The sequence below is a fragment of the Pseudomonas hormoni genome, from assembly GCF_018502625.1.
GTDB lineage: Bacteria > Pseudomonadota > Gammaproteobacteria > Pseudomonadales > Pseudomonadaceae > Aquipseudomonas > Aquipseudomonas hormoni.
In genome coordinates this window covers 3,069,227-3,125,263 of record NZ_CP075566.1, presented here as the reverse complement: position 1 = coordinate 3,125,263, position 56,037 = coordinate 3,069,227, and the positions used below count along the sequence as shown (strand labels likewise).

Genomic DNA, 56,037 nt, shown 5'->3' with positions numbered 1-56,037 from the left:
GAGCACCAGGCGGAACTGGTACGGGCTGACTTTTTCGAAGGCCGCGATGTCCTGGAATGCGGTGCGATTGACCGACTTGGAGTCGGCGGCGATCCAGCGATTGATGTTGTGCTCGACATCGTCGCTGGTGAACTCGTCGCCGTTGCTCCACTTGACGCCCTGGCGCAGGTTGAAGGTCCAGACCTTGAGGTCTTCGGACGGGCTCCAGCTCTCGGCCAGGTAGGGGTGGGTGATGTTGTCGGCGTCCACCCAGGTCAAAAATTCCAAGGAGTTGCGCAGCAGGTTCGAGGCTTCGATCCAGGTAATCAGCATCGGGTCCTGGATTTCCTGGATGGCGCAGGCAAAGCGCAGGCTGCCTCCTTGGCGCGGCGGTTGTTCTTCGGCGGCGAACGCCGAATCGCTCAGCAGCGCCGAGCCCATGAAGGTGCTGGCGCTGGCCACGGTGACGCCCAGCAGGGCGGCGGTGCGCAGAAATTGTCGACGGTTGATCTGGCCATTCTTGACCTGTGAGCACAGGTCATCGACGGCAGGGTGCGGCGCGGTGCCGTCCAGTGTCATCAGCTCGTTCATATAGCCTCTCCGATACGTAGCAAAGTGCGTTTTTCGACTGGCCGCAGGCGTGGCAGGCGGCCTGGAATTCGGCGGATCAAGTCAGCGAAATGCTCAGCGGCAAGCACCATGCAGGCGCAGGCGAGGCGGGCGGGAAGCCGGCGGCAGAGGTGTTTGGGAGGTGTTCGGGAGGGCGCAGGTAGGGATGGGCATGGGGCAGCTCTCATGTTGTTTTTATTTGAGATGGCTGCAGTTTTGTCATCCGGGCACAGATCGACAAACGATAAAATCAGTGGCGAAACGTTCGATAAATGCATGTTACTGACGGACGTCGCGGCGGGCCGTTGAGATAGACCGCTCGGCCTGCGTGGTGCGGGTGACAATCGAGTGACAAAATTCCGGAATGGAGGCCTTGTTTTTTCAGCGCAAGGTGAAGCTCGCGGCATCGGCGGCGATGCCAGGATTGTCCGACACAACACAAAAATGCATGTTACTCAGGAAAATTCCTACAAAGCGTGGGATGCTTAATACCTCGTCAGACTTCCACGAGTGCCTTTCATGAAACGCAAAATGCCCGGTCTGAATGCCCTTAAAGCCTTCGAAGTGGCCGGCAGCACCGGCAGCTTCACTCGGGCCGCCGAGTTGCTCAATGTCACCCAGAGCGCGGTCAGCCGGCAGGTGCGTCAGCTCGAAGAGCAATTGGGCGAAAACCTGCTGGAGCGGCGCCATCATCACCTCGACCTGACCAACGCCGGGCGGGTGCTGTTGCGGGCGCTGCATCAGTCCTTCGACAAGATCGAGCTGACGGTGCGCAGCATCCAGCAGAAAACCCATTCCAATCGCTTGCACATCAACGCGCCGCCAACCTTCACCAACCGCTGGCTGATGCCGCGTCTGGGCCGGCTGCGTGAGAAGCATCCGGAGCTGGAACTGAGCATCACCACGCGCTTGCAGGACAGCCTCGCGGAAACCAGCACGCTGGATTGCGCAATCCGTTTCGGCGACGGTGAATGGGACGGGCTGGACAGCTCGCTGTTGATCCAGGAACGGCACATCGCGGTGTGTGCGCCGACCTTGTATGCGCGGGAGTGGAGCGAGCAGGGCATCGACCTCAACCGCCTGACGTTGCTGCATGTGCTGGCACGGGAAGACCAGCGCTACCTGACCTGGAAACACTGGCTGGACGCGGCGCGCATTACCGGTGTCGATACTCAGGGCGGGTACGAGTTCGACCTGCTGGACCTGGCGATCCGCGCGGCCATTGATGGGTTGGGCATCACCATTGCCGACTGGCACATGGTCGCCCCGGAACTGGCCAGCGGGCAGTTGACCCAAGTGCTCAACGTGCATGTCGAAGGCCACCAGTCCTACTGGCTGGTAACCCGGCCGGAACAGACGCAGATGCCGCAATTGCAGGTGTTCAGTCAGTGGTTGCAGGAGGAGATCTGGTTGGCGCAACGGCAACTTGAGCCCTCTACCGCCGCCCTCTGAACACCCACATCCCCTGTAGGAGCAGAGCTTGCTCGCGATGGCGTCTGAACATTCAACATGGATATCGGCTGACCCGACGCCATCGCGAGCAAGCTCTGCTCCTGCAGGGGAATGACTCGCCCAAGGAGTAACCTGCATTTTTTGAATGTTACATCGCTCAATAAATCGTTTGTTCAACTCGCTTCGGATGCCAAGACTGCAAGCACTGGATAAAAACAACGATGGGCGATTCACATGCGACTCGAGCGAAATTTTGTTAACGGCCACTTCATCGAACCTGCCAGCGCAGCGCTGATTGCGGTGTACAACCCCGCGACTGAAGCGCTGGTGGGCCATGTTTCTGCGGCCACTGCCGATGAAGCCACCGCCGCAGTCGAAGCGGCCGCGGCCGCCCAGAAAGTATGGGGCACACTCACCAGCATCGAGCGCGCCGAACACTTGCGCTCTTTCGCTGACGCCCTGGAAGCCCGTGCCGAAAACATCGGTGCCGCCCTGGCCGCCGAATCCGGCAAGAGCGTCGCCGACGCCAGCAACGAAGCCCGTTACGCCGCGCAGATCACCCGCTACCACGCCGAATGGGCGCGCCGCATCGAAGGCGAGATCATTCCCAGCGATACGCCGAACGAAAGCCTGTTCCTGCACCGCGAGCCGATCGGCGTGGTCGCGTGCCTGATTCCGTTCAATTACCCGGTCTATACGTTGCTGCGCAAAATCGCCCCGGCGCTGATTGCCGGCAACACCGTGGTGGTGCGTCCGAGCAACAACACCCCGACGTCCGCGTTCGAAATCGCCAAGGCTGTGCAGCAATCCGGAATGCCTGCGGGCGTGATCAACATTCTGACCATGGACCACGCCACCGCCGCCGCCGTTTGTACCCACAAGGCCGTCGGTTTGATCACCCTGACCGGCAGCGTCAACGCCGGGCGCATCGTGCTCGATTACTGCAAGGCCAACATCGCCAAGCCGTCGCTGGAACTGGGCGGCAAAACCCCGGCGATTATCGAGGCCGATGCTGATCTTGAAGCCGCCGCCACGGCGATTGTTGGCTCCAAGACCACCCACTGCGGCCAGTTATGCACGGCGGTGGAGCGGGTCTACGTGCAGGAAAGCGTCTACGAGCAATTCCTCGCACTGCTCAAAAGCAAAATCAGCGCCGTGAAATTCGGCGACCGCGCCACCGACGCGAGCCTGATGGGCCCGTTGGTCAATGCCAGTTCGCAGCAGAACATCCACGCCATGGTCGAGCGCGCCGTCGCGGCCGGTGCTGTACTGGAAACAGGCGGTTTTATCCCGCAAGGCAATGGCCACTTCTACCCGCCGACCTTGCTCAGCGGTTGCCGTCAGGACATGGAAATCATCCAGGAAGAAATCTTCGGCCCGGTGCTGCCGGTGCTCAAGTACCGCGACATCGACGAAGCGCTGGCCATGGCCAACGACCATCAGTTCGGTCTGTCGTCGGTGCTGTACACCGAGAACTACCGCACCACGATGAAAGTCGCCAACGCCATTGAAGCCGGCGAGTTGTATGTCAATCGCACCCCGGCGGACCCGTACCAGGGTTTCCACGCCGGCTGGAAGCGCTCGGGCCTGGGCGGCGATGACGGCAAGCACGGCATGCTCGAATTCACCCAGACCCGTCTCGTGGTCATGAAGTATTGATCCACCCGCAACACGCCTCATGCTGCACCCATAAAAACAATTATCAGGGGAGCCCGGACCACCGGGCTGCCCGAGGTCTCCTAGATGTCCAAGCATGCATCCACTGCTGCCGCTGTTCAGGGTTCGAACGCGGGTTCAAAAAGCCACAGTGACAAGGGAAGTCGCTATGTCCAACTGATGCTCCTGGTGCTGGCCGCCGGTGCGATCTACCCGATCCTGTACCTGCGTCAGGTCTACCAGACCACCATGCTCGAAGTGTTCCAGATCAACCACAGCGAGCTGGGTTATCTGTACTCGATGCTTGGTACGATTTTCCTCCTCAGCTACTTGCCGAGCGGTTGGCTGGCCGACCGCATCGCTCCGCGTTTTCTGATTTTCTTCTCGCTGGTCGCCACCGGTGCGTTGGGCCTCTGGTATTCCACCGCGCCGTCGCTGACCGGGCTGATGATCATCTTCGGTTGCTGGGGCCTGACCACCGGCCTGACGTTCTGGGCCTCGGTGCTCAAGCGCGTGAAGATGATCGCCCATCATACTGAACAGGGCCGGTTCTTCGGCATCCTCGATGGCGGTCGCGGGCTGGTCGAAGCCTTGCTGGCGACGGTCGCGCTGGGGTTGTTTGCCTTCGCTACCGAAACCCGTGGCGAGTCCGCCGCTGAAGGCTTCAAGCATGTGGTTTACCTCTACGCCTTCACCTGTATTGCCATCGGCTGTGTGCTGGTGCTGATCAAGGACCCGAAGTCGATGGAAGACACTGTGGCGGTGGAGAAGGGCAAATACAACCTGCTCAGCGACCTGGCCACGCTGGTGAAAATCCCCGAGCTGTGGCTGGTGACGGCCATCGTGTTCTGCGGTTATCACATCTTCTGGGCCACCTACAGTTTCTCCGATTACCTGCAGGGCGGCGGTATGACCGCGGTCATGGCCGGCACCATCACCACCATCAAACTGTGGATGCGTCCGATTGGCGGGATTGGCGGTGGCTGGCTGGGTGACAAGTTCTCAAATATTTCGGTGCTGATCGTGGCGCTGTTCCTCGCGACGTTGGCGATGGTCGGCCTGATCGTGTTCCCGGCGCTCAACAGCATGGGCTTGCTGATCGGCACGGTGATTTTCATCGGCCTGATGACCTACGCCATTCGCGGTTTGTACTGGGCGATCCTCGACACCTGCGACATTCCGCTGCGCATCACCGGCCTGGCGATTGGCATTGTCTCAGTGGTCGGTTACTTGCCCGACGCATTCATTCCCTTGATCAACGGCTACCTCACCGAGCATTTCCCTGGCGCCTTTGGTTACAAGCTGTATTTCGGCTACATCGCCTTCGTCGGCCTGCTCGGAACCCTGGCGGCCCTGACTTTGCGCGCTCGAATCAACCGTAAATCTTTGATCAAGACTTCTTTGAATTAAATAGGTGCCTGAGATGAAAATCGTCGCCCTTGAAACCCATATCGTTGCTGTACCGCCACCGCACATCGGCGGCATGTACTGGCTGTTCGTCAAGCTCAAGACCGATTGCGGCATCGAAGGCGTGGGAGAGATCTACGCCGCGACCTTCGGCCCGAAAGCCATGCTGCCGATCATCGAAGACGTGTTCGAACGCTACCTGCTCAATCACGATCCGCACCACATCGAACGCTTCTTCCGTCAGGCCTATTCGAGCGGTTTCACCCAGCGTCCGGACCTGACCATGATGGGCGTGGTCAGCGGCCTGGAAATGGCGTGCTGGGACATCATTGGCAAAGCGGCGAACAAGCCGGTGTATGAACTGCTGGGCGGCAAGGTCAACGAACGCTTGCGTTCTTACACCTATTTGTATCCGGTCAACAGCAAGGGCGAGTACGACTACGACGACCCGGACCTGGCCGCCGAATGCGCCATCGAGAACATGAACAAAGGGTTCACCGCCGTGAAGTTCGACCCGGCCGGACCGTACACCGCGTACTCCGGGCACCAGATCTCGCTGGAAGTGCTGGAACGCTGCGAAACCTTCTGCCGCAAGATCCGCGAGGCGGTGGGCGACAAGTGCGATTTGCTGTTTGGGACTCACGGACAAATGGTGCCGTCCTCGGCGATTCGCCTGGCCAAGCGCCTGGAGAAATACGATCCGTTGTGGTTCGAAGAACCGGTGCCACCGGGTCAGGAAGAGGCCATGGCGCAAGTCGCGGCCAAGACCAGCATCCCGATTGCCACCGGCGAGCGGCTGACCACCAAGTACGAATTCTTCAAGCTGTTGCAGGCGGGCGGTGCGTCGATCCTGCAGATGAACGTCGCCCGGTGCGGCGGTCTGCTGGAAGCGAAAAAGATCGCCAGCATGGCCGAGGCCTATTACGCGCAGATCGCGCCGCACCTCTACAACGGGCCGATTGGCGCGGCGGCGAGTTTCCAGCTGGCCACCTGTACGCCGAACTTCCTGATTCAGGAAAGCATCATGACCTGGGGCGGTTTCCATGCCGAAGTCCTGACCAAACCGCTGCAATGGGAGGACGGCTACATCATTCCGTCCACCGAACCGGGTTTGGGGGTGGAGCTGAACATGGACGTGGTGCGCCAGCATTCGCCGTACACCGGTGAGCGTTTGCACCTGCAAATGGCGCCGACCCCGGCGGACGTCAAAGACACATCGCCAGCCCGAGGCTGACGGGAGAGGGCGCAATCCCTCTGTAGGAGCGAAGCTTGCTCGCGAAAGCGGTGGGTCAGCCAACATCAATGCTGACTGGTACGACGCCTTCGCGAGCAAGCTTCGCTCCTACAGGAGGGCGCTCGGTTTTTTTTGTACAACGACTTACGCGGTAACCGTGCATGACTTACGACTACATCATCGCTGGCGCTGGCGCCGCAGGTTGCATCCTTGCCAATCGGCTCTCGGCTTCGGGCAAACATTCGGTGCTGCTGCTGGAAGCGGGCGGCAAGGACAGTTCCCTGTGGTTCAAGGTCCCGGTCGGCTTCGCCAAAATGTATTACAACCCGACCTTCAACTGGATGTACTACAGCCAGCCGCAAAAGCAGCTGAACAACCGCGAGATCTATGCCCCGCGCGGCAAGGTTCAGGGCGGTTCGGGGTCGATCAACGCGATGATCTACGTCCGCGGCCAGGCCCATGACTTCGACGACTGGGCAGCCAACGGCAACGAGGGCTGGGGCTTCAAAGACGTGTTGCCGTACTTCCGCAAGCTGGAAAACCATCCGCTGGGCGACAGCGAATACCACGGCGGCAGCGGCCCGATCAGCATCACACCGATGAAGGGCCAGACCCATCCGATCTGCGACGTGTTCCTCAAGGGCTGCGACGAACTCGGCTACCCGCACAGCGACGACTTCAACGGGCCGAAATTCGAAGGCTCGGGCATTTACGACGTCAACACCAAAAATGGCCAGCGCTGCTCCAGCAGCTTTGCGCATTTGCACCCGGCATTGAGCCGGCCGAACCTGACCGTCGAGCATTTCGCCCTGGTGGATCGTGTGCTGTTCGAGAACGGCCGGGCGACCGGCATTTCCGTGACCCAGCACGGCGTAGTGCGCACTTTCACCGCCAACAAGGAAGTGATTCTGTGTGCCGGTGCCGTGGACACGCCAAAGATCCTGCAGCTGTCCGGTGTCGCCGATCAGGCGCTGCTGGCCAGACTCAATATTCCGTTGGTCAAACACCTGCCGGCGGTGGGGCAGAACCTGCAAGATCACCTGTGCGCCAGTTACTACTACAAGGCCAACATCCCGACGCTCAACGATCAGCTGAGCTCGCTGTTCGGTCAATTCAAGCTCGGCCTCAAATACCTGTTCACCCGCAAGGGCGCACTGGCGATGAGCGTCAACCAGGCCGGCGGCTTCTTCCGGGGTAACGAGCAGCAGAACCATCCAAACCTGCAGCTGTACTTCAACCCACTGTCGTACCAGATCCCGAAAAACAACAAGGCCAGCCTCAAGCCCGAGCCGTATTCAGGCTTCTTGCTGTGCTTCAACCCGTGCCGGCCGACCAGTCGCGGATACATCGAGATCGCTTCGAAAAATCCGCGTGACGCGGCATTGATCGACCCGAATTACCTGAGTACGCAAAAGGACATCGACGAGGTGATCCAGGGCAGCCGCCTGATGCGCAAGATCATGCAGGCGCCGGCGCTCAAAGGCGTCACTGTCGAAGAAGTGCTGCCGGGCCCGGTCGTCGAAACCGACGAACAGATGCTGCAGTATTTCCGTGAAAACAGCGGTTCGATCTATCACCTGTGCGGTTCCTGCGCGATGGGTGCAGACGAACAGCAGTCGGTGGTGGACAAGCGTTTGAAAGTCCACGGAATCGATAGTTTGCGCATTGTCGATGCGTCGATTTTCCCTAACGTGACGTCCGGCAATACACATGCGGCGGTGCTGATGGTGGCCGAGAAAGGCGCCGATCTGATTTTGCAGGACGCCTGATTTTTGCACTTGCCTGTATCAAAAATGAATTTCCGCCGAGCCCGCTGCTCATACCTGTAAGCAGCGGAGTTGAGCCCGCGAAAATCATTAGGCAATCAGGGAGTGGCAAAGTCATGTGTCCAGTATCGATGGCGGGCGAGCACCTTCCCGGCGGGTTGATTCTTGTGGTGGAGGATGACCCGCTGATCCTGGAGTTTCTCTGCGAAATTCTTCAGGAGGAGGGTTTTGTGGTTGAACCGCAGACCAGCGCGGATGCTGCGGCAGGTTACCTGGAGCAGCACGCCGACAACGTGATACTGCTGCTGACGGACATCACCATGCCCGGCCAACTCAATGGTGCGGACCTGGCCAATCTGTTCGGCGACCGCTGGCCGGGCAAGCCGATCATGATCATGTCCGGCTTCGAAACGCCGGAAACCTCCGGGGTGAGGCATGAGGTGTCTTTCATCAAGAAGCCCTGGGCACTGGGGCAATTGCTCGATTGCGTGGAAGGTGCATTGAAGTCGAAGACGGCGGGCTGAACATCAGCGGGCGGTTGAGCTCAGCCAACTCGCAAATGCTACATTGCTCGGCAAAACCCGCCCGGCTCTTGTAAAAGGACGCTCATCCTTGTCAGCTCAACATTCGGTTTTCAACAAACCTTATCGCGCCTTTCTGTTTGATATGGACGGCACCGTCCTCAATTCCATCGCCGCCGCCGAGCGCATCTGGACCACCTGGGCCTTGCGCCACGGGGTGGATGTCGAGTCCTTCCTGCCGACCATTCATGGCGTCCGGGCCATCGACACGGTTAACCGCCAGGCCTTGCCGGGTGTCGATGCCGAGGCTGAAGCGGCATGGATTACCCAGGCGGAAATCGATGACGTCGAGGGGATTGTCGAGGTGGCCAGTGCGGCGGATTTCCTGGCGACGCTGCCGACCAGTCAGTGGGCCATCGTGACCTCTGCGCCCAGAGCGTTGGCACTGCGACGGATGGCGGCGGCGGGGATTCCGGAACCTGCGGTGATGGTGACGGCGGAAGATGTCAGCGCTGGAAAACCCGATCCTGCGGGTTATCGACTGGCAGCCAGACGGTTGGGCGTCGAAGTGGCCGATTGCCTGATCTTCGAGGATGCCGCGGTGGGTATTCTCGCGGCGGAGGCGGCGGGGGCAGACCTTGTGATCATTACTTCGACCCACGAGCATCCGCTCGAAACGCCGCATGCGACGATGGTCAGTTATGACTTTGTTGCCGTCCAGGTGGACCCCGATGGTCAAATCCGCCTGCTTGCCTCCTAACCGACACCGGCCCCCGTAGGAGCGAGGCTTGCCCGCGAATGGCTCGCCTCGGTGGATCATGGGATTGTTGTTGCTTGTGCAGACGCCTTCGCGGGCAAGTCGGATCGCCGCACCGCTCGCTCCTACAGGTCGTTTTTCTTCAGTACAAACCGGGAATCAACCGCCAGCTACGGCTGCAATACGCCTCATATTCACCGCCAAACTGCGCCCGCAGCAGCGCTTCTTCGGCGTGAATGCGGGCAATCAGCGGAATCACCGTCAACGCCGCCAGCAACAGGCCAACACCAGAACGAAACGCCAGCGCCCAACCCAGGGCAATGACCAACATCCCCAGATAACTGGGGTTGCGCAACGTTCGATAAATCCCGTCGGTGACCAGTCGGTGTCCCGGTTGAATCGCCACCAGCCCGCTGAAACGCTTGCCCAGCACAAACACCGGCCACATGCGCAACGCACCGCCGATGATGAACAGCAACGCTCCGAGCCAGCGCACGGCTTCGCCACCGAAGGTCCAAACATCGATCCGGTCGGTGTAGGCCGGTAAAAAACCGCTCACTATCCCGATCACCCCGAAGGCCGGCAGCACCCAGCGATTGGCCCGGTCTTCCCGTTCGCCGGAGCTGAGGTTGACTTCGGTGAACAGCGACGCAATCGCCATCGCCAGGGTCGCCAGGGCAACGACCACCAGCGCCCCATGAGCGAAAAACGCCGCAAACCCGCCCAACCCCCACACGGCGAGCCCGAGGTAGGCGAGGGTGCTCACGATGGCGAAAAACGCCAGTTTGGCCGAGATTTTCATCCGTACCTCCTCACGTGAATCTGACACCCTCAGTGTAGGAGCTGCACCGATCAACGCGTCAGGCAGAGCGGGCGTTGCGTCGAATCACCTGCGGCGGCTGCCCGAACGCCCGAAGAAACGCTTCACGCATACGCCGGCGATCACTGAAGCCGGCTTCGGTGGCGATCTGATCGAGGTTCAATCGTCCGCGCTCCAGCATCTGCCGTGCCGCTTCCAGGCGCAGGTTTTCAATGGCCTTGGCCGGCGACTGGCCGGTTTCAGCACGAAACGCCCGGCTGAACTGGCGCGGGCTCAGGCGCGCCACGTCTGCCAGTTGTTCCACCGACAACGCCTCGGTGAGGTGTTCCCGGGCGTAGCCGAGTACGGTCTGGATGCGGTCGGATTTCGGCTCCAGTTCCAGCAGCGCCGAGTGCTGGGACTGACCGCCCGCACGCCGGTGGTACATCACCAGTTTTTGCGCCACGGAGCGGGCGAGTTCGGGGCCGTGATCCTTTTCGACCATCGCCAGCGCCAGGTCGATACCGGCCGTCATCCCGGCTGAAGTCCAGATCGGGCCGTCAATCACGTAAATGCGGTCCTCTTCGACCTTGATCGCCGGAAACCGCGCTTGCAGCTCCCGTGCATAAGCCCAGTGCGTGGTCGCCCGCCGTCCCTCGAGCAAACCGGCCTGGGCCAGGACGAACGCCCCGGAGCAAATCGACGCCGTGCGCCGCGCTGTTTTAACGCTGGCGCGCAGGTAATCCAGCACACCCTCGGGCGCCTGTTCGAGGATGGCATCGCCGCCGACCACGATCACCGTATCGAATACCCGCTCATCGAACGCCTGAGTGCCGACACTCAAACCACCGGAAGCACGCAAGGTGAGGCCGTCCTCTGACAGTACGCTGACTTCGTAAAGCGCTTCGTCGGCGCTGAAGTTGGCGTACTCGAACACCGGCATGGCTGCCAGCGCCATGGACTGAAAACCCTCAAACACCACAAACGCCACGGAAGTCATCGATAGGCCCTCAAAAGGACATGTCCTAAAAGCGTACTTTAAACGTCATTTGAGACGAAGGTCAGTCAATTTATAACTGTCACACCCGGCGAATACTTCGCCTCACTGTGAAGGACACTGAACATGGCTCTCTCATCCAAAGGCACCGCCCTGATCACGGGCGCCTCTTCCGGCATCGGCGCGGTCTATGCCGATCGTCTCGCGCGTCAGGGTTACGACCTGATTCTGGTCGCCCGCAGCCAGGCCAAAATGAACGCCCTGGCCAATCACCTGAGCAACGAAACCGGTCGAGCCGTAGAAGTCGTCGCTGCCGATTTGAAAGACAAGGCCGATCTGCGCCGGGTCGAAGGGATTCTGCGCACCGATGCCAGCATCACCTTGCTGGTCAACAACGCCGGGGTCGGCGCCGTCATGCCGTTGCTGGGGAGCCCGGTGGATGACATGGAGGACATGATTACCCTGAATGTCACCGCACTGACGCGTTTGGCCTACGCGGTGGCGCCCGGGTTCGTCGCGCGTGGCAACGGCACCGTGATCAACATCTCCTCGATCGTGGCGATTGCACCGGAGATTCTTAATGGCGTGTACGGCGGGACCAAAGCGTTCGTTCTGGGGCTGAGCCAATCCATGCACCATGAACTGGCCGATAAAGGCGTCCGCATTCAGGCCGTACTGCCTGGCGCCACCGCCACCGATTTCTGGAGCGAGGCCGGCAACCCGGTGGAAAACCTGCCGCAGGAAATCGTCATGACCGCCGAGGACATGGTCGATGCCGCGCTGGCAGGGCTGGCGAATGGAGAGGTAGTGACTATTCCGGGCCTGCACGACAGCTTGCAATGGGACCGTTACGAAGCCCAGCGCAAAACCCTGTCGGGTCTGTTCGGCAACTCCGCGGCGGCACCGCGTTATCGCTGAAACGGCAAGCTCGGGCCAGGGTGATCTAAGCTTGGATAAGGACCGCTCGACACCGACTCGTTGAACCACTCGACAAGTCGGTGCGCGCCCGAGGAGTCCAACATGCTTCACATCAGAACCCCCCTGATTTTGCACCCGGGCTTGTCGACTCCCACTCGGCGAATCTGGCTCAAGCTGGAAAACCTGCAACCCAGTGGCTCGTTCAAACTGCGTGGCATGGGGCTGTTGTGCAGCCAGGCAAAGGCCGAGGGCAAGCGCAGGGTGGTCTGTCCTTCTGGGGGCAACGCCGGTTTCGCCACCGCTGTCGCGGCGGCCAGCCTGGGGTTGCAAGCCTGCATCGTGGTGCCGCACACCACCCCGGAAAGCACTCGCGCGAGGATTCGCAAAACCGGTGCCGAAGTGATCGTTCACGGCAAGGTCTGGGACGACGCCAATCAGCGGGCGAAGGAGCTTTCACAAGGGGCGGACACCGAATACGTGCCGGCCTTCGATCATCCGGTGTTATGGGAAGGGCACAGCACGATGATCGATGAAATTCTCGAGGACTGTCCTCAAGTCGATACGCTGGTGACGTCAGTAGGAGGCGGTGGTTTGCTGGCCGGCCTTCTCACGGGATTGATTCGGCATGGCCGCATGGATTGCCGCATCGTCGCCTGCGAAACCGCGGGAGCGGCGTCTTTTTCGGCCGCGATCAAGGCCGGGCATCCCGTCAGGCTTTCGCGCATCGACACCGTGGCCACCTCCCTCGGCGCGGCTCAAGTGGCGGCGTGGCCGGTTCAGCACATTCTCGATTTCCCTCACCAATGCGTGGTGCTCGGCGATGACGACGCGATCATGGGCGTGGTGCGTTACGCCAACGATTTGCGTCAGCTGGTTGAACCGGCGTGCGGTGTTTCGTTGGCCATCGGCTATCTGGACCACCCGGCAATTGCCGATGCCCATGACGTGGTGATCGTGGTGTGCGGTGGCGTTAGCATCAGCGCACAACTCGTTGCCGGATGGGCGCGTTCCGCAAAGTAGACGCAAAGCGAAGCAGGGCTGCAAACGCCTGTCCAGGTGTCACAAGCCCCACCGCGACTGTTTCAGCCTTCATTGTCCGGCAGCGGCGCCGTCCTGAACGAGAATGGCTCTGGCCAGGTCTTCGTCGCTGGCGTTCAGTCCAGGATTGTCCTGGCGGATCTGCTTCATGACCGATTCCAGATACACGCCACGAATCGCACCGCCACTGGCCACGAAGCTGGAGGCGTCATCCCGGGCGGGGATCATGAGTTTGTGATCCTTGAACGTCGAGTACAGCGAAGCGGAAACCCCGGCTGAGGTGGCCACATCGCCCGCATCCACTTTCGCGAAAGCCGAGCCGAAGGGTAAGCACAACACAAGGGAAGAGATGATGATCAGACGGCGCATGACGGTGTCCTCCGAAAGCGTGAAGCGTAAAGGAAGTACCTCATAATCTAGGATGCGCGGCGGTGGTCAGGAGTTCCTTGCGGCACAAACTATCACCTCAACCAGCAATTCCGGTGAAGCTCACATTCATGAAACCGCCATCGCCGGCAAGTCGGGCTCCTACAGGTTGTGCCCGTTGCGAGCGCTCATCTTTCGCCTGCGCGGTGCCCCTTGCACACTCGTGATAATCCGGAACAAATGATTTGCCGGGCTGGGCTGTTTCTCCTCGGTACCCACTCGGCGCACGGTGGTAACGTAAAGGCATTCGAACCGTCGGGAGCATCGTCATGGAATTGGGAATATCGGGGCGCTGGGCGATCGTCTGCGCCGCCAGCAAGGGTTTGGGGCTGGCCTGTGCGCGCGCCTTGGCGAAGGAGGGCGTCAACCTGGTGATCAACGCCCGCGGTAACGACACCTTGCAGGCTGCTGCCATTGAATTGCGCAGCCTGGCGCCGAGCATCGAAGTGCGTACGGTGGTCGGGGACATCAGCGAGCAAGCGGTTCGCAAGCAAGTATTGGCGGCTTGTCCGCAAGTGGACATCCTGATCAACAACGCGGGTGGCCCACCGCCGGGTGACTTCCGCGACTGGCAGCGCGAGGACTGGTTGAAGGCGCTGGATGCCAACATGCTCACGCCCATCGAGCTGATCAAGGCTTGTGTGGATGGCATGGCCGAACGCGGTTTCGGACGCGTCGTCAACATCACCTCCGGTGCGGTGAAGGCGCCGATCGATGTGCTCGGTCTGTCCAACGGCGCCCGCAGCGGCCTGACCGGTTTCATCGCCGGGCTCGCGCGTCAGTCGCGGCTGGCGGGGAACAACGTCACGATCAACAATTTGCTGCCCGGCCCGTTCGAGACCGAGCGCCTGCACAAAACCCTGAGTGCTGCCGCCGAGGCCAATGGTGCCAGCGTCGAGCAAATCAGCGCGCAGCGGCGCAAAAACGTGCCGGCCCAGCGCTTTGGCCTGCCCGATGAGTTCGGCGCCTATTGCGCATTTATCTGCAGCGCCCACGCTGGTTTCCTTACAGGGCAAAACCTGTTGCTGGACGGCGGTAGTTACCCCGGCACGTTTTGATCGACCGATGATCAGCGTTTGAGCTGCCACGCGTCACGAGGGCTATGCTTTTCAGTGCGCCCATCGCAATGGGAGACCTCCGATGATCAACGTACGCACAGCCCGCATGCTGGCCGATTACAAACGCTGGGCCAATCAGCGCCTCTTCGATAGCCTGGCGGATTTGCCGGCGGGCGAGGTCAACAAAACGCGGGTCTCGGTGTTCAAGAACATGATCGGTACCCTGAACCACATCTACGTGGTGGACTGCATCTGGCAGGCTCACCTCGAAGGCCGGGGGCACGGCTTCAAGACCTCGCACGATCTGCTGCATCCCGACCTTGCTGACCTGCGCATGGCGCAAAAGGACATCGATCATTGGTACTGCAACTGGAGCGACCGGCAAACAGAGGCATCGCTGGATAAACCTGTCGAGTTCACGTTTGTCTCAGGTGAAAGCGGCACCATGAGCGCCGGCGCGATGCTGCTGCACGTGGTCAATCACGCCAGTTATCACCGTGGCTGGGTGATCCAGATGTACTTCGATATTCCTGCCATGCCGCCGATGACGGACTTGCCGATTTTCCTGCGCGAGACCGATCCGGGCTTCAACTCGGTCAATGCCCCGGCAGTGGCGCCGACATGTGTTGGGCAATTCGCGAGCGCAACCAACGTTCTGCCGGATCGTTATCGTTGACCCCGTTCCACACCATCGACAGCTCGGACAGGTTGATGTCAAACGGCGGGTCGTCGGCACGCAACTGGCTGCTGCCTTCGATCAGCGCACACGCGGCATAGTCCGGCACCGTGGCGAGCATGTCGGTGCCGGTCAGCAGGGCGCGCAACCCGGCGAACTGCGGCACCGCCAGCACCACGCGGCGTGAGCGGCCAATGCGCGCCAGGTCGTTGTCGATAGCGCCGGTCAGGTCCCCGGAAAACGACACCAGCGCATGCGGCCGGTCACAGTAATCATCCAGCGTCAGGGTGCCGGGACGGTTGTCGCCGCGCAGGATTTTCACGCTCAGGTCGCGCAGTTTCTTGCGCTTGGCGTTGGCCGGCAGTTCCGTGGTGTAGCTGATCCCGACGGAAATCTCGCCGCTGGCGAGCATCGACGACATCAGCAGGAAATTCACCCGCCGCACGACGACCACAATGTTCTGCGCCTCTTCGCGGATCTGCTTGAGCAGCGGCGGAAACAGGCCGAACTCGGCGTCGTCGGACAGACCGATGCGGAACACGTCGCGGCTGGTGGCCGGGTCGAAATCCTTCGCCCGGCTGACCGCGCCGGAAATGGTGTCCATCGCCGGCTGCAGTTCCTTGAGTATCTGCAGCGCCCGTTGGGTCGGCTCCAGCACACGACCGTTGCGTACCAGCAGCGGGTCATCGAACAGGTCGCGCAACTTGGCCAGTGAAGCGCTGACGGCAGGCTGGCCGAGGAACAGCTTTTCCCCGGCCCGGGTCAGGTTCTTTTCGAACATCAGGGTTTCGAAAATCACCAACAGGTTCATGTCCACGCGGCGCAGGTCGTTGCGGTTCATGACGGGGCTACTCACAGGGCTTCGGGGTTTATTTAGTAAAGCAGCAAACCCTTGAGGTGGGAGCGCAGACCCTAGGGTGGCAAGATTTACTGTGGCGAGGGAGCTTGCTCCCGCTCGGCTGCGCAGCAGTCGTAAACCTGTGTGCGCGGTTTGTCAGGATTGACCACCGTCGCCTGTTTGGGGCCGCTTCGCGACCCAGCGGGAGCAAGCTCCCTCGCCACATTGGATCGTGGTTTAGCTGACGAGATCGGGGTCATCCGGCTCGGTCAACACCTTCCTGAACGTCTCCACCAACGGCCGTAAATTGATCCGGTGCCACGCCGCCCACAGCGGTGTGGTGAACGCAATCCACGGCACTTCCCGTAGCACCACACCCGGTGGTGCATTGCGGCTCAGGCCTTTCTGAATCATCGCGATCCCCAGCCCCGACGCCACCAGCCCCAATGCGGTGAAGGGTTCGGTCGCTTCCATGCGGATGTCCGGGGTGAAACCGGCTCGGATGCAGGCGCTGACGAAGTCTTCGCGGCTGGCGCAGTTCTGTCGGTGTTGCACGCCGATCCATTCCTGGTCGGCCAGGTCTGCAGGGCTCAATGTCGCTTGGTGGGCGAGAGGATGGTGCTCGGGCAGTGCCAGCAGCATCGGGTCGTCGAGCACCTGAAAACCCAGCAAGTCCGGATCGTCGGCGACGGGCGGTTCGCTGACCAGTGCGATATCGAGACTACGCTGTCGCAGGCCTTCGAGTTGTTCGGCGGAGCTGAGGTTGTACAGCGCGACGTGCACCTTCGGCCGGTCCACGCGAAGTACTCGCAGGGCATTCGGCAACACGCCGGCGTGCATGGCGTTTTCGATGTAGCCGATGCACAAACCGCCTTCTTCGCCGCGACCGAGGCGTTTGCCGAGGGATTCCAGGCGATTGGCGTGGGTCAGCAGGGCGCGGGTTTCGGCGAGGAAGGTCTGGCCGTCGCGGGTCAGGCGAATGCGTTGCTGGCTGCGCTCAAACAGGGTCAGGCCCAGGCGTTCCTCGAGTTGGGCGATTTGCCGGCTCAGGGGCGACTGGGAAATATGCAGGCGTTCGGCGGCGCGACCGACGTGTTCTTCCTCGGCGACGGCGACGAAGTAGCGCAATTGGCGGATGTCGATCATGTCAGACCTATAGGGACTCAAGTGCTGCGCATTATGTCTTGGACGGTCCGATCGTCGCAATCTACGATCTGCTCAACGGTCACTCAACTGACCTCTGAAACTGACGAGGATTGAATCATGAGCTTGAAAGACAAACTGCCCGGCACGCTGGGTTTCGGCACCGCCCCCTTGGGCAACATGTTCCGCGCCATCCCGGAAGAAGAAGCGATGGCCACCGTGCACGCCGCCTGGGATGCCGGCGTGCGTTATTTCGATACCGCGCCGTTTTACGGTTCGGGTCTGTCGGAAATTCGCCTCGGCGCCGCGCTGGCCCGGTACAACCGTGATGACTACGTACTGAGCAGCAAGGTCGGTCGGGTGATTCTCGACGAGGTTGAAGACACCGCTGCCCGTGATCTGGGCGAAAAGAGCGGCGTGTTCGAACACGGCCGCCCGAACAAGATCGTCAACGACTACAGCGCCGACGCGACCCTGCGTTCCATCGAAGACAGCCTCGAGCGCCTGCAAACCGATCGCCTGGACATCGTTTGGGTGCATGACATCGCGCAGGACTTCTACGGTGATCAATGGCTGGAGTACTTCAACCAGGCCCGCACCGGCGCTTTCAAGGTGCTGACCCGTTTGCGTGAAGAAGGCGTTATCAAGGGCTGGGGCCTGGGCGTGAACAAGGTCGAGCCGTGCGAGTTGACCCTTGATCTGACCGAGGCCCAACCGGACGGTTTTCTGCTGGCGGGCCGCTACACGCTGTTGGATCACGATCGTGCCCTGCAACGTTTGATGGACGCTGCCTTGGCGCAGAACGTCGAAATCGTCGTCGGTGGCCCTTACAGCTCGGGCATTCTGGCCGGCGGCGCGCACTTCGAATACCAGAAGGCCAGCCCGGCGATCATCAGTAAAGTCGAGCAGATCAAACGCATCGCCGCCGCTCACGGTGTCGACATCAAGGCCGCTGCGTTGCAGTTCTCCCTGGCGAATCCGGCCGTCGCGGCGGTGATTCCGGGGTCCAGCCGTCCGGACCGGATTGCTGAAGATGTGGCTGCGTTGTCGGCAGTCATTCCCGCTGCGTTCTGGCAAGCGATGCGCGAAGCGAAGCTGGTGTCTGAACGCGCTCCATTGCCTGTCACAGGAGTTTGAACATGAAGATCGATCTGACTGGAAAACTTGCCATCGTCAGCGGCAGCACCGCCGGCATTGGCCTGGGCATCAGCAAGGCACTGGCCGAGTCCGGCGCCACGGTGGTGGTGATCGGCCGCGAAACCGCCAAGGTCGAGCAAGCGCTGGCAAGCATTCGCCAGAGCGTGCCGGGCGCACAGTTGCGCGGCCTGACCGCAGACCTCGGCACTGCCGAAGGCGCCGAGCAATTGTTCGCCGCCGAGCCGCGCGCCGACATCCTGGTCAACAACCTCGGGATCTTCAACGAGGTGGATTTCTTCGACACGCCGGACAGCGAGTGGACGCGTTTCTACGAGGTCAACGTGATCTCCGGTGTGCGCCTGTCACGGCATTACGTGCCGGACATGGTCAAGCAGGGCTGGGGGCGGGTGATCTTCCTGTCCTCGGAATCCGGGATCGCGATTCCGGCCGACATGCTCAACTATGGCGTGACCAAAAGCGCCAACCTCGCGGTATCCCATGGCTTGGCGAAGCGGCTGGCGGGTACTGGCGTGACGGTCAACGCGATCCTGCCCGGCCCGACGTTGACCGATGGTCTTGAGCAGATGCTCAAGGACGCAACGGCCGAATCCGGGCGCAGTGTTCGGGAAGAAGCCGACGCCTTCGTGCGCAAGGCCCGGCCGACTTCGATCATCCAGCGCGTGGCGAATGTCGAGGAAGTCGCCAACCTGGTGGCGTACATCGCTTCGCCGCTGTCGTCGGCAACAACCGGCGCAGCCCTTCGAGTCGACGGCGGTGTCGTCGACAGCATGGCAATCTGAAGTTTTTTGATTGAGAGAGAAATTACATGGCAACTGCATCAGCGTTTATCGACATCCCGGCTTCGGCCGAGCAGGTCTGGCAATTGATCGGCGGCTTCAATTCGCTGCCGGACTGGCTGCCGTTCATTCCGAAAAGCGAGCTGAGCGAAGGCGGGCGTGTGCGCAGTCTGCAAACGGCGGATGGGGCGATGGTGGTTGAGCGGCTGGAAGCGTTTGATAACGCCGGGAAGACGTACAGCTACTCGATTTTGCAGGCGCCTTTTCCGGCGACTGATTACCTGGCGACGATTCGCGTTGAAGCCCAGGGGGAGGGCGCGCGGGTGACCTGGTCGGGTCGGTTTGCACCGGTTGGTGTGAGTGAGGAGGAGGTGACGGCGCTGTTTGCCGGCATCTACCAGGGTGGACTTGAGGCCCTCCGAGCCAACTACCCGACCTGACAAACACCACAAATCCCTTGTGGGAGCGAGACCGGCTTGCCGGCGATAGCGTCGTGTCAGACAACATCAATGTTGACTGGAAGGCAGCCATCGCGAGCAGGCTCGCTCCCACAGGTTTTGTGTCAGTTCAGGAAAACGGTGTCAGGTCTGGGCAATTAAACTCTGCCGGCAGTCGAGCACTAACTTCGCTCCACCCAACTCACTGGTATCCACTTCAAGCGAAAACCCATGCAGGCTGACAATCGCCGCGACGATCGACAGCCCCAGCCCGAACCCGCTTTGCTGATTGCCACCTTCGGCGCGATAGAAGCGCTGGAACACGGCTTCGCGTTCGGCCGCAGGAATGCCCGGTCCGGAGTCGAGTACTTCGATCCGCGTATGCCCACCCTCATTGACCCCGCGCAAAATCACCTCGCCGCCCGGCGGTGTGAATTTGATCGAATTGCTCAACAGGTTCGCCACGGCTTCGAACAACAGCGCGCGATCACCGTTCAGCGCCGGCAATGATTCGGGCAATTGCAGCTTGAAAACCAGCTCGTCTTCCTCCGCCAGGGGCAGATAAAAGTCGTGCAGTTCCTGCAGCAATGGCACCGGGTCGAGCTGCACAAAACCGGAGCGCCGCTGCCGGTCTTCCAGCTCGGAAATCCGCAGCAAACCGCGAAAGCGCGCCATCAGCGTGTCCGCTTCACTCAACACTGAATCCAGTTGCGCCGCTTCCGGGGAGCCTTCGCCCGCCTGTTGCTGCATACGGTACAACTGCGCCCGCAAGCGTGTCAGCGGCGTGCGCAAGTCGTGGGCAATGTTGTCGCACACACCCTTGACCTCGTTCATCAAGCGCTCGATGCGTTCGAGCATGGCGTTGACGATGGCGGCGAGCATGTCCAGTTCGTCGCGGCGATTGGACAGCGGCAAACGTCGTGTCAGGTCACCGGCGACAATCGCCTCGGCACTGGCCTGAATCCCGCGAATGCGCCGCAGCGGTCGACGGCGCAACAGGTGCCATCCGACGATGCCCGGCAAAATGGTCAGGGTTACGCCCCAGAACAGCGCGTGGAGGATGATCCGGGTCACGGCGAACAGCGAGCCGTTGTCGCGCACCAGTATCAGCCAGCGACCATCAAGCGTCTGGGTCGCCACCGCATCGCAACTGTCGCTGGGCAGGGTCGGGTCGTCGGATTCGGCGCAGTCGCTGAGCATGTGAATCCTGCCGTCCAGCGGCAAACCTGCAGGTATGTGCCGCAGGGCGCCGCTGAGGTAGTGATGCTCGGCATCGAACAGGCCGTAGGCGTCAATGCCGCGAATGTCGAAAGTCATGCTGACGGCGAGGGCGTCCACCAATTGTTCTCCGGAAAAGCGCGAGAACAAATGCTGGCGTTGCATCAGCGAGTGCTTGGCCAGGTTGTCCAGGTAGGCGGACACCTCGTAATACATGACCCCCATGAGAATCCCGCTCCAGAGCACGAACAGCGAACTGTAGAGCGCCAGCAAGCGGCTGCTGGAAGAACGCCAGCCTTTAGAGGGGTTCGGCAATGACATAACCCGAGCCTCGCACGGTCCGAATCAGGGGGACATTGCCGGGCGGGTCGATCTTCTTGCGCAGTCGGCCGATGTGCACGTCGATCAGGTTGGTGCCAGGGTCGAAGTGATAGCCCCAGACCTCTTCGAAAATCATCATCCGCGACAGAATCTGCCCGGTGTTGCGCATCAGGAATTCCAGCAATTTGTACTCGGTGGGCAGCAGCGTCAGCAGTTGACCGTCGCGGCTGGCTTCGTGGCTGATCAGGTTCAGTTCCAGGTCCGCCACCCGCAGCGTGGTGGCCTGGGCGGTCACAGTATTCTGGCGGCGCAGCAACACTTCGACCCGCGCGGCCATTTCATCGGTGGCAAACGGTTTGGTCAGGTAATCGTCACCACCGGCACGCAAACCGCGTACGCGCTCGTCGACATCGGAGAGGGCGCTGATCATCAGGATCGGCGTGGCCACGCCCATGGTCCGCAGTGTCGTAACAATCGCCAGGCCATCGAGCTCGGGCAGCATGCGGTCGAGGGTGATCAGGTCGTAGTTGCCGCTGACCGCGCGCTCAAGACCTTCGCGGCCATTGTCGACCCAATCCACGTCGAGGCCGTGGCTGCTCAATTCGGCGACGATTTCCCGGGCGGTCACGGCGTCGTCTTCGATGGTCAAGATGCGGGTCATAGGGCGGACCTGATAGTCAGTTCAAGGCAAGTGTGTGGGCATTCTGCCAAGAAATGCCGCCGACTTTTTAAATTAACTTTCATGTGGGTCATGGGACGTCATGATCGTTGATATCATATAGCCATAACTCTACAGGGAGCTGGACTGTGCGCGCTTTGATTCGCCGTGGCGGGATGCCGATTTTTGTGTTGTTGCTGTGTGTCATCAGCGGTAGTGCCTGGGCGGGTAACACGCCGTGTTCGGGAAAGAAGGGCGGTATTGATCGCTGTGACGGCGACCTGTTTCTGTGCAACGACGGCTCTATCAGCGCGTCGAAGAAAAGTTGTTCGTCTATTTATGGAGATTCAAGCCAGGCTCGCCCGCAAACCTTATTGAAGAGCGCCGATAGCTGTACGTGCGGCTCGGGCTCATTTTGCACGGGGCCACGAGGCGGGGTGTATTGCCTGACGCCAGGCGGTAACAAGAGCTACCGACGCAAGTAATAATGTCGCAATGCAGAAAACCCGCTGCAATGCGCTGTACCTTGCAAATTGCATGGAAATAAGAAGTTCAAATTTTATAAGTGTCTGAAATAACTCTATTTATTTAAAGTCGGCGACTGGCACGGTGACTGCAATTCCTCTTATGACGAGTTGTAACAACATCTTTCCTGCCTGGAGCGACACACAATGAATAGATCCTCTGATGGTTTCTATCCTGCCGCAGAAGAATCAAGCACGCTGTCGGGCGTTTCCTGGGGTGCGATTTTCGCCGGGGCCGCTGCTGCGGCGGCGTTGTCGTTGATCCTGGTACTGCTCGGTTTCGGCCTGGGTTTTTCGGCGGTTTCCCCATGGGCCAATGAAGGCGTCAGCGCCAAAGGCCTGGGCATTTCAACGATTATCTGGCTAGCCGCAACGCAAATCGTCGCTTCCGGGCTCGGTGGTTACATCGCCGGTCGCCTGCGGGTGAAGTGGGCGTATATGCATGGCGATGAAGTCTACTTCCGCGACACGGCCCACGGCTTCCTGGCCTGGTGCGTGGCGACACTGGTGACCGCGACGCTGGTCGTCGGCTCGGTCAGCAGCATCGTCAGCGGCGGGGTGCAAGCCGGTGCGAATGTTGTCGGTGGTGCCGCAAGTGCTGCGACCCAAGCGGCCGGAACCGCCGCCGGTAATACCAACAGCGACCAGTACGGCTATTTTGTCGATAGCCTGTTCCGCGACGATCGCCCGGCTGCCATCAGTGATGACGCTGCTCGCGGTACGGTGACCCGTATCTTCGTGCGCTCGCTAAGCAACGACGGTCAACTGGCCGCCGAAGACCGCACGTATCTGGCGCAACTGGTGGCTCAACGGACCAACCTCACGCAAGCGGACGCTGAACGTCGTGTCGATGAAGTCTATGCCCGCACCCAAAAAGCCGTTGCCGACGCGAAACTGGCCGCCCAACAAGCCGCTGACACCGCCGCCAAAGTCGCGGCATGGACGTCGCTGTGGATGTTCATCGCGCTGCTGATCGGTGCATTTTTCGCCAGCCTCGCCGCTACCTACGGCGGCCGTCGTCGGGACGCGGTGGTGTATCTGGAATCCGACGCTTATGTGGCCAATGTGCCTGTTCGTTAACCCTGGAGAATCGTCATGCGCTCATTACTGCTGTTCTTTCTCGGTGTACCGATCCCGATCATCATTCTGATCGCCCTGTTCATGCATTGATTGTCCGAGGCTGATGCCTCTGCCGCTTCTGCCTTGGGTAGAAGCGGCGTTTTTATGTGAGCTGGCGGCCAGTCAAGAATGAGGGCGACTATGAATACGCCTTCGCGAGCAGGCTCGCTCCCACAGTCGACCGCGTTCCCATTGTGGGAGCGAGCCTGCTCGCGAAGACGTCAAGTCAGGCGCAACAAATCCATCTACTCGATGGGCGTACTCACAAAATCATCAAGCCCTTCGGCATACGCCGTGAATGCACTGATCCGTGGAAACTGCTGATCATCCACCTGATCCGGCACCACCAGATTGGTGAAGCTCCAGGCCACCGCCAGCGCAATCCCGTCCTGATCGATCGAACCGTCAGTCTTCAGGGGTTGCATTTCCAACTCCCGCTCCAGCGCCGAATACGCCGCCGCCAATTGCCCTTCGACCCGTTCCACCCAAGGCTCAAACTGGATTTCCGCAGGCCGCAGGTTGCGTTCGTAATAAAGCTGTACGGACTTTTCGCACGCTGCCAGCGCCAGGCCGATCAAGCGTAACGAACGCAGACGCTGATCCAGCTCGCCGGGCATCAGGCTTTTACCCGGTGCGGCCAGCGCCTCCAGGTAATCGATGATCAATGTCGAGTCGATCAACACCTCGCCATCATCCAGCACAAGTGTCGGCGCCTTGACCACCGGGTTGATCTGCTGAAACTGCTCGAAGTGCCGAAACACCGAAACCGATTGGTGATCGAGGTCGATGCCCAGGCGTTTGGCAGTAATGGCGACCCGTCGCACGTAAGGCGAATCCAGCATGCCGATCAGTTTCATTGCACCGCTCCTTCAGATGGCCGTTTCGGGATGGGTAACCTTAGCCGAGGTTCCACGCGCTGCAAACGTGTTGCACCTGCGACTCATCAACTTGCAAATGCGGTCGATAACCCGTTCTGTCGCAGCCGTTTGTCTTCTATATACAGCCGCTCGATTGAATTTCTTGCTATAAACGCACTCCGATAACCACCGCAAAGGCTGCCATAGAGCACTTTCAAGGCTTTGTCGGACAAATTCGCTGACTTTTCAGTTGCTGGGGCCTCAAGTCGGCCTTAGACTGCCGCCCCTCGTAAATTGAGTGCCGGGTGGCGCTTGGAATAAACGGCGCCGTTCCGATGGCCAGACCAGGTCCGCCGGAACGCTCCCTAATTCGCCTTAATGCACGTTTTTTTATAGAGATATCAATGACAAAGGACAAGTTGCTGGCCATGCCGGCGGATGACTACATGAATGCCGAGCAACATGCTTTTTTCTCTGAGCTGTTGCAGAACATGAAAGTCGAAACCCATGAGCGCATCGAACAGAACCGCATCGCCATCGAGAGCCTGGACACCCCGGCCGATCCGGCTGACGCGGCGTCTGTCGAAGAAGAGCGCACCTGGCTGGTGAACGCGATCGATCGCGACCAGCGCATGCTGCCTCAGTTGGAACAGGCGCTGGAACGCATCAAGGAAGACAGCTTCGGCTGGTGCGACGACAGCGGCGAGGCCATTGGCCTGAAACGCCTGCTGATCAGCCCGACCACCAAGTACTGCATCGAAGCTCAAGAGCGTCACGAACAGATCGACAAGCACCAGCGTCAGGCCTGATTTCGTAGCGCCCCGCATCGCGGGCCAGCCTCACTCCTGAAGGAGCAAGGCTGGCCCGCGATGCTTTTTTTCGTCTGCGAAAAACCTTGGGCTCTTCTATTGATTTGCTGCAAGGCACACTACTAATGGACCATGGATAATGGCCTTGTAGTGGCGTTAAATGCGGATACAACAATTAGAAGTGCATGGGGTGAAGATATGACGCGGGACGGATCTCTGGTCGGGGCAGTGCCTGCACCCGTGCTTTTGTCGAAAAACCTTTGGCTGACGCCCACATTGCAAAGCATCTCCCTGATGCTCTTGCTGTGCGGCATGACGCTGGGCGGCTGGTCGCTTTACCTCGGCCTGCCGTTGGCCGTCCTGATTATCTGGCTGCCTCGGCTACGTTCCCGAGCCATCCCCGAAGAATCATCCGCCGACAGCTCCAGTGCCATCGCCGAGCTGACTCGCGATCTTTCCTACACCACCAGTCACAACGCACTGTCAGCCGCTGGCGTGGCCTATTCGGTCAAGCAGCTGGCGGACAAACTGCAATCACAACTCGGTGCCGCGGCACAGATTGTCAGTAACGCCGAAGTGATGATCGCCACCGAACACGCGACCTCGACACTCAGTCGAGCCGCCCTCAGTGCTGCCAGTGAAGCTCACCAGAGCAGCGCGGCAGGGCGCACGGAGTTGATCGAATCCATCAGTCGTATGCATCAACTCAGTCAGCGCGCCAACAACAGCCGTGAGCTGATCGAAGCCCTGAGCCTGCGCAGCGACGATATCCAGCGAGTCACGCTGGTGATCCAGTCCATCGCCAGCCAGACCAACCTGCTGGCGTTGAACGCGGCAATCGAAGCGGCGCGAGCCGGGGAGCATGGACGCGGGTTTGCGGTGGTGGCCGATGAGGTTCGTGGCCTGGCCGCACGTACAGCAACGGCGACCGGTGAAGTCGGCGAGATGGTCGCCGATATCCAGCAACGCACCGCGCAGGTGGTTGAGCAGATCCGTCAGCTTTCCAGCGACCTCGATATCGGCGTCGAACAGGTCGAGCACACGGGGCAGCACCTCGAAAACATTGCGCGCCTGGCGGCCGGCGTCGAAAGTCAGGTCGGTGAAATCGCCAAGGGTGCTGAGACCAACCGCGAGCAACTCGACAGTCTGTTTCACGCCATCGAGCAGATGCGCGGTGACCTGGCAATCAGCGACCAACAGACCCAGCGTCTGGCGCAAGCCGCCGTACAAATGGAAGGCCAGGCCGAAACCATCAGTGAGCGTCTCGCCGAAGTCGGACTGGATGACTATCACCAGCGGATTTATGACTTGGCTCGCGAAGGTGCAAGTCAGATTGCGGCGCGTTTCGAAGCGGATATCGACCAAGGCCTTGTCAGTCTTGATGATTTGTTTGATCGCAGTTATCAGGCCATTCCCAACACCAGTCCGGCGAAGTTTCAGACGCGTTTCGACCGTTACACCGATCAGGTTTTGCCGGCGATTCAGGAGCCATTGCTGCCGCGTCATGAAGGCCTGGTGTTCGCTATCGCCTGTACGCAGCAGGGGTATGTGCCGACCCATAACAAGGTTTTCAGCCAGCCGCTGACAGGGGATGTGCAGGTTGATACGTTGCAGAACCGTACGAAACGCAAGTTTGCCGACCGTACCGGGATTCGTTGTGGCAGCCATCAACAGGCTGTTCTGTTGCAGACCTATACGCGGGATACCGGTGAATTGATGCACGACCTTTCGGTGCCGATCATGCTCAAGGGGCGGCATTGGGGTGGTTTGCGGTTGGGGTATAAGCCGGAGAGTCCTCGCTGAGTTTCGCTTAGTTGTGCGGGTGGGGTTGGGGGCATATCCGTTTCTTCGGTAACGGCTGCTATTGGTTCCGCTCTTACAGCGGGTTACTTGGAGAAGCGCCAAGTAACCAAGCGCTTTTGCCCCTTTCGTTCGGCCCTTCGCTTAGGCTCAGGGTGCCCTCGCTCCGGCCCTGCTCCGTGGGCCCGCCGCCATCGGCCATCCATGGCCGGGGGCGACCACCGCCAATGCAACCGAGGCGGCCTACCGGCCGGCCTGTCGTTTGAAGCGTTCGCGTTCCCCTGTGGGAGCTGGCTTGCCAGCGATGGTCGTTAACGATGATGCGTGCTGTCTGAATGAATGCGGTGTCTGGACGTTCATCGCTGGCAAGCCAGCTCCCACAGGGAGTGTTGGCGGGCATGACATGGGTGTTCACCCCGATGATCCTGACGGACTTCAGGTCGGCTATCAGGCCGCCTCGCTTTGGCTGTTGATCTGGCTTTTGATCTTGATCTGCCCCGTCGGAAGGCCGAGCGCAGGTTCTGCGCAGTGGGCAACCCGGCAGGGATGCCGGATTAGCCGCCCCCGGCCATGGATGGCCGATGGCGGCGGGCCCACGGAGCAGGACCGGAGCGAGGGCATGCCGAGCCATAGCGAGGCACCGTACGTCAGGGGCGCAGGCGCTTGGTTACTTGGCGCTCTTCCAAGTAACCCGCCGTAAGGGCGGAACCAATAGCCGCCGTTACCGCAGGAATGGATATGTACACCAACAAAACCTACGCCGCCTGACACACCGCCATCGCTGGCAAGCCAGCTCCCACAGGGTACCGGGCTCATCCGCAAGACAGGTCGCCTGACACACCGCTTTCTCAAGCAATCTGCATCACGACATTGTTGCGGTTCTGGCAATTAATCTGTGCAACGCAGTCGCTGTATCCTCGCCGATGAACTCATTACCCTGCCTACATGATTAGGTAGCTAATGAAGTTCGAGAGGTCAGCATGCAAAGCAAAGTCGATATCGCCGTGATGATTGGCAGCGCTGTACCCGCCAGTTTGCGTGCGGTGGGGCAGAGTGTCTGCTGGGTCGTGTTGCTGAACGGCGAACGCCGGGGAACGGCATTCTCCAGTCGCGATGAAGCGCAAGAGTGCAGGGCTGCCTGGTTGGCGCAGTTAAGTGCCGAAGCACCCGACAGCCTGCATTGACTAGTGAACCTGATGCATACGCAGATTCAGGTCGTCGACCACCCGCGCCCAATCAGCGTCTTCACGCAATTGCTCTTTCAGGAAGCCAGCTTGTTGCGGTGTCCAGAATTCGGCATCGATGAGTTTTTTATCATCGGGCAGTGGGGAATGGCTGGCGATGAAATCATCGATGGCTTTCTCGCTGGAGTCCAGGCCGAGCTGGTCGAACAAGCCTTTCAAGTCGTGTGTCGGTGAGTCCATCTTCATCTCCTTGCAGTTAATCAGTCGCGAGCAGTGCGCAATCCACTGTGCGGTGGCTTTGCATCTGAGAGAACGGCGCGCCAAGAGTTCGATAGGGGTTTAGCAGCTTTCTCCGAATTCGCCACCAATGATGGCAATGGGCTATTGTCTGGTGGCATTTCAAGGATTACGATGCCGTCGCGTTTCTGGCGTTTCTGGCGTCACTGCGCCGCCAGTCAAAGAGTCCATACACGGATGTAGTCGACACTCGCTGCTCAGGTTTAACACCTTCCGGTGCTGATCCGTCCCATCCCTTGTGCGATTTTCTTTCGAGCCGACGCGACTCCGATCCCGCATGAATAAGGATGTAAGCAGTGAAGCGTCTAATGTATTTGATGGCCATCGCGCTTGGCCTGTCGCTGACCGGCTGTGTGTCTTTCACACCGCTGGGGCCTATCGGCGAACCCTTGAGCGCTGCGCCGTCCACCCTCGATCGTAGCGCCGAGATCAGCGATGTGGTGATTTCCGCTCCCGATCTGGACGATAAGGTGCGTACCGCCGGTAGCCGGCAGTTGACCGATCAGGTCAGCGCCTATGTCGATAAGAGCGACTATTTCAAGCGAATCGTGGTGTTCCCGGCGAAGGCCGGCGACGACGACGTGGTACTCAAGTTCAACCTGACCTCACTGGCTGGAAAGCGCACCATGCACCCGGCTTACATTCCTGGTGCGCTGGTTACGCTGACGATCTGGATCTGGGTCGACGGGCCGATCTACATCGACAAATACGACCTCGCCGGCGAACTGATCATCGAAGACCGCCAAGGCAAGCAATTGGCCAGGTCGGTCGAGCAGGTCAAGCTCGACAAGAATGTCGGCATGTGGAATGCCGATTACCTCAATCCTCGCCTTGGCGGTACTCAGTTGCGCGAACTGATCGCTCAATTGCTGGCCAGTGCCACCCCTCAACTGCGAACCCCGTCCAAGGAGCTGGCTGCACATGAATAAGTACCTTCTGACTTTGCTGCTGTTGGCCAGCAGCACCCTGACGGGTTGCATTTCCTACTCCCAGCATGAATTGCCGCCAGTCGAACAGTGGCCGCCAGCCCAGGCCAAACAGGACAAGCCCACGGCTTATCTGCATGTGACCACCCAAAGTCAGTTCAATGGCGAACTGTCGGGTGGCGTGGGTAATGCGGAGTTGGTGCAAAAGCACATTCTGGACACTTTCAAGGAGTCCGGGCAGTTCAAAAGCGTGACGACGGACAAGGTCGATTCGAGCCTGTACGTATCGAGTACCTTGACCAATAACGAGCAAGGGAATCTGGCCAGCGCCTGGCTGACCGGGTTCACGCTGTTTGTGATCCCGACGACGTTCAGCAACACGTTCACGCTGGAAACGGTGTTCAAGGATCAGGAAGGCAATGTGCTGGGCAAGATTGTCAAACAGGAGAGTACTCGCACTTGGTTGCAGGTCCTGCTGATTGTCGGTTTGCCGTTCAATGAACGGGGGGATGCGCTGCTCAAGCACCTGACCCAAAGCACGCTGGATGAAGCAATCAAACGCAAACTGATCTGATCTTGCCGAGAAACCGTGCAGCCTGTTCAAGGCTCGCACGCCGCAGGCACCTCTCGGGGCTGAGGTGCCTGTTCCAGGCGGGCATTGGCCCGGCACAACTTCGGTTGAAGTTGTTCAATCTGTTACTTCAATCGTTTAATGCGATTCTTCCTGCCCTCAGCGCGTCGGCGAGTCGTGCTCAAGCTTTCAACGCACCTTCATCGACGGCGAGCTTCAGGGCCTTGGCGGCTTCCTTGGCGGCGATTTCGGCGACGTCCGAGGTTTTGAACCAGCGATCCTTCTCGACCTGGTGATACGTCACCGTGGTCAGCGGCGGTTTGGCGCGCATGATAATGACGGCCTGGAATTCGCCTTCGACTTCTCTGGCTTCGCCCCGGATAAAAAATTCACCGATATCAAATTCCGTCACGTAGCAGCCTTCCCTTGGAAATATTCTGTTGTGTTGAACGCCGTCCGGCTTGGGAACGGGTTTCATTGGTTCGCCAGTATGGCAGTAGTTGCCTGCCGACGGCTGAGTTAACTCGTCGGCATGACGAAACGTCTATAGGAGTGGAATAAGGCAGAACGTTCAGCACCGTAACTCGAGCGCGCGGGCAAGCGCGCAGGCTTCGTTATGGTTGCTGCGGAAACCTCTTACGTGACCTGTGGAAATTTCCTTAATGTGGAAGAAGGCATTGCCGGCCAGTACCACCTGGAAGCGCGGCGTGGCACGCTCCGCAGGGTCAAACGCAGTGTGCGGGAACATCGCCGGGGGCAGCGTCGATGGAGGGTTTGTGTGAGGAACGAAGTGTGTCAGGGTGCACATATGAAGTCCTTTTCATTGTTTTGCCGACGTGTGTACGTCGTTTTGGGTAGTCTCGATGAGCATCGCTGCTCTAGAATCACCGTCACGGGTTGACGATTGATGTTCATCTAAAGCAATTTTTTGCGGGCGATATGTCGGAAAAATGCTTTTTTTGCAGCGTTTTTTCCCTAAGGTTGGTAATCCTGTTTTTCTGGCGGACAGAAGGGCGTTTTCCTTCAACTTCTGACGAACGCCAGGCAAGACGACGCGAGTGACATTCCAGTAGTCTTTTCACGCCTCGCGATGGATGAGCACTCTGCTCGTTTCCGGATTCGACCCGGACCCTTTGGCTACAACCTTCGGCATTGCCGCTTTTTTTCTGCTGTGCGCTGCCTGTCAGCGTGCAGCATCATTTTCAGATGTGGGGATGTTTCCTTGGCAGTAAGTAATCTCGATATGCATGCTTTGTTCGTGCTGGGTGATTTGCGCGCAAAGCTGGTTAAACAGTTCCAGTCACGTTTTGTTTACATCACCGAACAGAACGCTGAAGGCATTTACATTGCCGAACTCGACACCGAATCAGCACTGGTGGTGGACGACAAGCCAGGCTTGAAACTCAAGGTTGGCGATCATTTCAGTGCATCGGTGTTGCCCAGCCGTGAAGGCGGCAAACTGGACATCAAGTTCCGCGAAATCAAACTGACGGTGTACGGTCTCGGCGATTACGCGTTCGTGACCACGGCCGACGGCCACGGGATCGTGTTCAAGGAAGGTCACAGCGTGGTGATGGTGTTTGCTGCTCACCAACAATTGCAGGAAGGCCTGACCAAAACCCTGAAAGCCGTAACGGCCAAGGCAGCCAAGTGGCGCAAGGGTGAACTGGTGACGTTCAAGGCCAGCGAGTAATGACCCTGACCCGCGCCGATTTCCACGAGCAGAACCAGGCCAGCGCTCGAGTCGAGGCTCAGCGGCTGTTTGACCAGAAGGCCGTTCTGCAAGGTGCATGGTTGGGTTGGGTGGCGTCGCAGATCTACACATTGCGTCCGGCGGAGTACGCCAGCATGGTACGAAGAGAGCTGGCGCGTTTGCAGGAAACGTCCGAAAAATAATCCTCCCCCCTCGAAAGCAGGAACCTCTACTACAGTCAGTTGACTGAGTATTTTGAGGCTTGCGGTCTTTATCAGGCCATCCTGCTATTGCTGTGAACAGCACGAGGTGCAAAGCATGAACGGATTTCGACGGTTGCTGGCCACTGCCCTGGTCGTTTTCGGTCTGGGTTCGCCCGTTCCGGTATTCGCCGCCCAGGCGCCGATCCATTTCGCCGACCTGAACTGGGAAAGCGGCAGCCTGATCACCGATATCCTGCGGATCATCGTCGAAAAGGGCTACGGGCTGCCGACCGATACCTTGCCGGGGACGACCATCACGCTGGAGACCGCCCTGGCCAACAATGACATTCAGGTCATCGGCGAAGAATGGGCCGGTCGCAGCCCGGTCTGGGTCAAGGCCGAGGCCGAAGGCAAGGTCGTCAGCCTCGGCGATACGGTGAAGGGCGCCACCGAAGGCTGGTGGGTGCCCGAATACGTGATCAAGGGCGACCCGGCGAAAGGCATCAAGCCGCTGGCGCCGGACCTGCGCAGCGTCAGCGACCTGCCGAAATACAAGGGCGTGTTCAGCGATCCGGAATCCCCGGGCAAGGGGCGTTTCCTCAACAGCCCGATCGGCTGGACGTCGGAGGTAGTCAACAAGCAGAAGCTCAAGGCCTATGGCCTGGACGAGAGCTATGTAAATTTCCGCAGCGGCTCCGGGGCGGCACTGGATGCGGAAATCAGTTCGTCGATTCGTCGTGGCAAGCCGGTTCTTTTCTATTACTGGTCGCCGACACCCTTGCTAGGGCGTTTCAAACTGGTTCAACTGGAAGAGCCGCCGTTCGACGCCGAAGCCTGGAAAACCCTGACCGACGCCGATAACCCGAATCCGAAGCCGACTCGCTCATTGCCCTCGAAGCTGTCGATTGGCGTGTCCACACCGTTCCAGAAACAGTACCCGCAGATCGCCGAGTTCTTTACCAAGGTCGATTTTCCCATCGGTCCGTTGAACAAGGCGCTGGCTGAAATGAGCGAGAAACATACCCCGCCGCGGCAGGCGGCGGAGGCGTTCATGAAGGCGCACCCGGATGTGTGGCAGGCGTGGGTGCCGAAGGATGTGGCGGATAAAGTCTCCGCCAGTCTTCAGTGAGTATTGTGGCAAGGAAGCTTGTCGGATCGCCGCACCGTCCCGTTCGACTGCGCAGCAGTCGTCATCCGACTGCTGCGTTAAAACTGAAGATTAGAGGTGTGATGGTTTGGGTCTGCTTCGCAGCCCAGCGGGAGCAAGCTCCCTCGCCACAGGATAAATGCAGGACTAAAACCGGGTTTGCACCGCCATTTCAAAAGTCCGCGGCGTACCCAGGTAATACGCCGGCGACACATGCGCAAACTCGGCATACACCTCATTGGTCAGGTTGCGCACCCGGCCAGTGACCGTGGTGTGCCGATCGACCTTGTAACTGAGAAACGTGCCGTAAAGCGTGTACGACGGCACGGTCATCGTGTTGGCGTTGTCGGCAAACACCGAAGCGACGTACCGCGCATCGACGCCCCCTTGCCATTGCGGCGCAAAGTCATAGGTCAGCCACAGATTGCCGACCCGGTCCGGCACGTTGGTGGGTGTGTTGCCCTTGCGTGACACCACCATACCCGCCGCATTCTTCTCCGTGAACTCGTCGTACTGAGCGTCAACCCAGGCGAAGTTGCCTTCTGCCAACAGCTTGTCGGTGATCCGCAGCGAACTCGCCAACTCGATCCCTTTGGATGTCTGCTGACCCACGGGAATGCTGCTCGTCGGGTCCAGCGGATCAGTGACCGCAAAGTCCTTGCGCTCAATCGTGTAAGCCGCCACCGTCGCCGAACCGCGACCACCCAGATAATCGAATTTGCTGCCGACCTCCCATTGCTTGCCGGTGGAGACATCAAAGTTTTGCGTGCCGTTGGGTTGTTCGGCGGCGGTGCTGTATTGCACGTAGACGTTGGCGTCAGGGATGAACTGCCAGGTCAGGCCGGCGCGGCCGGTCAGCGGTTCCCAGCTGCGTTTGAGATGACGTGGATTGCTGGCGGTCACCTGCCGGTGGTTGGTCACGTTCAGATCGATAGCGTCATAACGCAGGCCAGTCAGCAACGACAGCTTGTCGGTCAGCGCCAGGCGGTTCTCGACGAACAGGGCTTTAGTGGTGACTTCGTTGGTCTTGTCGCTGACGAAGCCCGGTCGAGTCCCCGGAATGTCGTAGAAGTGGCCCGGCTGAAAGTTGTTCGGATCGACCGTGCTGGCGCCTTTGACGTTCAGCGGCGAATTGGTGGTCTGGTTGACCTTGTACTCGAAACCGCCGGACCAGGTCGTATCGAGGCCAAACAACGTGTTGTCGTGACGCAGTTCGAACTGGTTGCCGTTCTGCTCGCCCTGATGGCGGACCTGATACGCCGTGGAGCGGTTCACTGCACGGTTGTCGGCGCTGTACTGGTAGGTTTCCAGGTTGCGGTAATCGCGCTGGCTGTCGAGGTGATAAAGGGTATTGCGCAGGGTGGTGCTGTCGTTGATCCGGTAGTCGATGATCGAGCGCACCCAGATCGTACGCTGCTCGTAGCGGCCATCCTCGACGTTGTAGTTGTTGAAGCGGTTGTGCTTGTCGATCTTCAATTCACCGGCCTTGGGGTTGAGCACCGGCGTGCCCCAGTAAGGGCTGTCTTCGTGTTCATCCTGATATTCCAGGGCCAGGGTGTGGGACAGGTTCGGCGTCAGGTCACTGAGCAGCGAAAACGCCACGCTCCACGCATCGCGTTCCTGCCGATCGATGTAGCCGTTGCCGTTGTTGTGGCTGACGTCGAGCCGGGCGTAATGCTGCACGTCCGCACCGGCTTCACTGAGGGCATGGTTAAGGCCGAACGCGGTCTGGGTGGTGTCGTAACTGCCGTAGCTGATCCGACCTTCGACTGCTTGCTCTTCACGGGTCGCCAGTTTGGTCACGTAGTTCAGCGAACCCCCTACGGAGCCGGCGCCATTGATCAGCGATGACGGGCCGCCCACCAGTTCCACACGATCATAGATCCACGCATCCACGGGCCGGGCGAGGCCACCGGCGACGTTGACACCGTTGAACATCTGGGTGATCTGGCCGCTGGTGAAACCACGGTAGGAGACGAACCCACCGAAACCCGGCGGCGCACTGGCATTGACGCCCGGCAGGGTGTTGGCGGCGTCCTGGAAGTTCTGTGCGCCACGGCGTTCGATGTCGTTGCGGTTGGCAATCGCCACCGAGGCAGGGGTGTCACGCACGCTTAGCCCCAGGCGCGAGGCCATGCCGCTGGATTGATCCAGGCTCAGGCCCGGCTCGGCGGTGGCTTCGCCGTCAATGGTGATCGGTGCGAGGTCCACCGTGGAGTGTGCCCAGGCGTTAATGGACAGGCAGCCGCACAGGCTGGCCAGCAAAGGGAAGGTTTTCATCGATGAATCCTGAAGGCTTGACTAGGAAGCAGCGCACAGGCGAACGCCTCGCGTTGGCGAAGTGAGCTGATTGAAAGGCGAAGGGATTCAGGCGAGCGGCGGGGCGCGGGGGTGGCCGAAGGCCAGGTGAAACGGGCGGGGAGGTCAGCGCTGGCAACGACCGCCAGGGGTGGGCTGTGTTGTTCCGGGAGGATCGCCAGGGTCAGGCTGGAATTGAGCGCCGGGCCCATGCCGCCGGTGGAGCACAACGGGCAACCGAAGGCTTTCGACAGTGTCGGCAGTTTGTCTTCGGAGGTGTTTGAGGAGGCGGGTGCCTGGGTGTTCGGGTCGATCGTACAGAACTGGCCGCCGAGGCCGTTGAGCTGCATCCCGACCATCTGCCCGTGACCGATGCTGCAGGCGAACACATTGAACAGGACGCAGCAATAAAGCATCCATGCAATGAGTGAGCGATCGGTTCGGGCGAGTTTCATGGGGCGGCACTTTATCACCGTTGATCATTCGCGCACTTCTAAAAATGCCGACTAGGATGATTCTGTTAAATCCCTTTCAAGGATCCTCGACATGACGTTTGTGTTGGCTCAATGGCTGGTGACAATCTTCGCGCTGATCAGCCTGATACATGTCTACTGGGGGCTGGGTGGCCAGTGGGCTGCCGTGGCGGCGGTGCCGCAGGTGCCGGGGGAGGACGGCGCAAGATCGCGGCCCGCGTTCAAACCGTCGGGATGGCTGACGTTGCTGGTGGCTTTCGGATTGCTGCTGGTCGCCGCGCTGGTGTGCTTGCGGGTCGGCTGGTGGATGCCGGCGGTGTCCCATCAATCGCTGCAATGGGTGATCAGCGCCATCGCGATGCTGATGTTCGCCCGGGCGATCGGCGATTCGAACCTGGTGGGGTTTTTCAAGCAGGTCAAGGGGTCGAAGTTTGCCCGGCTCGACACTTGGGTTTATTCGCCGTTGTGTGTGGCGTTGGGGGCGGGGTTGTTGGCTGTTGCCTGGATCTGAAAAGCTTCGCGGGCAAGCCTTGCTCCTACAGGTTCTGTGCTGAATCACACCTGTGTGAACGACACATAACCTGTAGGAGCAAGGCTTGCCCGCGAAGAGGCCCTGCCAATCAACACAAATCTCTGAACCTAACTCCCGCTCTCACTCCGCCGACTACTCACTTCCGCCGGCACATCATCCCCCGCCATACGCTTGCGGAACAACGCCGCCCGCGCCAGTAGCAAAGTCGTGACCGGCACGGTAATCGCCAGCAGAATCGGGATCAGCCAGGCATGTAACACCGGCCCTGACTTGAGCGCCGAAAAGTAGATGATCGAGCCCAGCGCCACGCACCACGCACCCAATGTCGAGGCCAGCGCCGGTGGGTGCATGCGCTGGAAGTAATCCTTCATCCGCACCAGCCCGATCGCGCCGATCAATGCGAAAACACTGCTCAGCACCAGCAGGATCGCCACCGGGATTTCCACCCACAGAGACAGTTCAGCGTTCATTCGATCACCTCGCCACGCAGCAGGAATTTCGCCAGGGCAAACGAGCCGACGAAGCCGAACAGCGCGATCAGCAGCGCCGCTTCGAAGTAAGTGTCACTGGCGTAGCGAATGCCCAGCGTCAGCATCATCAGCATCGCGATGATGTACAGGTAATCCAGCGCCAGAACCCGGTCTTGCGCCGACGGCCCTTTGAACAGGCGGATCAGGGTCAAAACCATCGCCAGCGAAAAGATGAACAGGCTCAGCAGAACCGCATTCGACAGTAACGGGCTCATTCGAAGATCTCCATCAAGGGGCGCTCGTAGGTCGCCTTGAAGTGCTGGATGAACAGCGCTTCGTCCTCCAGATCGAAGACGTGCAGCAACAGAATGCTGCGGTCCAGCGCCAGTTCCGACCAGACCGTACCGGGTACCACCGTGCAGATCATCGCCAGTGCAGCCAGGCCGTTGGCGTCACGCAAGTCCAGCGGCACTTTGATGAATTGCGAGCGCGGTGCCCGGCGCCCGGCGTTGAGCACGCCCCAGGCCACGGCGAGGTTGGAGACCAGCACGTCGCGCCCGACGATGAAGAACAAACCCAGGATCACGCCGGGACGCCGAATGCGAATCGGCAGGGGTCGCAACTTGCGCATCATCAACGGCGCACAAAAACCGAGCACGGCCCCCAGCAGCAGATTGCCGGGGCTGATCGACAGGTTCAGCACCAGCCACAACACCCACAGCGCCAGCGACAGCCACGGGGCAGGAAACAGGCGTTTCATGGTTGCACCTCCGCGACCGCTGCCTTGGCTTCCGGACTCGGAACCGCACGGGTGCCGAGTACCGCCATCACGTATTGCTGCGGGTTATTCAACGCCTGCGCGGCGGCCTGGGTGTAGCGCAACAGGGGGTCGGCCTTGAAAGTCAGCAGAATGCTCAACCCCAACAGCGCGATGATCGGCACGCATTCGAGCTGTCGCAGCAACGGCGAGGGGCGTTCCTCAGGCGTCCAGAAGCGCTGGATGCCCACGCGTGAAAACGCAATCAGTGACGCCAACCCGGAGAGAATCAGTAACGCCAGCAAGCCCCACGCGGCGTTCGACACGGGTTCACCCGTGCCATTGCCCAAGCCCAGCGGGTTGAGCAATGCACTGAGCAAGCCCAGTTTGCCGATGAACCCGGAGAGCGGCGGCATGCCGATGATCAACAACGCGCAAGCGATGAAGCTCAAGCCGAGAAACGCCATGGTCCAGGGAATCACCTGGCCGACCACGGCTTTCTGTTCGTCATCGAGGTTGATGCCTTTGGGCGGTTGCAGGGACTCCAGCGGCCGGGCAATCAGGTCGCCGTCATCGAACAGCGGCATTTCATTGGCCGAACGCGAACGCTCGATCAACTCTGCCAGCAGAAACAACGCGCTTAACGCCAGGGTCGAGCTGACCAGATAGAACAGCGCCGCGCCGATCAGGTTCGGCTGGGCGAAACCGATGGCCGACAACAGAATCCCCGCCGACACCAGAATGCTCAGGCTCGCCATGCGCTCAAGCCGTTGCGCGGCGAGGATCGCCACGGCGGCGCAGACGATGGTCGCCATGCCGCCGTAGATCAGCCAGTCGCCGCCAAAGTACGCCGAGGCGCCGGCCTGACCGGAGAACAGCAAGGTCCACAACCGCAGCAAGGTGTAGACGCCGACCTTGGTCATGATCGCGAACATCGCCGCCACCGGCGCGCTGGCGGCGGAATAGGCCGGCACCAACCAGAAGTTCAGCGGCCACATCCCGGCCTTGGCCAGGAACGCCACGGCAAGAATCGCCGCGCCGGCATGCAGCAGGCCGCGATCGGCCTCCGGCACCAGCGGAATTTTCAGCGCCAGGTCGGCCATGTTCAGAGTGCCGGTGACGCCGTAGATCAGCGCCGCGCCAATCAGGAACAGCGACGAGGCCAGCAGGTTGATCGAGATGTAATGCAGCCCCGACGACACCCGTGCCCGACCCGAACCGTGGAGCATCAGGCCGTAAGAGGCCGCCAGCAGCACCTCGAAAAACACGAACAGGTTGAACAGGTCCGCCGTCAGGAACGCGCCGTACAGGCCCATCATCTGAATCTGGAACAGCGCGTGGAAACTCGAACCGGCGCCGTCCCAGCGGGCCATGGCGAACAGCAGGGCGCTGACGCCGATGATCCCGGTCAGCACCAGCATCAGCGCGGACAAGCGATCGACTACCAGCACGATACCGAACGGCACCTGCCAGTTGCCCGGCAGGTACACGCCGATGGAACCGGGCACGCCGGTGGTTTGCGTCCATTGCAGCAACAGCACGGAAATCCCCAGGCCCAACAGACTGGAGAGCAGGTTGATTTTGGCCTTCAGCGGTCGGTGTTTCTCGCCCAGCATCAGCATGATCGCGGCGGTCAGCAGCGGCAGCAGAATCGGTGCGGCGATCAGGTGCGTCATCGCATTCATTCTTTAGGCTCCCGGCCATCCACGTGGTCGGTGCCGGTGAGGCCGCGAGATGCGAGCAGCACCACAAGAAACAGCGCGGTCATGGCGAAGCTGATCACGATGGCGGTCAGCACCAGCGCTTGCGGCAGCGGGTCGGTGTAATGCAGCAGGTCCTGGGGCACGCCGTCCTTGATGATCGGCTCCTTGCCGATGAACAGGCTGCCCATGCTGAAGATGAACAGGTTGACGCCATACGACAGCAAACACAGGCCCATGACCACCTGGAACGTCCGTGGTCGCAGCACCAGCCAGACGCCGGACGCGGCGAGCACGCCGATGGCGATTGCGATGACTTCTTCCATCAGACGGCTCCTTTCATGGCGACGGATCTGGGCAGGGCGGCGGTTTTGTGGCCGCGTACCGATTGGTGGGCGAGGGCGGTGAGGATCAACAGCGTCGAGCCGACTACCACCGAGTACACGCCAATGTCGAAGAACAACGCGCTGGCGATATGAATGTCACCGAATACCGGCAGTTCGAAATGCCAGGTGTGGGTGGTCAGGAACGGATAACCGACTGCCATCGCCCCGAGCCCGGTGACCGTGGCGAACAGCAGGCCGGTGCCCATCCAGCGCAACGGTCGCAGGCTCATTTGCGCCTCGACCCACTGCGTGCCGGCGACCATGTATTGCAGGATGAACGCCACCGACATCACCAACCCCGCGACAAACCCGCCGCCCGGCTGGTTGTGCCCGCGCATGAACAGGTAGATCGACACCACAAACGCAATCGGCAGCAGCAGGCGCACCAGCACCGCCGGCACCATCATGAAGCCGAGCGCGGTGTCGCTGGCGTGACGCGGGTTGACCAGATCGGTAACCACGTCCGGTGCAAGCAAACGTTGTTGGGCCGGCAGTTGCAGGCTTTCTTTCGGCGGACGGAAGCGTCGCAACAGGGCGAACACAGTCAGCGCCACCGCCACCAGTACGGTGATTTCGCCGAGGGTGTCGAAGCCACGGAAATCCACCAGCATCACGTTGACCACGTTGCTGCCGCCGCCTTCGGGCAAGGCGCGGCTGAGGTAGAACGAGGAAATATCGTTCGGCGTCTGGCGCGTCAGCATCGCGTACGACAGCAACGCCATGCCACCCCCGACGGCGATCGACAGCAGCAAGTCGCGCAGTCGACGGATGCGTGCCTTGCGCAGTGTGCTTGGCAGCGGCGAGACTTCTTCGATCCGTCGCGGCAACCAGCGCAGGCCCAGCAGGATCAGCACCGTGGTCACCACTTCGACCACCAGTTGCGTCAGCGCCAGGTCCGGAGCCGAGAACCACACAAACGTAATGCACGTCATCAGTCCGCAGACGCTGACCATGGTCAGGGCCGCGAGCCGGTGATACTTGGCCTGCCACGCCGCGCCGAGGGCGCAGGCAATCGCCAGCAGCCAGAGGGTCACGAACACGATCGAGCCCGGAATCTTCGGCCGGTCGCCCCAGCTCAGGCTGCTGTGGAGCATCGGGATCAAACCGGCCAGCACGGCGGCGAGCACCATCAGGAACAGCTGGGTTTGCAGGCGCTTGGTGCTGATTCGCCGCTCCAGACGACGGGCCAGGCGCATCATGATCACCAGGCTGCGCTCGAACAGGCGCTTGCCGTTGAACAGGCCAATGACCGGCGGGTATTTGAAACGTCCGCGCTTGAGCTGATTGCGCAGCAGCAGGTAGAGCACGATGCCGCCGGACATGGCGATCAGGCTCATGATCATCGGTGCGTTCCAGCCGTGCCAGATCGCCAGGCTGTATTCCGGCAGCGTGCCGCCAACGACGGGCAGGGCAGCGGCGGCCAGTAACGAGCCGACCACTTGGGCCGGAAAAATCCCCACGATCAGGCAGGTGAACACCAGCAACTCCACCGGCGCGCGCATCCAGCGTGGTGGTTCGTGCGGGGTGTGCGGCAGGTCGGTGGCGGTCGGGCCGAAGAACACGTCGACCGTGAAGCGCAGTGAGTAAGCGACGCTAAAGGTGCCGGCGATGGTCGCGACGATCGGCAGGGTCATCTCGATCCAGGCGGTCGCGTTGATGAACACGGTTTCGGCGAAGAACATCTCTTTCGACAGGAAGCCGTTGAGCAGCGGCACGCCAGCCATCGAGGCGCTGGCAACCATGGCCAGGGTGGCGGTGAACGGAATCAGTTTGATCAGGCCACTGAGCCTGCGAATGTCGCGAGTACCGCTTTCGTGGTCGATGATCCCGGCGGCCATGAACAGCGAGGCCTTGAAGGTGGCGTGGTTGAGAATGTGGAACACGGCGGCCACGGCGGCCAGCGGACTGTTCAGGCCGAGCAGCAGGGTGATCAGGCCGAGGTGGCTGATGGTCGAGTACGCAAGCAGACCCTTGAGGTCGTTCTGGAACATCGCGCAATACGCGCCGAGCAACAGGGTGCACGCGCCGGCGCCGCTGACGATGTAGAACCATTCTTCACTGCCGGACAACGACGGCCACAGCCGCGCCAGCAGAAAAACCCCCGCCTTGACCATGGTCGCCGAGTGCAGATAGGCCGAGACCGGCGTCGGCGCCGCCATCGCGTGGGGCAGCCAGAAATGGAAGGGGAACTGCGCACTTTTGCTCAGGGCGCCGATCAGGATCAGGGGCAGCAGGATAGGGTAGAGGGCATGTGCGCGAATCAGATCGCCGGCGGCCAGGACCTTGTCCAGGTCATAGCTGCCGACCACATGGCCAAGCAGCATGACCCCCGCCAGCAAACACAAACCGCCCGCACCGGTGACCATCAGCGCCATGTAGGCGCCGCGTCGTGCATCGGCGCGGTGGTGCCAATAGCCGATCAACAGGAATGAAAAGAGGCTGGTCAGCTCCCAGAAAAACACGATCTGGATCAGGTTGCCGGAAATCACCAACCCGAGCATGGCGCCCATGAACGCCAGGAAAAACGCAAAGAACCGCGGCACCGGATCGTCCGGCGACATGTAGTAACGGGCGTACAGCGACACCAGCGTGCCGATGCCCAGCACCAGCATCGAGAACAGCCAGGCAAACCCGTCCATGCGCAGGACGAAGTTCAGACCCAGGCTGGGCAACCAGAAAAATTCTTCGCGAATGACGCCGCCGTGGGCGATCTGCGGGTACAGGAGGGCGACCTGAATGGTGCCGATCAGGGCAACCACACCAGCCAACAAAGATTCGGTGTTACGCGCGTTGTGCGGCAGCAAGGCTGCCAGACAGCTGCCGACAAAGGGCAGAAGCAGTAGAACTATCAGGGACATAGGCTTCTAATCTGCGGAAGTTTGTGAAGCATCATACGTGCCAGTCCCCGGATCACCAAACGGCAAGCTGTCGCAGAATCCTACACGGTAGATGGAAAAAGCCTGGTTCACATTGTTTCAAGAGAGAGTGTTTAGCAGGTCTGGCCCCTTCGCGAGCAAGCCCGCTCCCACAGGGATCAGCGGCGAAGGCGACAGTTGCTTGCTTGTAGGATTGTTCCGGTCCTGTTTTCATGCCGGCAGTTTTGAAAGCCTACTGGAAGGAACTACCGAGGCGCGTTATGACAAAAAGGATGTTTACGAATAAACAGCTTTCTTTCTGGTTGGCGGTTTTAGTGCTTGTTAATGCGGCTGTCTTGGCATTTGTCTGGTTTAACCATGTATCAGGCACGCATGACAGGAAAATGCTCAGGACCAAAGCGCCTTTGCTTATCGAGGGGGTAGAGGGTGATGATAATTACTATGTGCTACCTGCCGGCGTCACTCTTTACTACGACAAGAGTTTTCCTGAAGGGCATGATCGCTATATCGTCTACCTCAACCATAAAGGGGCCATCGCTTATGAGGATGTCCCGATGAAGCCGGAGTACCAAGGGAATTTCATTTCTCCTCTTTGGACGTCAAATATTGATTCCGATGCCCTGAAGAAGATTTTCAAACGCTTTCCACTCTCCAAGGAAGATGTCGTCGCGGCAATAAAATCCAACGAGATCACCAGGGACGACCTGGCTGACATCATTCGGTCCTTGCCCGAGTGATCGCTGGGGCGGCGTCCGGCCCCTTCGTCGGAGCGTCGCCCGGAGCAGGCTCGCTCCCACAGGGTTCCACTGTGTTCACACCATTGCGGCGCAACTCTTCCTCGGCCGCACCCGCCTTACCCTTAGTCTTCAACTCACTCACTATCACCGCCGCGACAATCAACCCCGCGCCCACCAATGCAATCGCCGGCAACCGCTCCCCGGCGATCCGCCCGACAATCCCGGCCCAGACCGGCTCACCGGCATAGATCAACGTCGCCCGCGTCGGCGAAACGCTTTTTTGCGCCCAGTTCATCGCCACCTGAATCGCCGCACTGGCCGCGCCGAGGCCGAGGGCGCTGCACAGCAGGAGCCATGAGAAGTCGGGAATGACTTCCTGAGTCGGCACCACCATCAAAAACGCCAGCACCGAGGTGGTTGCCAATTGCACCACCGTCACCCGACGCACATCGACCTGGCCGGCATAGGTGCTGATCAGAATGATCTCGGCGGCAATCGCCACGGCGCTGATCAACGTGGCGATTTCACCGGGGCTGAAGTTGAACGACGCGCCGGCAGGCCCCGACAACAACATCAGCCCGGTAAAGGCCAGCATGATGCCAATGCTCGGCATCAACCCCGGACGCCGTCCCAGCACCAGCCATTGCAGCAACGGCACGAAGGGCACGTACAACGCGGTAATGAAGGCCGACTGACTGCTGGGAATGCTCTGCAAGCCGACCGTCTGCAAGCCATAACCGAGCATGATCGCCACGCCGATAAAGGCGCCGGCCTTGAGTTCGAACAGGGTCAGTTCCCGCAGATGACGCCAGGAGAACAGCGAGACGATAATCGCCGCCGCCGCAAAGCGCAGGCCGACGAAGAACATCGGGCCGCTGACGGTCATGGCGTGCTGCACCAACAGAAAGGTGCCACCCCAGACCATGGTGATCAGCACCAGCACGCACTCGGCCTTGCTGAACCGGGAGAATCGGGAAGAAGCCGGGGAGGAGTTCAACGACGTCATGACCTTGCGCGCTACCTGAGGGCGACGCACAATGCGCCGAATGTTGCGCAGTATACTGCCCAACCCCACCAAGTGAGCAATATAGTGCACAAAGATTCAACGCAACGGGCTTCGGTCCTTCAACACGTCAGTTTGAACGTTCGGCGCCTGCGCCATGCGGCCGACATGAGCCAGACCGCGCTGGCGGAAAAGTCCGGGGTCAGTCGACGCATGCTGGTGGCCATCGAGGCCGGCGAGAAGAACGTCAGCCTGACCACCCTCGACCGCGTAGCGGAAGCGCTGGACGTAGCATTCAGTGACCTGATCCAGGCGCCGGATGCCCGAGACCCGAGCCGCATCAACGAAGTGGCCTGGGCCGGGACGATTCCCGGCAGCAAAGCCGTTTTGTTGTCCAAGGCCACCGCCACCCGCGAAGTGGAACAGTGGGAATGGTGCCTGCAACCGGGGGAAATCTACCCGTCGCAACCGGATGCCGATGGCTGGAGCGAGCAGATTTACGTCTTTGAAGGCTGCCTGACACTGATGCTCGGCGACACGCCCCATGAGATCGCCGCTGGTGAGTTCTACATGTTCGCCAGTAACCAGCCGCATGCCTATCGCAACGACGGGCCGGTGGCGGCGCGGTTCGTGAGAAACGTGGTGATCTAACTGTTCGCCGATCAACACCGGATAGACACATTGCTGTTTTTAAGCTGCGCTGATTTCTCGAATAACTCATCAACCTGTTGAAATTAAACGAAATTAGTTTCAGGCACGACTCCTGCAAAAGCTCTGGTGCATTCACCAGAATCCCGGAGTCGGCCCATGACAGCCTCTGCCCAAATCCCTCGCACTGCCCACGTGATCCGCTCGGACGCCGAGGCGATTGCCGTCGCTCACAAGCTCGCTGCACGTTTCGCCATCGAGGCCAGCGTGCGGGATCGCGAGCGACGCCTGCCGGTCGCCGAGCTTGACGAGTTTTCCGCCAGCGGCCTTTGGGGTATCACGGTTCCCAAGGAGTACGGCGGCGCCGGCGTTTCTTATGTGACGGTGGCGGAAGTGGTCAAGATCATTTCCTCCGCCGACTCCTCCCTCGGCCAGATCCCGCAAAACCACCTCGGCGTGCTCGACATCCTGCTGCAAACCGCCACCGAAGAGCAGAAGCGTTACTACTTCGACAAAGTCCTGCAGGGTTTTCGCTTCGGCAACGCCTTCTCCGAATCCAAAAGCAAAAACGCCGGGGCCTTCGAAACCCGTATTCGTTTCGACAAAGACACCGCGCAGATCGATGGCGAGAAGTTTTATTGCACCGGCGCACTGTTCGCGCACATCGTGCCGGCGGTGGCGGTCAACGAGCAGAACCAGGCCTTCATCGCGTTCATTGAGCGCGACAATCCCGGTCTGACCGTGATCGACAGCTGGGACGGTTTTGGCCAGCGCACCACCGCCAGTGGCGGCGTCACGTTGAATGCGGTGAAAGTGCCGTTGAGTGCGGTGATTCCAGCTCACAAGGCGTTCGACGAACCCACCGCCGACGGCCCGATTTCACAAATCATTCAAGCCGCGGTGGACACTGGCATCGCCGTTGGCGCGCTGGAAGAAACCAAGCGCTACGCCCGCGAATCCCGGCCCTGGATCGACAGCGGACAGGATCACGGCTGGCAGGACCCGTTCAGCATCGCCGCGATAGGCGAACTCGAATGGCGCGTCCACGGCACCGAAGCAATCCTCAAGAAAGCCGGGCAGGCCATCGACCAAGCCTTGCTCACCCCCAACGAAGACTCCGTGGCCCACGCTTCGGTGGTGGTCGCCCAGGCCAAAGTCCTGTCCGCCGAAATCGCCTTGCTCGCCAGCAGCAAACTCTTCGAACTGGCCGGCACCCGCTCGGTGCTCGGCAAGTACAACCTCGACCGCCACTGGCGCAACGCCCGCACTCACACGCTGCACGACCCGGCACGCTGGAAATACCACCTGATCGGCAACTACCTGCTCAACGGCGTGAAGCCCGCGCGCCACGCCTGGAACTGAGGAGCCCACCATGAATGCCTTGACTCAACCGATTGCTGCCGGGCAACCCCTGGCCAAAAGTCAGCACGACTTGCACAACGCGCGCAGTTTGCTTGATGCGACCCTGCGCTTCATTCGTCATCAGGCTAAAACCAACGATGACCCCTACGTCATCAGCCGTTTCGGCGATTTGCACATTCGCATCGAAGTCGCTGCCGCACTGCTGGAACGTGCTGAAGCTTTTCTGAATAGCCACGAAGACGACACCGAAATCAGCGTCGCCATCGCCGAGTCGCATCTGGCCAGTGCAGATGCGTTGAACACCGTCAGCAACGCCGAATTCGAACTCACCGGCCAACGCACTGTGTTGCCCGGATCACTGCACGACCCGCTGCGCTGGAAACTCCATCTCATCGGTAACTTCCGCCTCAACGGCATCCATCCACCCAGCTTGCGGAGTGCCGTTTGATGGCCCGTGAAATTCGTCTCAACGCGTTTGACATGAACTGTGTCGGCCACCAGTCGCCGGGTTTGTGGGCGCACCCGCGGGATCGCTCCTGGCAGTACAAGGACCTCGAATACTGGACCGATCTGGCGAAAATCCTCGAACGCGGCAAGTTCGATGGCTTGTTCATTGCCGATGTACTGGGCATTTACGATGTCTATAACGGCAACGGTGACGCGGCGATTCGTCAGGCGGCGCAAGTGCCGGTCAACGATCCGTTGCAACTGATTCCGCCAATGGCGCTGGTCACCGAGCATCTGGGCTTTGGATTGACGGCATCGCTGTCGTTCGAGCATCCGTATCCGTTCGCCCGACGCCTGTCGACCCTCGATCACCTGACCAAGGGGCGCGCGGGCTGGAACATTGTCACCTCGTATCTGGAAAGCGGCGCCAAGAACCTCGGGCAGAAAAGCCAGACCGAACACGATGCTCGTTACGACTACGCCGAAGAATACCTGGAGGTTTGCTACAAGCTCTGGGAAGGCAGTTGGGAAGAGGGCGCCATCCTGCGCGATCGCGAGCGCAGGATTTTCAGCGATCCGAGCAAAATCCACGAGATCGAGCATGTCGGCAAACATTTCCAGGTGCCCGGCATTCACCTCTGCGAACCCTCGCCACAACGCACGCCGGTTCTCTATCAAGCGGGTGCATCGAGTCGCGGCAAGCAGTTCGCCGCTGAACACGCCGAGTGCGTGTTCGTGGCGGCGCCGTCGAAAGTGCTGCTGAAAAAGACCGTCGCCGACATCCGTCGTCGTGCCGCCGAGGCCGGGCGTGATCCGTCGAAGATCCTGATCTTCAACCTGCAAACGGTGATCCTCGGCGAGACCGATGCCAAGGCCAAAGCCAAGTTCGAGGAATACAAAACCTGGGTCAGTTACGAAGGCGCGATGGCATTGATCTCCGGCTGGACCGGGATCGATTTCAGTCAGTTCAAACCCGATGAGCCACTCAAGCATGTGCACACCAATGCCATTCAATCGGCGGTGGAAGCGTTCTCCACGGCCGATCCGAACAAGGTCTGGACCCCTAACGAACTGGCCGATTGGGTCGGGATTGGCGGGTTTGGTCCGCTGTTCGTCGGCAGTCCCGAGACGGTTGCCGATCTGCTTCAGGAGTGGGTTGAGGAAACCGACGTGGACGGCTTCAACCTGGCTTATGCGTTGACTCACGAGACCTTCATCGACGCTGTGGAGTTGCTGGTGCCGGAGTTGCAGAAACGCGGTGTGTACAAGACCGAATACGCGCCGGGGACCTTGCGCGAGAAGTTGTTCGGGGAAGGGCCGCGGTTGCCGGAGATTCATCCGGGCGCGGGATATCGGGATTTGGCGGCGTTGCGGCAGCAGGAGAGGAAAGTGGTGTCTGCCTAAAACAACAATCTCTGTGGGAGCGTGCTTGCCCGCGAAGGGGGCGGCACATTCAACATCGATTTCGCCTGCTGCACCGCCATCGCGGGCAAGCCCGCTCCCACAGGGTTTTGTGGTGTTTTACAGATTACAGCCCAGCGGACCACCGCACGCTTTTGCCCATGAACAGGAGGTCACCCATGAGCGTGCACGAACTCAAACGTCCGCCCCTCGCGGACACCGCCGAGTGGCGGGTCGAGCTGCCCAAGGCACTGGAGCAATTGCGTCACTGGGCGCAGATCAGTCCGTTGCAAGCGGCGCTGCGTCACAAGCGCCACGGCCAGTGGTTTGTCTGGCGCTGGATCGACGTCTTGCGCGACGTCGAGCGCCTGGCAGACGGTTTGCGCCAGCAAGGTTTCACCGAGGATTCACGTCTGGCCCTCAGCGGCGCGTTCGAGCCGGATCTGTTGCTGCTGGCCCTGGCCGCCCAACACATTGGCGGGCAAGTGCTGACGCTGCCGGACAACCTCGACCCCGAATCCCTGCACAAAATCCTGTGGCGCAGCGGTCCCACGCACGCCTTCGTTCAGGGTCGGCAGACGCAGCAACTCTGGCTCAATCAGGGCCAATCGCTGTTGAACTTCAACGATCTGCTCGGTCCGGTAGAAACCCCGCAACGGCTCAACCGCTGGAGCAAGGGCTCGCAACTGTGGAGCGAAGAGGGCACGCAATGGCAGGCCGGCCTGACGGTATTGCTTGAGCAGTGGCTGACCTGCGGCCACTCCCTGGCCTTCCCGGAAAGCCCCGGCAGCGCCAGTCGCGACCGTCGGGAAGTGGCGCCATCCGGGCTGCTGCTCTCGGCGGAACGCCTGCAACTGCTGGCGGCGGAAATCGAAAGCCGTCTCGCCCCACATGGCACCTGGCGCCGGCGCCTGTGCGACTGGGCCATCGCCCACCCGGAAAAAGGCCTGCAACGCCTGATCAAGAATCGCGTTCGCCGACTGCTCGGTTTCCACAACCTGCATTTCATCTGGCAAGCCACGCGCAGCCCTGACGCTCAACCGCAGCCCACCTGGCTCACCGAATTCAAACGGGATATCGCATGAGCTCGACCGATTCCATCCTGCAAGTCAGCGGCATTTCCCTGTCCTTCAAAGGCGTGAAAGCGATTAACGAACTGTCCTTCGACGTGCGTCGTGGCGAGATCTGCGCCCTGATCGGCCCCAACGGCGCAGGCAAGAGTTCGCTGCTCAATGTGCTGAACGGCGTGTACCGCTTCGACGCCGGTTCGATTGTCTTCGAGCAGCAGCCGTTCAAACGCATCGACCCGTTGAGCGCGGCGCGCCGGGGCATTGGCCGTACGTTCCAGAACAACGCGCTGTTCAAGAAGATGAGCGTGATCGACAACATCCTCACCGGCTTGTCCCGGCACTTGCGCAGCAGCTTCATCGAACAGGCACTCAACCTGCCGCGAGCACGCCGTGAAGCTGAAAACTTCCGCCAACAAGCCCAGGGCATTCTCGAATTTCTTGAACTGCAAGCCCACCGCGATGTGCCGGTGGGAAACCTGTCCTATGGCCTGCAAAAACGCGTAGAGCTCGGCCGCGCCCTGATCGCCGGCCCGCGCCTGTTGCTGCTGGATGAGCCGATGGCCGGGATGAACGCCGAAGAGAAACAGGAAATGGCCCGTTTCATCGCCGACATCAACCGCGACCTCGGCACCACAGTGGTGTTGATCGAGCACGACATGAGTGTGGTCATGGGCCTGTCCGACCACGTCGTGGTCCTCGATTACGGGCGCAAGGTCGGCGACGGCACGCCCGCCGAAGTGCAGGCCGATCCGGAAGTGATCGCGGCGTATCTGGGAGTGGTGCACTAATGACGTTCTTCTTCGAAACCCTGCTCGGCGGCCTGCTCGCCGGGACCATGTATTCGCTGGTCGCCATCGGCTTCGTGCTGATCTACAAGGCCAGCGGCGTGTTCAATTTCGCCCAGGGCGCGATGCTGCTGTTCGCTGCGCTGACCTTCGTCAGCCTGCACGATCAGGGCGTGCCGTTTGCCTTGGCGCTGTTGCTGACGGTGGTGGTGATGATCGTCGGCGCGCTGCTGATCGAACGGTTGGTGCTGCGGCCGCTGGTCAATCGCTCGCAGATCACCTTGTTCATGGCGACGCTTGGCTTGTCATTCATCATCGAAGGCCTGGCCCAAGGGTTGATGGGCTCGCAGGTGCGGGCACTGGACCTGGGCATCGACGACGTGCCGGTGTTCATCGGCGGGATGATGGTCAGCCAGTTCGACCTGATCGCCGCGGCGGCTGCCATTGTGCTGGTGACGGTGCTGGCGCTGTTGTTCAACAAGACACGCATCGGCGTTTCGTTGCGCGCGGTGGCCGATGACACCACCGCCGCGTTGTCGATCGGCATCAACCTCAACCGCATCTGGCAGATCGTCTGGGCGGTAGCGGGGATTGTTGGTTTGGTGGCGGGATTGCTCTGGGGCGCGCGCCAAGGCGTGCAGTTTTCTCTGTCGCTGGTGGTGCTCAAGGCCTTGCCCGTGTTGATCATCGGCGGCTTCACCTCGATTGGCGGGGCCATCGTCGGCGGGTTGATTGTCGGCGCGGCGGAGAACCTCGCCGAGGTTTACATCGGCCCGCTGATCGGCGGCGGCATCACCCCGTGGTTCGCCTACGTCCTGGCCCTGGCCTTCCTGTACATCCGCCCCGCCGGCCTGTTCGGCGAGCGCGCCATCGAGCGAGTCTGAACCCATGTCGATATCCCTTGCCCGCGAAACCGCGCCGTCGGTGTTGATCCAGCGTCGTGTCCCTTTTGGCCTGCTCGGTCTGTTGTTGATTGCCTTCATCGTTGTGCCGCTGACCGGCAACGACTATTGGCTGAACGCGATCCTGATCCCGTTCCTGGTGCTGTCCCTGGCCGGACTCGGCCTGAATTTGCTCACCGGCTACACCGGCCAGACCTCGGTCGGCGCGGCAGGGTTCATGGCGGTCGGGGCGTTTGCCACCTATGGGTTTTTGCTGCGGTTGCCCGAGCTCGGTTTGCCCGTCGCATTGCTGGGCGGCGGATTGATCAGCGCGCTGGTGGGCTTCGTCTTCGGTCTGCCGAGTTCGCGGATCAAAGGTTTTTACCTGATGGTCACCACGCTGGCGGCACAGTTCTTTCTGGAGTGGCTGTTCGTCAAATTTCCCTGGTTCTACAACTATGGATCGTCCGGGACCATCTCCGCACCGAAGCTGGCGCTGTTCGGCCATGACCTGAACACGCCGCTCGGCCGCTATCTGCTGACGCTGACCACCGTGTTGTTGCTGACCTGGGTCGCGGTGAACCTGGTGAAAAGCCAGATCGGCCGCAACTGGATGGCGATCCGCGACATGGACACTGCCGCTGCGGTGATCGGCATTCCGGTGGTGCGCTACAAACACCTGGCGTTCGCCGTCAGCTCGTTCTACCTCGGTATCGCTGGGGCGCTGTGGGCCTTCGCCTATCTGGGCACGGCCAGCGCCAGCAGCTTCGACATCAATCGGTCGTTCCAGATCCTGTTCATCATCATTATCGGCGGCATGGGCAGCATCGCCGGCAACTTCGTCGGCGCCGCGTTTATCAGCCTGTTGCCGATCCTGCTGAGCCACGCCGGGCAAGCCTTGTTCGGCGGTTCGGTGGACGCGGGGCAATTGCAGAACCTGCAAAAAATCATCTTCGGCGTGCTGATCATTGTGTTCCTGATCAAGGAACCGGAAGGCCTGATCCGCCTGCTAAGCAACCTTCGTGAACGGCTGAGCCACTGGCCGCTGCGCTTCTGAATCCTCCCCATTATCAGATAGAGAGACAACATGCGTGCATCCTTGAAACGTTCACTGGTCGGCGCCGCTTTGACGCTGGCCGTTTTCAGCAGTGCGGTGCCGATGGTTCAGGCTTCGTCCGACCAGCAGTTCTTCCCGTTGGCCACTTACCGCGTCGGCGCGTACGCCTCCAGCGGTGTGCAGGTGTGGGCCGGCATGCTCGATTACCTGAACTACATCAACGAGGTGGAAGGCGGGATCAACGGCGTCAAACTGGTGTGGCAGGAATGCGAAACCGAGTGGACGGCGGAGAAGGGCATCGAGTGCTACGAGCGCTTCAAGAAGGGCCTGGACGGCGCGCCGGTGGCGATCTATTCCCCCAACGGCGCGCCGGCGGCGTATGCGCTGAGCGAGCGCGCGGAAGTCGACAAGATTCCGCTGATCACCCTCGGCTACGGCCGCACCGAAGCTACTGACGGCACGGTGTTCCCCTACAACTTCCCGGTGATGCTGACCTTCTACAGCGAGGCGTCGAGCCTGATCAATTTCATCGCCGAGCGGGAGGGCGGCTTCGACAAACTCAAGGGCAAGAAGATCGCCACGGTCTACCACGACTCGGCGTACGGACGGGAAACCCTCGGCCCATTGAAGTTGCTGGCAGAGAAATACGGCTTCGAAAACATCCAGATTCCGGTGGCCGATCCGGGCAACGAGCAATCGGCGCAATGGCGGCAGATTCGCCAGGTCAACCCGGACTGGGTGTTCCTGCGTACCTGGGGCGTGTCGACGCCGGTAGCGGTGAAAACTGCTGCGCGTTTCGGCTTCCCGGTGGACCACATCGTCGGCGACATTTGGGCCAGTTCCAGCGAGGACGTACTGCCCGCAGGCGCCGCGGCCAAAGGTTATCTGGCGCTGACGCCATACCCGGCCGGCACCGATTTCGAGATCCACAAACGCCTCAAGCAGTACATCCTCGACAAAGGCAAAAGCGACCTCAAGGACCTGAAGAATTTCGGCAGCGTCTACTACAACTCCGGGCTGGTGAACGCCGCGGTGATGGTGGAAGCGATCCGCACCGCCCAGGGTAAATTTGGCAAGCGTCCCTTGAATGGCGAAGAGGGTCGCTGGGGGCTGGAACACCTGAATATCGACGACGCACGGCTCAAGGACATGGGCTATTTCGGCCTGATGCAGAACCTCAAACTGTCGTGCAAGGATCACGAGGGCGGCGGTTCGGCGCGGGTACAGCAGTGGGACGGCGCCAACTGGACGCTGATCAGCGACTGGATCGCCGCCGATCGCGCGTTGTTGCGACCCTTGATCGATGAAAAGTCCGCAGCGTTCGCCAAGGAAAAAGGCCTGACGCCACGCACCTGCAACGGGGACGAGTAACTTATGAGTGAAGCCGCCAGCGACAATGCCGCCATCGACCTGCTGCGAGTCAACGACATCGAGGTGATCTACGACGGCGCGATCCTGGCCGTGGCCGGGGTTTCGCTGACGGTGCCCAAGGGCGGTATCGTCGCATTGCTCGGTGCCAACGGCGCGGGCAAAAGCACCACGCTCAAGGCGATTTCCGGATTGGTGCGGGCCGAGCGGGCGCAAGTCAGTCGCGGCACCATCGAGTTTTTCGGCCGCGATACGGCGGGTGTCGATCCCAGTCTGCGGGTGCGCCAAGGGATGGTGCATGTGCTGGAAGGTCGCCATGTCTTTGCGCAGTTGACGGTCGAGGACAACCTGCGCAGTGGCGGTTTCGTGCGGCGCTTGAGCCGCCAGGACATGGCCCGGGACCTGGAGCGGATTTACGCCTGGTTTCCACGCCTGAAAACCAAGCGCAAGACCCAGGCCGGGCTCACGTCCGGTGGCGAGCAGCAGATGGTCGCCATCGGCCGGGCGTTGATGACCCGTCCTACTTTGGTACTGCTTGATGAACCTTCCATGGGTTTGGCGCCTATTATCGTCCAGGAGATTTTCGAGATCGTCGCCCAGCTCAATCGCGAGGAGCAGGTGAGCTTCCTGATTGCCGAGCAAAACATTAATGTGGCGCTCAAGTACGCGTCACAGGCCTATGTCCTCGACACTGGCCGAGTGGTGTTGTCCGGCAGCAGCGAGGCGTTGCTGGCGCGGGGCGATCTGCATGACTTCTATCTAGGTAAACACTGAACATTGAGAACGCCATGACTGAAACCCGAAGCGGACAGACGACCGACGTCATCCGCCACGCAGACATCCTGATCATCGGCGGCGGCCTCAGCGGCACGATGCTGGCGGCGCAGTTGTTGCGTCTGCCCGGCAAGCGCTCGTTGCTGGTGATCGAGCCACGGGCCGAGCTCGGACGGGGCGAGGCGTACAGCGCGGTCGAGTTGGGCCATACGCTGAACGGCAACGCGGCGCGCATGAGCGTCGATCCGGACAATGCCGATGACCTGACTCAGTGGCTGACCGATTACATCGCCGCCGGAGGCTGGCCGGAGTCCGATGAGCAGCATGTGCCTGTCAGCGAGCTGTTTCCACCAAGGGGGCTTTTCGGTGTGTACGTGCAGCAGCGCCTGGCCGAGGCGCGAGCGGTGGGCGCCTTGAATGGCTCGACCGTCGAGCATGTGCGGGCCGAGGTGGTTGACCTGGAAACGTTGAGCGATTCGGTGCGGCTGAACTTGAGTGACGGGCAGCGATTGCAGGGCGCTTATGCGGTGTTGGCGACGGGGATGTTTCCCGCTGCACGCACGCCGCAGACCGAGTCCAGCGGTTTGAACGCGGCGGCGCTCGATCCTTGGGACGTGGCGGCCATGCGTCAGCTCGACCCGCAATCGACGGTGCTGATCATCGGTTCCGGCCTGACCATGGTCGATGCCGTGGTGTCGCTGGAACAGGCCGGGCATCGCGGGGCGATCAAAGTGTTTTCCCGGCACGGACTGTTGCCGCATGTGCGCCGGCAACCGCCGGCCTGGGCGGATTTTCTTGCCGAGGATCACAGTATTCGCACACCGCGACAGTTGGTGCGTGAATTGCGCCGGCATTGTCGGGAGGCCATTGCGCAGGGTATCGACTGGCAGGCGCCGTTGGACACTGTGCGGGCGCACATTGGCCGTTTGTGGAATCAGGCGACGGACGAGCAGCGTCGGCAGTTTGTGCGGCATGTGCGGCCTTGGTGGGAGAGTCACCATCACCGTTCGCCGCCGCTGAGTGCGGAGTTGGTGGAGCGACTGCACGGGGAAGGGCGGTTGCGGATTCAGGCGGCTTCGTACAAGGGGCTTGAGCCTTCTTCGGGTGGTGAAGTGAGCATTCGTATCCGCCGTCGTGGTGAAGGTGAAACGGTTGTCGTCAGCGGGGCGGCGTTGATCAATTCCAGCGGGATCGAGTACGACTGGCGGCGGGTGGCGCGACCGTTGCCGCAGCAGTTGCTGGCTCGCGGGTTGGTGCGGCCGGGGCCGTTGGCGTTGGGGATTGCGGCGGCGGTCGATGGCGCGGTGCTGGGGGAAGATGGGCGGGTTGCCGGTCGGTTGTTTGCCATGGGGCCGCCCTTGCGGGGGATGTGGTGGGAGAGTACGGCGGTGACTGATGTGGCTAGTCAGGCGAAGGCTTTGGCTTTGCGTTTGGCTGGGGCTGTGTTGTGAGGTTGGGGGCATATCCGTTGCTGCGGTAACGGCCGCCTAAGGTTCCGCCCTTACGGCGGGTCACTTTGGAAAAGCGCCAAAGTAACCAAAACGCTTTGGCCCCTGACGTACGGCCCTTCGCCTAGGCTCAGGGTTCCCTCGCTCCGGTCCTGCTCCGTGGGCCCGCCGCCATCGGCCATCCATGGCCGGGGGCGGCTAACCCGGCATCCCTGCCGGGTTGCCCACTGCGCAGAACCTGCGCTCGGCCTTCCGACGGGGCAGATCAAGATCAAAAGCCAGATCAAAAACCAAAGCGAGGCGGCCTGATAGCCGACCTGAAGTCCGTCAGGATCATCGGGGTGAACACCAATATCCTGTCCGCCAACAATCCCTGTGGGAGCTGGCTTGCCAGCGATGGACGTCCAGACACCGCGTTCATCCAGACAGCACGCGTCATCGTTAACGACCATCGCTGGCAAGCCAGCTCCCACAGGGGAATGCGTACATCCGAAGAGCCAGGTCGGCCCGAAGGCCGCCTCGCGGTGCGAGGCACCGAACGAAAGGGGCAAGAGCCCTTGGTTACTTGGGGCTTTTCCAAGTGACTCGCCGT

57 protein-coding genes and 1 pseudogene (1 of these 58 running past the window's edge) are annotated in these 56,037 nt (G+C 60.5%); 37 read left to right on the top strand and 21 right to left on the bottom strand.

The annotated features are described in order from the left end of the window. Positions 1-570, bottom strand: the 5' end (the start) of a protein-coding gene (locus KJF94_RS14495; RefSeq protein ID WP_214384484.1) for an ABC transporter substrate-binding protein. The gene continues 1,065 nt to the left of window position 1, outside the view; the window shows 570 of its 1,635 coding nt (coding positions 1-570); it begins with the start codon at positions 568-570; its stop codon lies off the left edge, out of view. 537 nt (positions 571-1,107) lie between these two features. Between KJF94_RS14495 and KJF94_RS14490 the strand changes: the two genes are divergently transcribed. The 7 genes from KJF94_RS14490 (at position 1,108) to KJF94_RS14460 (ending at position 9,384) form a co-directional block, all read left to right on the top strand. After that, positions 1,108-2,040: a LysR substrate-binding domain-containing protein gene (locus KJF94_RS14490; protein ID WP_214384482.1), complete on the top strand. Its 933-nt coding sequence runs from the start codon at positions 1,108-1,110 to the stop codon at positions 2,038-2,040. 234 nt (positions 2,041-2,274) lie between these two features. Next, a complete protein-coding gene (gene aldA, locus KJF94_RS14485) occupies positions 2,275-3,699 on the top strand; it encodes an aldehyde dehydrogenase (protein ID WP_214384480.1) in 1,425 nt (474 codons plus the stop codon). An 84-nt stretch (positions 3,700-3,783) separates the two neighbouring features. Then, entirely contained in the window at positions 3,784-5,106 is a 1,323-nt protein-coding gene (locus KJF94_RS14480; protein WP_214384478.1) for an MFS transporter, read from the top strand. A gap of 13 nt (positions 5,107-5,119) precedes the next feature. Next, a complete protein-coding gene (locus KJF94_RS14475; protein ID WP_214384476.1) occupies positions 5,120-6,337 on the top strand; it encodes a mandelate racemase/muconate lactonizing enzyme family protein in 1,218 nt (405 codons plus the stop codon). A gap of 161 nt (positions 6,338-6,498) precedes the next feature. Beyond that, entirely contained in the window at positions 6,499-8,106 is a 1,608-nt protein-coding gene (locus KJF94_RS14470; protein WP_214384474.1) for a GMC family oxidoreductase, read from the top strand. A gap of 113 nt (positions 8,107-8,219) precedes the next feature. Beyond that, entirely contained in the window at positions 8,220-8,627 is a 408-nt protein-coding gene (locus KJF94_RS14465; RefSeq protein WP_214384472.1) for a response regulator, read from the top strand. An 88-nt stretch (positions 8,628-8,715) separates the two neighbouring features. After that, the gene (locus tag KJF94_RS14460; protein WP_214384470.1) at positions 8,716-9,384 is read left to right on the top strand and encodes an HAD-IA family hydrolase; all 669 of its coding nucleotides are present in this window, start codon (positions 8,716-8,718) and stop codon (positions 9,382-9,384) included. A 139-nt stretch (positions 9,385-9,523) separates the two neighbouring features. Here the strand turns inward: KJF94_RS14460 and KJF94_RS14455 are convergent, their stop codons facing one another. Further along, complete coding sequence (locus KJF94_RS14455) at positions 9,524-10,183, bottom strand: methyltransferase family protein (RefSeq protein ID WP_214384469.1); 660 nt, start codon at positions 10,181-10,183, stop codon at positions 9,524-9,526. A gap of 58 nt (positions 10,184-10,241) precedes the next feature. After that, positions 10,242-11,180: a GlxA family transcriptional regulator gene (locus KJF94_RS14450; protein ID WP_214384467.1), complete on the bottom strand. Its 939-nt coding sequence runs from the start codon at positions 11,178-11,180 to the stop codon at positions 10,242-10,244. Between the two features lie 123 nt (positions 11,181-11,303). On the opposite strand from KJF94_RS14450, the gene KJF94_RS14445 reads away from it, so the two are divergent. Next, positions 11,304-12,095, top strand: coding sequence for an SDR family NAD(P)-dependent oxidoreductase (locus KJF94_RS14445; RefSeq protein WP_214384465.1), 792 nt, complete (start codon positions 11,304-11,306; stop codon positions 12,093-12,095). Between the two features lie 102 nt (positions 12,096-12,197). After that, positions 12,198-13,115 carry a pyridoxal-phosphate dependent enzyme gene (locus tag KJF94_RS14440; protein WP_214384463.1) on the top strand — a complete coding sequence of 306 codons (918 nt, stop codon included), beginning with the start codon at positions 12,198-12,200 and terminating at the stop codon, positions 13,113-13,115. 69 nt (positions 13,116-13,184) lie between these two features. Here the strand turns inward: KJF94_RS14440 and KJF94_RS14435 are convergent, their stop codons facing one another. Then, a complete protein-coding gene (locus tag KJF94_RS14435; RefSeq protein WP_214384461.1) occupies positions 13,185-13,502 on the bottom strand; it encodes a DUF2388 domain-containing protein in 318 nt (105 codons plus the stop codon). Positions 13,503-13,828: 326 nt separating this feature from the next. On the opposite strand from KJF94_RS14435, the gene KJF94_RS14430 reads away from it, so the two are divergent. Both KJF94_RS14430 and KJF94_RS14425 read left to right on the top strand, forming a co-directional pair. Further along, positions 13,829-14,617 carry an SDR family oxidoreductase gene (locus KJF94_RS14430; RefSeq protein WP_214384459.1) on the top strand — a complete coding sequence of 263 codons (789 nt, stop codon included), beginning with the start codon at positions 13,829-13,831 and terminating at the stop codon, positions 14,615-14,617. Positions 14,618-14,699: 82 nt separating this feature from the next. Continuing rightward, complete coding sequence (locus KJF94_RS14425; RefSeq protein ID WP_214384457.1) at positions 14,700-15,293, top strand: DinB family protein; 594 nt, start codon at positions 14,700-14,702, stop codon at positions 15,291-15,293. Here KJF94_RS14425 and KJF94_RS14420 read toward each other — a convergent pair. After that, entirely contained in the window at positions 15,214-16,134 is a 921-nt protein-coding gene (locus KJF94_RS14420; protein WP_214384455.1) for a LysR substrate-binding domain-containing protein, read from the bottom strand. The two genes, KJF94_RS14425 and KJF94_RS14420, sit on opposite strands and share 80 nt — an antisense overlap. Before the next feature lie 234 nt (positions 16,135-16,368). Continuing rightward, positions 16,369-17,277, bottom strand: a complete 909-nt coding sequence (locus tag KJF94_RS14415; RefSeq protein ID WP_214384453.1) for a LysR substrate-binding domain-containing protein — start codon at positions 17,275-17,277, stop codon at positions 16,369-16,371. Between the two features lie 117 nt (positions 17,278-17,394). On the opposite strand from KJF94_RS14415, the gene KJF94_RS14410 reads away from it, so the two are divergent. Genes KJF94_RS14410 through KJF94_RS14400 form a run of 3 tightly spaced genes read left to right on the top strand, consistent with a single transcriptional unit; the run spans position 17,395 to position 19,648 of the window. Next, on the top strand, positions 17,395-18,411 hold the full coding sequence (locus KJF94_RS14410; protein ID WP_214384451.1) for an aldo/keto reductase: 1,017 nt from the start codon (positions 17,395-17,397) through the stop codon (positions 18,409-18,411). Positions 18,412-18,413: 2 nt separating this feature from the next. Next, positions 18,414-19,211 carry an SDR family NAD(P)-dependent oxidoreductase gene (locus tag KJF94_RS14405; RefSeq protein WP_214384449.1) on the top strand — a complete coding sequence of 266 codons (798 nt, stop codon included), beginning with the start codon at positions 18,414-18,416 and terminating at the stop codon, positions 19,209-19,211. A 26-nt stretch (positions 19,212-19,237) separates the two neighbouring features. Continuing rightward, positions 19,238-19,648, top strand: coding sequence for an SRPBCC family protein (locus KJF94_RS14400; protein WP_214384447.1), 411 nt, complete (start codon positions 19,238-19,240; stop codon positions 19,646-19,648). 141 nt (positions 19,649-19,789) lie between these two features. On the opposite strand, the gene KJF94_RS14395 is transcribed toward KJF94_RS14400, so the two are convergent. Next, a complete protein-coding gene (locus KJF94_RS14395; protein WP_214384445.1) occupies positions 19,790-21,184 on the bottom strand; it encodes a sensor histidine kinase in 1,395 nt (464 codons plus the stop codon). Then, complete coding sequence (locus KJF94_RS14390; protein WP_095055782.1) at positions 21,162-21,845, bottom strand: response regulator transcription factor; 684 nt, start codon at positions 21,843-21,845, stop codon at positions 21,162-21,164. The genes KJF94_RS14395 and KJF94_RS14390 overlap by 23 nt, the downstream gene beginning before the upstream one ends. A gap of 173 nt (positions 21,846-22,018) precedes the next feature. Here KJF94_RS14390 and KJF94_RS30220 point away from each other — a divergent pair, with 173 nt between their 5' ends. Then, positions 22,019-22,327: a YdcA family protein gene (locus KJF94_RS30220; protein WP_250548314.1), complete on the top strand. Its 309-nt coding sequence runs from the start codon at positions 22,019-22,021 to the stop codon at positions 22,325-22,327. Between the two features lie 186 nt (positions 22,328-22,513). After that, a complete protein-coding gene (locus tag KJF94_RS14385) occupies positions 22,514-23,446 on the top strand; it encodes a hypothetical protein (RefSeq protein WP_214384443.1) in 933 nt (310 codons plus the stop codon). A 284-nt stretch (positions 23,447-23,730) separates the two neighbouring features. Here the strand turns inward: KJF94_RS14385 and KJF94_RS14380 are convergent, their stop codons facing one another. Then, on the bottom strand, positions 23,731-24,342 hold the full coding sequence (locus KJF94_RS14380; protein WP_214384441.1) for a glutathione S-transferase family protein: 612 nt from the start codon (positions 24,340-24,342) through the stop codon (positions 23,731-23,733). A gap of 404 nt (positions 24,343-24,746) precedes the next feature. Between KJF94_RS14380 and KJF94_RS14375 the strand changes: the two genes are divergently transcribed. The 3 genes from KJF94_RS14375 (at position 24,747) to KJF94_RS14365 (ending at position 28,135) form a co-directional block, all read left to right on the top strand. Then, entirely contained in the window at positions 24,747-25,151 is a 405-nt protein-coding gene (locus KJF94_RS14375; protein WP_007907888.1) for a TraR/DksA family transcriptional regulator, read from the top strand. Between the two features lie 132 nt (positions 25,152-25,283). Then, positions 25,284-26,954, top strand: a complete 1,671-nt coding sequence (locus tag KJF94_RS14370; protein ID WP_431768151.1) for a methyl-accepting chemotaxis protein — start codon at positions 25,284-25,286, stop codon at positions 26,952-26,954. A gap of 977 nt (positions 26,955-27,931) precedes the next feature. Further along, positions 27,932-28,135: a hypothetical protein gene (locus KJF94_RS14365; RefSeq protein WP_214384437.1), complete on the top strand. Its 204-nt coding sequence runs from the start codon at positions 27,932-27,934 to the stop codon at positions 28,133-28,135. Here the strand turns inward: KJF94_RS14365 and KJF94_RS14360 are convergent, their stop codons facing one another. Then, a complete protein-coding gene (locus tag KJF94_RS14360) occupies positions 28,136-28,375 on the bottom strand; it encodes a DUF2789 domain-containing protein (protein ID WP_054052826.1) in 240 nt (79 codons plus the stop codon). It abuts the gene before it with no gap. Between the two features lie 353 nt (positions 28,376-28,728). Between KJF94_RS14360 and KJF94_RS14355 the strand changes: the two genes are divergently transcribed. After that, positions 28,729-29,361: a hypothetical protein gene (locus KJF94_RS14355; protein ID WP_214384435.1), complete on the top strand. Its 633-nt coding sequence runs from the start codon at positions 28,729-28,731 to the stop codon at positions 29,359-29,361. Continuing rightward, positions 29,354-29,932: a hypothetical protein gene (locus tag KJF94_RS14350; protein WP_214384433.1), complete on the top strand. Its 579-nt coding sequence runs from the start codon at positions 29,354-29,356 to the stop codon at positions 29,930-29,932. Before KJF94_RS14355 ends, KJF94_RS14350 begins: the two co-directional genes overlap by 8 nt. Positions 29,933-30,110: 178 nt before the next feature. Here the strand turns inward: KJF94_RS14350 and KJF94_RS14345 are convergent, their stop codons facing one another. Both KJF94_RS14345 and KJF94_RS30570 read right to left on the bottom strand, forming a co-directional pair. Further along, positions 30,111-30,341, bottom strand: a complete 231-nt coding sequence (locus KJF94_RS14345) for a hypothetical protein (protein ID WP_214384431.1) — start codon at positions 30,339-30,341, stop codon at positions 30,111-30,113. A 159-nt stretch (positions 30,342-30,500) separates the two neighbouring features. Further along, complete coding sequence (locus KJF94_RS30570) at positions 30,501-30,737, bottom strand: hypothetical protein (RefSeq protein ID WP_375379847.1); 237 nt, start codon at positions 30,735-30,737, stop codon at positions 30,501-30,503. Positions 30,738-31,151: 414 nt separating this feature from the next. Here KJF94_RS30570 and KJF94_RS14340 point away from each other — a divergent pair, with 414 nt between their 5' ends. From KJF94_RS14340 to KJF94_RS14330, 3 genes are all read left to right on the top strand, one after another. Then, positions 31,152-31,622, top strand: coding sequence for a hypothetical protein (locus KJF94_RS14340; RefSeq protein ID WP_007907879.1), 471 nt, complete (start codon positions 31,152-31,154; stop codon positions 31,620-31,622). After that, positions 31,622-31,825, top strand: a complete 204-nt coding sequence (locus KJF94_RS14335; RefSeq protein ID WP_214384429.1) for a hypothetical protein — start codon at positions 31,622-31,624, stop codon at positions 31,823-31,825. The genes KJF94_RS14340 and KJF94_RS14335 overlap by 1 nt, the downstream gene beginning before the upstream one ends. Before the next feature lie 115 nt (positions 31,826-31,940). Next, positions 31,941-32,954 carry an ABC transporter substrate-binding protein gene (locus tag KJF94_RS14330; RefSeq protein WP_214384427.1) on the top strand — a complete coding sequence of 338 codons (1,014 nt, stop codon included), beginning with the start codon at positions 31,941-31,943 and terminating at the stop codon, positions 32,952-32,954. 165 nt (positions 32,955-33,119) lie between these two features. Here KJF94_RS14330 and KJF94_RS14325 read toward each other — a convergent pair whose 3' ends face one another. Together KJF94_RS14325 and KJF94_RS14320 are read right to left on the bottom strand one after the other, a co-directional pair. Next, the gene (locus tag KJF94_RS14325; protein ID WP_214384425.1) at positions 33,120-35,252 is read right to left on the bottom strand and encodes a TonB-dependent receptor; all 2,133 of its coding nucleotides are present in this window, start codon (positions 35,250-35,252) and stop codon (positions 33,120-33,122) included. 87 nt (positions 35,253-35,339) lie between these two features. Further along, a pseudogene (locus KJF94_RS14320) lies at positions 35,340-35,725 on the bottom strand (DUF2946 domain-containing protein). 91 nt (positions 35,726-35,816) lie between these two features. Between KJF94_RS14320 and KJF94_RS14315 the strand changes: the two are divergent. Then, on the top strand, positions 35,817-36,254 hold the full coding sequence (locus KJF94_RS14315) for a DUF3995 domain-containing protein (protein WP_214384421.1): 438 nt from the start codon (positions 35,817-35,819) through the stop codon (positions 36,252-36,254). 128 nt (positions 36,255-36,382) lie between these two features. On the opposite strand, the gene KJF94_RS14310 is transcribed toward KJF94_RS14315, so the two are convergent. From KJF94_RS14310 to KJF94_RS14285, 6 genes are read right to left on the bottom strand one after another with little or no spacing between them, the layout of a single operon-like run. After that, positions 36,383-36,745 carry a Na+/H+ antiporter subunit G gene (locus KJF94_RS14310; protein WP_150632890.1) on the bottom strand — a complete coding sequence of 121 codons (363 nt, stop codon included), beginning with the start codon at positions 36,743-36,745 and terminating at the stop codon, positions 36,383-36,385. Next, the gene (locus tag KJF94_RS14305) at positions 36,742-37,020 is read right to left on the bottom strand and encodes a K+/H+ antiporter subunit F (protein ID WP_008029179.1); all 279 of its coding nucleotides are present in this window, start codon (positions 37,018-37,020) and stop codon (positions 36,742-36,744) included. The genes KJF94_RS14310 and KJF94_RS14305 overlap by 4 nt, the downstream gene beginning before the upstream one ends. Further along, positions 37,017-37,505, bottom strand: a complete 489-nt coding sequence (locus KJF94_RS14300; protein ID WP_214384419.1) for a Na+/H+ antiporter subunit E — start codon at positions 37,503-37,505, stop codon at positions 37,017-37,019. Before KJF94_RS14300 ends, KJF94_RS14305 begins: the two co-directional genes overlap by 4 nt. Next, positions 37,502-39,187: a monovalent cation/H+ antiporter subunit D gene (locus KJF94_RS14295; RefSeq protein ID WP_214384417.1), complete on the bottom strand. Its 1,686-nt coding sequence runs from the start codon at positions 39,185-39,187 to the stop codon at positions 37,502-37,504. Before KJF94_RS14295 ends, KJF94_RS14300 begins: the two co-directional genes overlap by 4 nt. Further along, complete coding sequence (locus tag KJF94_RS14290) at positions 39,184-39,528, bottom strand: Na+/H+ antiporter subunit C (protein WP_003202835.1); 345 nt, start codon at positions 39,526-39,528, stop codon at positions 39,184-39,186. The genes KJF94_RS14295 and KJF94_RS14290 overlap by 4 nt, the downstream gene beginning before the upstream one ends. Further along, a complete protein-coding gene (locus KJF94_RS14285; protein ID WP_214384415.1) occupies positions 39,528-42,446 on the bottom strand; it encodes a monovalent cation/H+ antiporter subunit A in 2,919 nt (972 codons plus the stop codon). Before KJF94_RS14285 ends, KJF94_RS14290 begins: the two co-directional genes overlap by 1 nt. A 230-nt stretch (positions 42,447-42,676) precedes the next feature. Here KJF94_RS14285 and KJF94_RS14280 point away from each other — a divergent pair, with 230 nt between their 5' ends. Continuing rightward, a complete protein-coding gene (locus KJF94_RS14280; protein WP_250548283.1) occupies positions 42,677-43,201 on the top strand; it encodes a hypothetical protein in 525 nt (174 codons plus the stop codon). On the opposite strand, the gene KJF94_RS14275 is transcribed toward KJF94_RS14280, so the two are convergent. Further along, positions 43,179-44,297 (bottom strand): DMT family transporter, encoded by a 1,119-nt coding sequence (locus tag KJF94_RS14275; protein ID WP_250548282.1) that lies wholly within the window; start codon positions 44,295-44,297, stop codon positions 43,179-43,181. The two genes, KJF94_RS14280 and KJF94_RS14275, sit on opposite strands and share 23 nt — an antisense overlap. Between KJF94_RS14275 and KJF94_RS14270 the strand changes: the two genes are divergently transcribed. The 11 genes from KJF94_RS14270 (at position 44,292) to KJF94_RS14220 (ending at position 55,448) form a co-directional block, all read left to right on the top strand. After that, positions 44,292-44,855 carry a helix-turn-helix domain-containing protein gene (locus KJF94_RS14270; RefSeq protein WP_214384413.1) on the top strand — a complete coding sequence of 188 codons (564 nt, stop codon included), beginning with the start codon at positions 44,292-44,294 and terminating at the stop codon, positions 44,853-44,855. The genes KJF94_RS14275 and KJF94_RS14270 overlap by 6 nt on opposite strands. A 156-nt stretch (positions 44,856-45,011) precedes the next feature. After that, positions 45,012-46,214, top strand: coding sequence for an SfnB family sulfur acquisition oxidoreductase (locus KJF94_RS14265; protein WP_214384411.1), 1,203 nt, complete (start codon positions 45,012-45,014; stop codon positions 46,212-46,214). 10 nt (positions 46,215-46,224) lie between these two features. Further along, positions 46,225-46,662: an acyl-CoA dehydrogenase gene (locus KJF94_RS14260; protein WP_214384409.1), complete on the top strand. Its 438-nt coding sequence runs from the start codon at positions 46,225-46,227 to the stop codon at positions 46,660-46,662. Next, positions 46,662-48,065, top strand: a complete 1,404-nt coding sequence (locus tag KJF94_RS14255; RefSeq protein WP_214384407.1) for an LLM class flavin-dependent oxidoreductase — start codon at positions 46,662-46,664, stop codon at positions 48,063-48,065. Before KJF94_RS14260 ends, KJF94_RS14255 begins: the two co-directional genes overlap by 1 nt. Before the next feature lie 176 nt (positions 48,066-48,241). Continuing rightward, positions 48,242-49,147 (top strand): AMP-binding protein, encoded by a 906-nt coding sequence (locus KJF94_RS14250; protein WP_214384405.1) that lies wholly within the window; start codon positions 48,242-48,244, stop codon positions 49,145-49,147. Continuing rightward, positions 49,144-49,920 carry an ABC transporter ATP-binding protein gene (locus KJF94_RS14245; RefSeq protein WP_214384403.1) on the top strand — a complete coding sequence of 259 codons (777 nt, stop codon included), beginning with the start codon at positions 49,144-49,146 and terminating at the stop codon, positions 49,918-49,920. Before KJF94_RS14250 ends, KJF94_RS14245 begins: the two co-directional genes overlap by 4 nt. Next, a complete protein-coding gene (locus tag KJF94_RS14240) occupies positions 49,920-50,801 on the top strand; it encodes a branched-chain amino acid ABC transporter permease (protein WP_214384401.1) in 882 nt (293 codons plus the stop codon). The genes KJF94_RS14245 and KJF94_RS14240 overlap by 1 nt, the downstream gene beginning before the upstream one ends. Before the next feature lie 4 nt (positions 50,802-50,805). Next, entirely contained in the window at positions 50,806-51,855 is a 1,050-nt protein-coding gene (locus KJF94_RS14235) for a branched-chain amino acid ABC transporter permease (RefSeq protein ID WP_214384399.1), read from the top strand. Between the two features lie 30 nt (positions 51,856-51,885). Then, on the top strand, positions 51,886-53,226 hold the full coding sequence (locus tag KJF94_RS14230) for an ABC transporter substrate-binding protein (protein ID WP_214384397.1): 1,341 nt from the start codon (positions 51,886-51,888) through the stop codon (positions 53,224-53,226). A 3-nt stretch (positions 53,227-53,229) separates the two neighbouring features. After that, the gene (locus tag KJF94_RS14225; protein ID WP_214384396.1) at positions 53,230-53,997 is read left to right on the top strand and encodes an ABC transporter ATP-binding protein; all 768 of its coding nucleotides are present in this window, start codon (positions 53,230-53,232) and stop codon (positions 53,995-53,997) included. 14 nt (positions 53,998-54,011) lie between these two features. Further along, positions 54,012-55,448: an FAD/NAD(P)-binding protein gene (locus KJF94_RS14220; protein ID WP_214384394.1), complete on the top strand. Its 1,437-nt coding sequence runs from the start codon at positions 54,012-54,014 to the stop codon at positions 55,446-55,448. Positions 55,449-56,037 lie beyond the last annotated feature (589 nt).

Coding starts and splice junctions, on each gene's coding strand:
- KJF94_RS14240 (WP_214384401.1), top strand. CDS start 49,920: ATGACGTTCTTCTTCGAAACCCTGCTCGGCGGCCTGCTCGCCGGGACC.
- KJF94_RS14310 (WP_150632890.1), bottom strand. CDS start 36,745: ATGAACGCTGAACTGTCTCTGTGGGTGGAAATCCCGGTGGCGATCCTG.
- KJF94_RS14350 (WP_214384433.1), top strand. CDS start 29,354: ATGAATAAGTACCTTCTGACTTTGCTGCTGTTGGCCAGCAGCACCCTG.
- KJF94_RS30220 (WP_250548314.1), top strand. CDS start 22,019: ATGCCGATTTTTGTGTTGTTGCTGTGTGTCATCAGCGGTAGTGCCTGG.
- KJF94_RS14420 (WP_214384455.1), bottom strand. CDS start 16,134: ATGAACCGCAACGACCTGCGCCGCGTGGACATGAACCTGTTGGTGATT.
- KJF94_RS14375 (WP_007907888.1), top strand. CDS start 24,747: ATGACAAAGGACAAGTTGCTGGCCATGCCGGCGGATGACTACATGAAT.
- KJF94_RS14465 (WP_214384472.1), top strand. CDS start 8,220: ATGTGTCCAGTATCGATGGCGGGCGAGCACCTTCCCGGCGGGTTGATT.
- KJF94_RS14300 (WP_214384419.1), bottom strand. CDS start 37,505: ATGAAACGCCTGTTTCCTGCCCCGTGGCTGTCGCTGGCGCTGTGGGTG.
- KJF94_RS14410 (WP_214384451.1), top strand. CDS start 17,395: ATGAGCTTGAAAGACAAACTGCCCGGCACGCTGGGTTTCGGCACCGCC.
- aldA (WP_214384480.1), top strand. CDS start 2,275: ATGCGACTCGAGCGAAATTTTGTTAACGGCCACTTCATCGAACCTGCC.
- KJF94_RS14430 (WP_214384459.1), top strand. CDS start 13,829: ATGGAATTGGGAATATCGGGGCGCTGGGCGATCGTCTGCGCCGCCAGC.
- KJF94_RS14225 (WP_214384396.1), top strand. CDS start 53,230: ATGAGTGAAGCCGCCAGCGACAATGCCGCCATCGACCTGCTGCGAGTC.
- KJF94_RS14440 (WP_214384463.1), top strand. CDS start 12,198: ATGCTTCACATCAGAACCCCCCTGATTTTGCACCCGGGCTTGTCGACT.
- KJF94_RS14360 (WP_054052826.1), bottom strand. CDS start 28,375: ATGGACTCACCGACACACGACTTGAAAGGCTTGTTCGACCAGCTCGGC.
- KJF94_RS14330 (WP_214384427.1), top strand. CDS start 31,941: ATGAACGGATTTCGACGGTTGCTGGCCACTGCCCTGGTCGTTTTCGGT.
- KJF94_RS14380 (WP_214384441.1), bottom strand. CDS start 24,342: ATGAAACTGATCGGCATGCTGGATTCGCCTTACGTGCGACGGGTCGCC.
- KJF94_RS14335 (WP_214384429.1), top strand. CDS start 31,622: ATGACCCTGACCCGCGCCGATTTCCACGAGCAGAACCAGGCCAGCGCT.
- KJF94_RS14450 (WP_214384467.1), bottom strand. CDS start 11,180: ATGACTTCCGTGGCGTTTGTGGTGTTTGAGGGTTTTCAGTCCATGGCG.
- KJF94_RS14315 (WP_214384421.1), top strand. CDS start 35,817: ATGACGTTTGTGTTGGCTCAATGGCTGGTGACAATCTTCGCGCTGATC.
- KJF94_RS14455 (WP_214384469.1), bottom strand. CDS start 10,183: ATGAAAATCTCGGCCAAACTGGCGTTTTTCGCCATCGTGAGCACCCTC.
- KJF94_RS14295 (WP_214384417.1), bottom strand. CDS start 39,187: ATGAATGCGATGACGCACCTGATCGCCGCACCGATTCTGCTGCCGCTG.
- KJF94_RS14470 (WP_214384474.1), top strand. CDS start 6,499: ATGACTTACGACTACATCATCGCTGGCGCTGGCGCCGCAGGTTGCATC.
- KJF94_RS14395 (WP_214384445.1), bottom strand. CDS start 21,184: ATGTCATTGCCGAACCCCTCTAAAGGCTGGCGTTCTTCCAGCAGCCGC.
- KJF94_RS14230 (WP_214384397.1), top strand. CDS start 51,886: ATGCGTGCATCCTTGAAACGTTCACTGGTCGGCGCCGCTTTGACGCTG.
- KJF94_RS14235 (WP_214384399.1), top strand. CDS start 50,806: ATGTCGATATCCCTTGCCCGCGAAACCGCGCCGTCGGTGTTGATCCAG.
- KJF94_RS14220 (WP_214384394.1), top strand. CDS start 54,012: ATGACTGAAACCCGAAGCGGACAGACGACCGACGTCATCCGCCACGCA.
- KJF94_RS14285 (WP_214384415.1), bottom strand. CDS start 42,446: ATGTCCCTGATAGTTCTACTGCTTCTGCCCTTTGTCGGCAGCTGTCTG.
- KJF94_RS14475 (WP_214384476.1), top strand. CDS start 5,120: ATGAAAATCGTCGCCCTTGAAACCCATATCGTTGCTGTACCGCCACCG.
- KJF94_RS14405 (WP_214384449.1), top strand. CDS start 18,414: ATGAAGATCGATCTGACTGGAAAACTTGCCATCGTCAGCGGCAGCACC.
- KJF94_RS14325 (WP_214384425.1), bottom strand. CDS start 35,252: ATGAAAACCTTCCCTTTGCTGGCCAGCCTGTGCGGCTGCCTGTCCATT.
- KJF94_RS14250 (WP_214384405.1), top strand. CDS start 48,242: ATGAGCGTGCACGAACTCAAACGTCCGCCCCTCGCGGACACCGCCGAG.
- KJF94_RS14490 (WP_214384482.1), top strand. CDS start 1,108: ATGAAACGCAAAATGCCCGGTCTGAATGCCCTTAAAGCCTTCGAAGTG.
- KJF94_RS14290 (WP_003202835.1), bottom strand. CDS start 39,528: ATGGAAGAAGTCATCGCAATCGCCATCGGCGTGCTCGCCGCGTCCGGC.
- KJF94_RS14365 (WP_214384437.1), top strand. CDS start 27,932: ATGCAAAGCAAAGTCGATATCGCCGTGATGATTGGCAGCGCTGTACCC.
- KJF94_RS14435 (WP_214384461.1), bottom strand. CDS start 13,502: ATGCGCCGTCTGATCATCATCTCTTCCCTTGTGTTGTGCTTACCCTTC.
- KJF94_RS14260 (WP_214384409.1), top strand. CDS start 46,225: ATGAATGCCTTGACTCAACCGATTGCTGCCGGGCAACCCCTGGCCAAA.
- KJF94_RS14265 (WP_214384411.1), top strand. CDS start 45,012: ATGACAGCCTCTGCCCAAATCCCTCGCACTGCCCACGTGATCCGCTCG.
- KJF94_RS14415 (WP_214384453.1), bottom strand. CDS start 17,277: ATGATCGACATCCGCCAATTGCGCTACTTCGTCGCCGTCGCCGAGGAA.
- KJF94_RS14255 (WP_214384407.1), top strand. CDS start 46,662: ATGGCCCGTGAAATTCGTCTCAACGCGTTTGACATGAACTGTGTCGGC.
- KJF94_RS14400 (WP_214384447.1), top strand. CDS start 19,238: ATGGCAACTGCATCAGCGTTTATCGACATCCCGGCTTCGGCCGAGCAG.
- KJF94_RS14425 (WP_214384457.1), top strand. CDS start 14,700: ATGATCAACGTACGCACAGCCCGCATGCTGGCCGATTACAAACGCTGG.
- KJF94_RS14445 (WP_214384465.1), top strand. CDS start 11,304: ATGGCTCTCTCATCCAAAGGCACCGCCCTGATCACGGGCGCCTCTTCC.
- KJF94_RS14390 (WP_095055782.1), bottom strand. CDS start 21,845: ATGACCCGCATCTTGACCATCGAAGACGACGCCGTGACCGCCCGGGAA.
- KJF94_RS30570 (WP_375379847.1), bottom strand. CDS start 30,737: ATGTGCACCCTGACACACTTCGTTCCTCACACAAACCCTCCATCGACG.
- KJF94_RS14385 (WP_214384443.1), top strand. CDS start 22,514: ATGAATAGATCCTCTGATGGTTTCTATCCTGCCGCAGAAGAATCAAGC.
- KJF94_RS14245 (WP_214384403.1), top strand. CDS start 49,144: ATGAGCTCGACCGATTCCATCCTGCAAGTCAGCGGCATTTCCCTGTCC.
- KJF94_RS14480 (WP_214384478.1), top strand. CDS start 3,784: ATGTCCAAGCATGCATCCACTGCTGCCGCTGTTCAGGGTTCGAACGCG.
- KJF94_RS14305 (WP_008029179.1), bottom strand. CDS start 37,020: ATGAGCCCGTTACTGTCGAATGCGGTTCTGCTGAGCCTGTTCATCTTT.
- KJF94_RS14280 (WP_250548283.1), top strand. CDS start 42,677: ATGCCGGCAGTTTTGAAAGCCTACTGGAAGGAACTACCGAGGCGCGTT.
- KJF94_RS14370 (WP_431768151.1), top strand. CDS start 25,284: ATGGATAATGGCCTTGTAGTGGCGTTAAATGCGGATACAACAATTAGA.